Below are 57,671 nucleotides of genomic sequence, written 5' to 3'. Positions count from 1 at the left end.
TGGCCGACAATACCGCCAGCTAAACCACCAGAGAAAAAACCCAATGCTGCAATCAGCGCTGTTGCCGTGCCCGCCCGCTCAGGGAATAGCTCCGTGGTGCAGGAGATACTGTTGGCCACCACAAAACTGTGACTTCCCATAAATAACATGGTTAAAGGAATTAACACAAATAACGTATGCTGATCAAACAGCAGAATATAGGCCACCATCAGGCTACTAGAAAGTAGCTGTAAGCCCTGCCCTAGGGCGATTAACTGGCGGGAATGAAAGTGGCTTAACAGGCGCAGATTAACCCGACTCATCAACACCATAGCCAATACGTTAAAGCCAAATACAAAGGGATAGACGGTTTCAGACAGCTGGAAATATCCCATCAAAACCCCAGGAGAGGCCGTAATAAAACTCAATAACCCAGCATAGGCGGCACAGGTTGAGGTGATAAAACCCCAAACTTTGCGCTCCGCAATAACGTTGAAATAGCTTTTCAGTAAATTGCCATTAACACTCATAGGGCTGGTCTCTGGCAGGTAACGATAAAAAAGCGCCATCAACAGCAGCGCATAAACCGCTAGAAAGGCAAAAATGCTGTTCCAGTTACTCACCTGTAAGATCAACATGCCAATAATTGGCGCAACTAAGGGCGCAACCATCATCACCTGCATAACACGAATCAGATTTGCTGCGCCCTCTTTACCTGAACTTAGATCTCGAATAATCGCCGAACTGTTCACCATCGCCAAGCCACCACCAAGGGCTTGAAAGAAGCGCATCACCCAGAGCATCATCAGGCTATCGCTAAAGACGATAACCACACTTGATAGCGCAAATAACCCCAATCCTGTTATCACTAATTTTCGCCGACCATAACGATCCGAAAGCGGCCCGCCTAAAAGCTGCCCAAGGCTTAAACCGACCAAAAAGTAGCTGATTGATATTTCAACATCGTGCACCGCCACCGAAAAATCCTGCGCCATCACAGGAATAGCAGATAAGTAAACGTCGGTTCCAAAAGGGGCGAGGGCTGTTAATGCCGAAAGCATCAGTAACAGTCCTAGGTTTAACGGAATAGAGGACGTTGTTGAAGACTTAGGATCAAAGGTATCAGTCATGAAGAGCCATTAAAAAAACAAAGATAAGAATAAAAAGGGGAAAAAGAATAACAAATAAAAGAATAAGAAGAAGGAAAAAAGTAGCAGGGAAGCCTATATAACAGACTTCGCTGCTCGATTTTAGGGCTACAACGGAACCGTTAATACTGGCCGACGGCTATGGTGTATCACTTTAGATGGCGTATCACCTAGCAGGCTATTTTGGTGGCGCACGCCCATCACAATAACCGTGGCATCTATCTCATCCGCGACTTCAAGAATTTTCTTCCAAGGCGAACCTTCTTCTACCCGCGCAATAAGCTGACGCTCCTCTAGCATTTCTGCCACATCCAGCTCTTCACGGCAGAAACGCTCAACCCGCTCAACCACTTGCTGCTGCACATGTTCCAAACTCTCATCGTGGAGCGCTTTTAGGCTAGGGTCATCACTCATCATCGAACGCACAAGACGTTCGGCATAACCGCTGACCGGCTCAACAACGTGTAAAAAGGTGATCTGGGATTGGTATTGTCCGCATAGGCTCATAGCCGCACGAAATGCAGGACGGGAGCCCGGACGAATATCCGAGGCATACAAAATACGATTAACGCGGGGCAGCATGGCCAACCCTCCTTGAACGCTAAGGCTTAGCGGTGAATGTCCCACCGCCAAGCCCTGTCATTGGTTATTTTTGTTTTGTTGCTCATCTTTAGCGATAAAGCAATTCTGGTAAAAACAATGCGATCTGAGCAATAAAGGTAATCAGCGCAAGGCGCACAATATCCGCCATCCAAAACGGAGTAACCCCCTTAAAGATCGTGCCCGGCTTCACATCCTTGAGCACCGCACTGAGCACGAAGACGTTCATCCCCACCGGCGGCGTGATCAAACTAATCTCGGTTACAACCACGACCACAATACCAAACCAAACCAGATCAAAGCCTAGGCTCTGCACCAACGGGTAGAAGATAGGCACGGTCAACAGCATCATCGACAGGCTTTCAAATACCATACCCAAAATGATGTAAATACCGAGAATCACCAAAATGACACCCATAGGACTAACATCCAGTGAGGTGACAAAATCCAATAACGCATCAGGTAAACCGGCTCGGTTGATAAAGTCGGAGAACACCAAAGCGCCAATCAAAACACCAAACAACATAGCTGTGGTTCGGCCTGTATCACTGATCGCTAAAAACAGCGAGCCAAAAGAGAGTGAACGTCGAGCCAGAGCGATTAAGAAAGCACCACCAGCACCAATCCCTGCGGCTTCTGTTGGGGTAAACACGCCAAGATAAATCCCCCCCATCACCAAGGTGAATAGAATCAAAACGCCCCAAACACCTCGCAATGCTGCGAAACGTTCTGTCCAACTCATCTTCTCACCTGGCGGCCCCGCTTTAGGATCACGCCAAACAACATAACGCACGGCAGCCAAGTAAAGCAGAATGCCTAATAGACCAGGAATAAAACCAGCGGCGAACAGTTCGCGGATACTGGATTCGGTCAGCAAGCCATAAATAACCAAGATCACACTGGGTGGAATCAAAATGCCCAGAGTACCACCAGCGGCAATAGACGCCGTTGCCAGTGAATCTGAGTAGCCAAATTTACGCATCGGTGGCATAGCCACTTTAGCCATAGTCGCCGAGGTTGCTAACGAAGAACCGCAGATCGCTGAGAAACCACCACAGGCAACAACAGTCGCCATAGACAGGCCGCCTTTACGATGCCCTAAGAACGCATAAGAAGCCTGATATAACTCTTGGGATAAGCCGGATTTTGTCACCAGATTACCCATTAAGATAAACAGAGGAATTACCGACAGCCCATACTCTTGAGCCGTATCGATAACACGGTTGGATGCCATAGACAGAGGGCCTGTCCAGCGGAAATCCATAATATTGTCAAAGCTTAGCCCCTGCAGGAAGGCAAAGCCGAAGAACCCTACAAGCCCCATAGCAAAAGCAATAGGCACTCGTACAATTACAATCAGCGCCAGCAGGATGGCAAAGCCGATAAGAGCTACAGTCATAAACTTGATCCGGAGATAACAGGGGTGTCAAAACGGTTTTTAATATCCGTTCCAATTAAGTAAGACTCAATCACGTGTTTCTTTAATGATGCGATAGATGCCATAGGTCAACATCAACACGGCGGTGGCATAACTCATCAAAGCAATATATTGCACAATATAGCCGACAGGTATTTCTAGGTACTCCGTCACTACTTCACGGCGTAATGAACGATTACCAAGGTAGAACATACGTTCTGCCAGAAAATAAAGCCCGCCAGACATCAAAATTGCCGAGAATAATCCCAGAATTCTTATCAGCTTATTGCTGATAAAACTATCCAGAAGATCAACAACCACATGACCACCACGCCAAGTCACAATAGGCATTTCGGCAAAAACAAGAATGGCTAAACCGATTTCCGTCAGTTCTACCGCACCATTCACGGCATTGCCAAAGAAATAACGTCCTATAACATCCATGCAAGTCAGGGTCATCAAAGCAAATAACACTAGCGCCGCGCAGGACTCCAGAAAAAAGGCCAGCCATTTGACCGGCCCTTTCTCCTCGTAGTGCTCTGCCACCCACGCTGGGAGCGTTGCGAGAGACATACACTACACCTCTTAGTTACTGGCTGATTTCATATTAGCTTCATAAGCACGCGCAATCTCACGTAGCTCTTTCAGCGCGGCCTTAGCATCAATATCCCGGTCTTCTACAGAATCAAGCCAAACCTGATCCATACCCTTCGTCAGCTTAGCGAACTCTTTAGCCATCGCATCATCTTTAGACAGGCGCTTGATATTCACACCACCCTCTTTAGCGGCTTTATAACCCTCAAGATCGGCACCATCCCACGCACTACCCGCTAATGCAGACAAACGTAAGCCGGATACACGACGAATCGCTTCACGATCTTTCTTCGATAAACCTTCCATAAACTCAGGGTTGATAAAGATAGAGAAGCTACCCAAATACATACCACCTGGTAGCACAGTGACGTAGTTGGTTACTTCGTTCAGACGTAGGGATTTTTGCTCACCCATCGGAATAAATACGCCGTCGATAACACCCTGCTGCAGCATCTCATAAACTTTTGTCGCCGGTGCGCCAACCGGTGTTACGTGCATACGTTCAGCCAGCTCACCCTGTACACCACCACCAACACGGATTTTCTTGCCATCTAAATCAGCAAAAGAGTTAATCGGATCTTTTGAGTGAATATGACCTGGGCCGTGAGTGAACATGCCCAGTACTTCTAGGCCATCAAACTCATTCGCAGGTCTAAAATATTTGTCGTAAACTTTCCAGAGCGCAACGGAAGCAGCTTCAGCGCCAACACCCATTCCAGGCTGTTCTGCCGCTTGAGGCAGTTTAAAGCGACCCGGTACATAACCGTGATAGCTGAAAGAAGCATCAATAACGCCATCTTCAACTAGCTGAAACATCGTTTTAGGATGACCTAAACCCTGTTCGATTTTGATTTTTACACGACCTTCCGTCGCATCTTCAACCCATTTAGCCCATGTCGGCCAAACAACAGAGTTCTGTGCTGCTGTTGGTGGTAACCAAGTACCCACACGCAAAATAGTCTCAGAGAAAGCCGTATTTGAAGCCAAAATGCTGGCGCTCAACGTAAGGCCTATCAATGCTTTTTTGAAGGTTTTTTGCATTATTGTCATTGTTATCTCCTGCTTAGGTTTTGTCCCTATGGACTACCGCTTGCAGTCGGGCGCGGTAGGCCATAGTTTGCTTTTCTTATGATTGTTTTTGCTTTTTTTCTGATCGTTAGTGTGTACTTCTTTTTCTGGGACGTCGCTCTGCTTTTTATCGCATGTTTCCATTGAGCAGTTTTAATCAATCCACAAAATACGTTTAATTGAGCCATAAAATACTTTCAACCGAAATTTAAAGTAATTTAAAAACACCCCATACCCATATTCTGTATCAGATACACCCAGGGCGGCTTTTAGGGTTTTCTAATAGAAATAAACCTAAAACCTGCTGTTTAGTTCATCAATTTGCTTATAGAGCCAAAAATTAAGCAAAAAAGATTAAAACCTGACCTAAGTCAGCTTTTAAGATACCTTATAAATTGCGATACAAAAAGACCTGTACGCTATTTAATTTATGTATCCATTTAAATCGATGATTCTCAATCACCGCACTCCATCACTCTTTTTTCGCAAACAAAGGGTGGATATTGTTCTTATTGAACTTCAGCACGGGGTCAAGCTCCGTCATCTCAAAGGAAATTTGGCAATAACGACTATCGGTAATAGGGGTCATCCAATCACACAATATCTCAAACACCTTATTCGCGACCTCTTGTTTTAATGCCATATCCCGACCATGACCAATTTTCAGGTTCAGGTTCAAGAAAGAAAAATCATCACGGCCATCAGCCACACGATAGTCATAGCAGCGGATCGCTCGGCTACGCACGCCCCCTAACGGGAATGCGCCAGTAGACACCACATACTCATGCAGCGATTTAAAAAGCGACTGAAAATCCAGCTGTTCGTGCAAGTTATCAGAATATTCAACAATAAAGTGCGGCATAACGACCCTTCCAATAAAATCAGCAAGTACTCTGTTCGCAAGACGCGATAAAGCAGTTTCCGTTTCTATCTCACCGAGAAATCAAACATCTCATTGAGAAATCAAACACCCCAGCGAGGAATATGGTGCGACCCCATGCTGATGCAGACATTTTTTGGTTCACAGAAAACCTCAAAGCTGTAATCACCACCTTCACGACCAGTACCGGAACCTTTAACGCCACCAAACGGTGTCCGCAGGTCTCGCACGTTTTGACTGTTAACAAACATCATGCCTGCTTCGATACGGTTAGCAATGCGATGCACCTTGCCCACATCCTGAGTCCATAGGTAAGAAGCTAGACCGTAGTCGTTGTCATTAGCCATACGGATCACATCAGCTTCGTCTTTAAACGGAATAATTACCGCCACAGGGCCAAAGATCTCTTCACGGGCGATGCGCATCTCATTGGTTACATCACGGAATACCGTTGGGCGAACAAAATGGCCACCTTTTAGGTGATCCGGTAGCTCGTTTACGGGTTTCTCAGGACCACCGGCGATAAGGGTTGCGCCCTCTTCGATACCAATTTTGATATAGCCGGTGACCTTATCCCAGTGACCTTGACTGATCAGAGAACCCACTTTGGTATCCATCTGAGTGGGGTCACCCACCTTGATCTTATTGGCCCGGGCGGCGAATTCTTCACAGAATTTGTCATAGATACCTTCCTGTACAAACAGACGAGAACCAGCGGTGCAACGTTCGCCATTGATAGAGAAGATACCAAATACCGCAGCGTCCATCGCACGGTCGTAATCACAATCATCAAAAATGATCACCGGCGACTTACCGCCCAGCTCCATAGAGAACTTCTTCAGACCTGCATTAGCGATAATATGTTTACCGGTTGCGGTACCGCCGGTAAAGGAGATCGCATTGATATTAGGGTTGGTCGTTAACGCGTTACCGGTTGTGGCCCCAAAGCCATGAACAATATTAAAGACACCCGCTGGAATACCAGCTTCTAACGCAAGCTTACCCAAGAAATCCGTTGATAGCGGTGACAACTCCGACTGTTTCATCACTGCTGTGTTACCCAACGCCAGCGCCGGTGCGGTTTTCCATGTACCTGTCATAAACGGCACATTCCAAGGCGAAATCAGCGCACACACGCCGGTCGGCTGATACAGGGTGTAATTCAGCATCTGGTCATCCATCGGATAGGTATGACCGTTCATTTGGCGGGATTTCTCTGCAAAAAAGTAGAAATTATTAGATGACCGAGGAATCAGGGCGTTCTGAGTTTGATAAATCGGCAGACCTGTATCCGCTGTTTCCAGCTGAGCAATCTCTTCCACATGCTGTCCGATCAAATCACCTAGATTCTCAATAATCTTAGAGCGCTTAGCAACCGGCATATTAGCCCATGCAGGGAAAGCATCTTTGGCCGCCTGACACGCCTGGGCAACTTGCTCGGGTGTTGCATGGGCAACCTCTGCTAACACCTCGCCCGTTGCAGGGTTTACCGTTGTAAAGGTTTCTTTGCTCTCAACCCATTTGCCGTTAATCAGGTTCTTAATCATCTGTATTCCGCCCAATTTTTTATTTAATATGTTAAGCAATCTATTTAACATGTTAACAATTGTCAACCGTGATTTAATTAACATATTAAGTTATTGACAAGTGAGCGATGAATAGCAAAACTAATTAACATATAAACAATTAAAAACTTACTCTGGAGATTCAACCATGAGGCACAGCCGCATCCTGATCGATGGCGTAGCGTCTAATCTTGCTATCGACCCGAATCAAAAGCAGGAGATGTCATCTCAATACTGGCTACCGGCCACCACCGGCACCGTCTTTGGTATTGCGCTGAACGACAAAGCGCTTTACGCCAGCATGGAGCAAGCTTTTAACGAAAAACCCCATGTTAATCCGCCAAAAACGCCGGTTCTGCATATCAAAACCGATAACACTCATATCGGTTACGGCGCAGCAATTCCTGCCCCTAACGATGGCACACCCATTTATGCAGGGCCATCAATTGGTATCGTGATCGGCAAGCAGGCCACCCGTGTGACTGAAGCCAGTGCCATGGATTACATCTCCGGTTTTACCATTGTCAATGAAGTCTCTCTGGCAGAAGATTCTTTTTACCGACCAGCGGTAAAAGCTAAATGCCGTGATGGTTTCTGCCCAATCGGCCCCTGGGTTGTCAATAAAGAGGCTATCGCTAGCCCAGAATCTTTAGATATTCATACCTTTATTAATAATGAGCGGGTTCACAGCACCAGCACCGATCAGCTAGTACACGGTTTATCCAAGATTGTCAGTTACCTCAGTAGCTTTATCACCTTGCAGGCCGGTGATCTGATTATCGCAGGCACACCGCTACGCACCGAAAAGCTCGCATTGAAAGCCGGTGATACCGTCGCGATAGAAATTGACTCTATTGGCCGCCTTGAAAATCCGGTCGTTCTTGAATCAAACATCAAAACTGAACAGGGTTAAGAGGAGTTCACCATGAAACGCGCACGTATTCTTTTAAACGGCGAGATCACCTCCGTCACCGTTAACGATAACCTTGATGCTGTTCTTCAAGACGGAACCGTTATTGCTCAGACAGAGGCAGACTGGCTACCCCCCTGTGATGGCAAAATCTTTGTTTTAGGTTTGAACTACGCCGATCACGCAGCAGAGTTGGCCTTTAAAGCACCCGAAGAGCCACTGGTTTTTCTGAAAGCGCCCAACACGCTGCAAGGCCATAACAAAACCACCTATCGCCCTGATGGTGTGGATTACATGCATTACGAGTGCGAGCTGGTCGCTGTTATTGGCAAAATCGCTAAGAATGTTTCCCGTGAAGATGCAATGGATTATATCGGTGGCTATACCGTGGGTAACGACTACGCCATCCGCGACTATCTGGAAAACTACTACCGCCCGAACCTGCGCGTTAAAAGCCGAGATACCTGCACACCCGTTGGCCCTTATATTGTCGATGCCGCTGATGTGGCTGATCCACACAACCTCACACTGCGAACCTTTATTAACGGTGAGCTAAAGCAGGAAGGTAGCACTTCAGATCTGGTGTTTGATCTGCCGTTCTTAGTGGAGTACCTAAGTGCCATTATGACGTTAGAGCCTGGGGATATGATCTTTACCGGCACACCTGAAGGTTTGGCCGATGTAAAACCCGGTGATGAGATTGTCACGGAAGTGGAAGGCGTTGGGCGCTTAGTAAACACCATTATCAGTGAACGTGATTATTTGAAAACGCTCTAAGCTGTTATCAGCGAGCGTTCAAATATCATTGAAACTATCAAACAATAAAAGCTATCAATAAAAAACCAATAAAAACAAAAAGATAAGGCCGCTGACGAGACCTTTCGTCAGCTGTGGCCTGATCTTAGTAATTAGCACAGGATGATCATGATGCTTTCCGAAGATATTATTAAAGAGTGCGCCGCTCAGCTACATCAGGCTGAAAAAGAGCGCAAACAGATCCGTCAGCTTTCACTACAACACCCTGATATTACTATTCCAGATGCCTATAAGATCCAGAGTGAATGGTTAAAACTCAAGATGGCGGAGGGCCGTAAAATCATCGGCCATAAGATTGGGCTAACGTCCCGCGCCATGCAAATGTCCTCCCAGATTGATGAGCCAGACTATGGCACACTGCTGGATGATATGCTGTTTGAAGACGCCGCTGAAATTCCAACCGATCGCTTTATCGTGCCACGCTTAGAAGTAGAACTGGCTTTTATTCTGAAAGAACCACTGTCCGGCCCGAACTGTACGATCTTTGATGTTTATAACGCCACCGATTATGTGGTACCGGCACTGGAGCTGATTGATGCCCGCTCGCAGTCGATTGACCCAGATTCCGGTCGCCCCCGTAAGGTGTTTGACACCATCGCTGATAATGCCGCCAACGCCGGTATTATTATGGGTGGTCGTCCAATTAAACCTTCTGAAGTTGATCTACGCTGGGTATCGGCCATGATGTACCGTAATGGCGTGATCGAAGAGACCGGTGTTGCAGCAGGTGTACTCAACCATCCGGCCAATGGCGTGGCGTGGCTAGCAAATCGCCTTCATCCCTACGGCATCACACTAGAACCGGGGCAGATTATTCTGGGCGGCTCTTTTACCCGCCCTGTTCCTGCCCGTAAAGGCGACACCTTCCACGTCGATTATGGTCAGCTTGGAAGTATTAGCTGCTACTTTAAATAAATACTAAGCCATTTATAAGATCTGGTTCCCATTTATAAGTATAAGACTTGATTCCCATGCTCTGCGTGGGAACAGAACGGCCTCGACAGCTATGCCTGTCGTAATAGCCGGTCGATCCGGTTCAGGAGAACACAATGCCCGCCCCAATCAATACCTTTAAACAGGCACTAAAACAGAGCGATACCGCCCAGATCGGCCTTTGGCTTGGTCTTGCCAATAGCTATACCGCAGAGCTGCTAGCAGGCGCTGGTTTTGACTGGTTACTGATCGACGCAGAACATGCCCCCAATGATCTACAAACCATTTTGGGGCAACTACAGGCGATTGCACCCTACCCCTCTCATCCTATTGTGCGTCCACCTTGGCCGGATGCCGTGCGTATCAAACAGATTCTTGACTTGGGCGCACAAACAATTCTCGCGCCGATGGTAGAAACAGGCGAACAAGCCGCCGATGTGGTTGCCGCTACCCGCTATCCACCCCAAGGAATCCGCGGTGTCGGTAGCGCGCTGGCCCGTGCCTCTGGCTTTAATCGTATGCCGGAATACCTGCAAACTGCTAATGATGAGATCTGTGTGCTGATCCAGATTGAAACCCCAAAAGGCGTTGAAAATTTGGATGATATTCTGGCAGTTGAAGGCGTTGACGGTGTCTTTATCGGCCCATCAGACCTGAGCGCCTCTATGGGTTATATTGGCAATCCTGGGCACCCTGACGTGCAGCAAGTGATCGAAGAGAGCATCATTAAGATTGTCGCTGCGGGTAAAGCCCCCGGCATCTTGATTGCGGATCAAACACTGGCCCAACGCTATATAGAACTGGGCGCGCTGTTTGTTGGGGTTGGCACGGATACAGGCCTACTGATGAAATCATCTAACGATCTAGCGGCTAAGTTCAAAGCCAATATCACCGCACCAAAAGCAGAAAAGGGCTCTGTTTACTGATTAATCTCAGTATTTTTGATCATAACAACACAGATGTCTTATATGATTAATTACTATGCTCAAGACTAACTATAACGGTTAATCATCATGCCCGTTAATAACAACGATGAATGGATACCCAATATTGTTATTGGGCAAGATTACGACCAGCACTTTGCTGATGCATCCATCCACTTTGATGTATTAGGGCGTATGGCTGATTTTTTTGGACGGGATATGCCCGTGCATCTGCATGCCCAATTTTTGCAGATCCATTTTATTCACGGTGGAAAAAGTCACTTTTATATTGATGAGGCGGTCTATCATTGTGACGGGGCTTGTGTTTTCCTTACACCACCTGCGATCCCTCATTCTTTTATGACTGAGCAGGGCGTTACCGGTTATGTGCTAACGGTACATCAATCCCTGATCTGGCACCTATTGAGCGATAGCCAAAACAATCCATTGGACAGCGAACATATCCGTCCTACCTGTATCGAAAAACGACGTTTAAACTCTGAAAAAACCAAACTTTGGCATCGACTGGAACACAGCTTTGAAGCTCTACAGGATGAATGGCAGGGGGAGCACAGCAACAAAAACTTCGCCCTTGAGAGTATTGTACGCCTGCTACTGCTACAGATGATGCGTTTGGCCCCTGAGAATACCGAAACGCAAATGGTTGCCAGTGAAGAGCTACGACAGTTTCGCCGCTTTTCAGAGCTACTGGAAAAAGAGTTCCGCAACCGCTGGCCCTTAGCCAAATACTGCACCGCTATTGGCGTATCCGAAAGCCGCCTGAATAACATCTGTCAGCGCGTCGCCAACTGCCCACCCAAAAAACTGATCCATGAGCGTATTCTGCAGGAAAGCAAACGCTTATTGCGCTACTCCAACCTCAGCATTAACGATATCGGCTTTGAGCTAGGCTTCACCGATCCCTCTTATTTTTCACGCTTCTTTCGTAAACAGACAAGGATAACCCCAAAGGATTTTAGGGTTAAAACAGAATAGACGAGTACTTAAAAAGTCATACTAGCTTTAATATCCACCCCCCTTGATCGACAATATATATGATACTTTTAGTCATATAAAATATTTACAACAAGAAATAAAAATTAATGGTATTGAGGCTGGCTTACTTATGTTCGCCAACCTATAGTCAGTGTCACATTGAGGCAGGAGCCCCCTGTTTTAACCAGGGTAGAAAGCCTTTCAAGAAGCCCGTTGTTGCTGGCATAAAATAACTGCCATGATGATAACAGGGGTCTAATGTACTCACGATACGACGCCCTGAACTGCTGCTATCATCATAAAGAACGGAGCCACCTTCTATAGCATTGATCAGTGATTTAGCTCCAGGAGGGACGCTCAATGTTCCGTGCCGATGCCAGGTAGCATCATCCAATGTGATATAGCTAAAAAGCCCATGATCCGGCTCGTTCAAACGTAATCCCGAGTCTTCGCCAGGAGTTAGCCACCACCAAAAATTAGTAACCCCAGGCATCCAGTCGACATTGGAAAGCCACTGCTCACAATGGCTTTCCCCCAAAGCAACAACCATCTTTCCAGATGCTAAAAAAGCGTCAATAACATCTCTAGCCACTACAAGATCCGCAGGATTTTGCCGACTTGCAATATAAAGGCAATCAACATCTGACAAATCCGCTTCCGGTAAATCTAGAACATATATATTACGATCAAAAAACACTTTCAGCTCTGGATCATTGTAGGTCGCATGGTGGTAGTAAGTGCCGCCATCAACAAAAGCAATACGCATATTAACAATTCTCCAAGTCAGTAACTGGAGCGCCGGCACAGACCCAGTCCAATAACTGAGGCGCAATACGTGCTGCACTCGTTTTATCATCTAAATACATCCACATCGTATTACCGCTGTGCATTAGTAGTTGCCCACCTTGTCGTCGCTGCCATATCCAATCAATAGGTGAACCATCTTTCACCAATCGATGTAAAATCTCCGCTTCAGGCGGAGGTGGATTCGCTCCTCTAGCGTAAAATCCGGCAACTCCACGTCGTAAACTCATGTCATAACAATCGACGCCATCAAAGACTGGATGCTCGTTAACACGCTCAATTATCAAATCGTCACGGCCTCGGCCTGATGCAACTTGAAACAGCCCGACACTATCAAACAATGGGTAAACCAATTGACCATTAAAAACGATAGTCCCACCCGCATCCAAGCAGGCTGTTAATCCATCTTTCATACCTAATAGTGCTTTTTGGTCGACATGTGCTTCTATCAGTAATATCTCGCACTGAGCTAATTCTTTAGAACTAATATCACGTACTGATTCTGATCTAATCCCTCTGGCGTGCAAACTCTTGACAAAGCCTGGCAACTCATGAGAGACAGCCCGTAAATGTAAAATATTTATCATGTTATTTCAGACTCCATAAATCTAGTCATTACAAACCATTGAGAAAATTGGTACCGCAGTGCCATGCAGGGGCAACTCATCAATTTCAACTCGACGTACAGGTAATCGGTAGAGTCGAGAAAGAGCTATTTCAGTCATAACCTGATTCGGTAACCCAAATTCATACTGTCCTCGGCCAAACAGCAATAAAGCATGGCTAGCAAATTCCAAGGCATGTTGTGGTGAGTGAGTACTCATAACAATGGTCATCCCTTTCTCTGCAAGGTCGGCTAACAAACGTAATACTAATGCTTGGTTATGCCAGTCCATAGCTGCACTAGGTTCATCTAGAATTAAAATGTCAGCCTCAGTCGCCAGGGCCCTTGCCATCAAAACCAGTTGACGCTCTCCTCCTGACAACGAACTAAAAGATCTTTGGGCCAAATGCTCAGCTTCCACTCTACATAATGCGGCATGAGCCGCACCATAATCGGCCTTACTTGGAGCCTGTAATAGGCCAACCTTTCCTGAGCGACCAAGTAAAACCATTTCCAAAGCAGTAAGTGGTAATGCAGGATGTACATCTTGCGGGACAAACCCTAGCTCTCCCCAGCACATAACCGTTCCTTTCAGAGGGGTTAATGACCCTGATAAGATTCTTAACAGCGTTGATTTGCCCACACCATTTGCACCAAGAAGAGCACAAAAGCTACCCTTACTTAAGATCAGGTTCATATTGCTAAGCACGGGGTACTCGCCGTAGGAGTGACTAACATTTTCTAGCTGCAAACAAGTCTCTAGCTCAATCATATAAATTCCTCCCTAACCGCCGAACCAAAAAGGCAAATAGAGGCGCTCCGAGTAGAGCAGTTAAAACACCTAATGGAATTTCTACTTCACTTATACTACGTGCCAAGGTATCAACTAAGACGAGGTACATTGCACCGCCTAAGACTGTGTTCATCAAGAAATTACGATGATCTGTACCAAATGCCATTCGAATAATATGGGGCACAACCAGCCCTACCCAACCAACAACCCCACAAACGGCTACACTGGAGGCTGTAATAACACCAACAGCTAGCAAGGCGAGTGTTCGAGTGCGAACAACGGGAACGCCTAATGCTTCGGCATCTTGATCCCCAACAGATAGCGCCATCAGATGAAATCTCAGCCCATAAAGCAGTAATAAACTGAAACCAATACAAGGTAATGCCAACACCAGCTTAGAACTGTCTGCAGCGGATAGGCTTCCCATCAACCAGAAAACAATCGCAGGAAGCTGATTTTGTGGATCAGCAACCAACTTGACTAGAGAAACCCCAGAGGCAAAAATAGCACTGACAACAATCCCTGCTAGAACCAGCAAGACCGTACCACCACGGGTATCTTTACCTCCCGCTAGCCAGAAAACAGCGACTAGAGCTAGCATCCCAAATAAAAAAGAACCAATAACAACAGGCCAACCATCACCAGCAAATAGAAAGGCCAGCACACCTCCAAAAGCAGCACCAGAGGAAACCCCCAGTAATTGAGGCTCTGCAAGAGGGTTGCGAAATACACTTTGCAACGCAGCTCCAGCGCCCGCTAAACCAGCGCCTATAATCGCAGCCAGTAGTATCCGTGGAAGGCGAACATTTTCGATGACCCGCTGTTCTATCAAGCTCCATTCACCACCCTCGAAAATAGAGGCCAGTAGAATTCGGCTAACCGTTTCGGGAGGTATCATATAGCGACCAATACCAAGCGCCAGAACCATAGACCCAAGAGTGAAGATCAAAAGCGCTATGCTAATCAAGGGCAAGGGCACCGTTCGTATCCTCATGATTTATTCCCAGCAAAAAGCGTTAGATAATCACGACTATGTCCATTTAACTTTAGCTTTAATAGATCATCCAAGTCCGTTTCACTAGCCTTATACCCGTAAAGTTTCTGGTAGGCTTGTTTAATACGTTGGCGCAATCCAGCTTCCGCTAAATCAGGATGGGCAAGAGAAAATAGCCAATCTAATGACAGAGGAGTTTCTTGGCTAGGAGGATCCCAACGAAAACCTCCATGAGGATAAACATAGACTCGGCGCTCACGTATCGCGCTAATTCCTTCTAACCGGGAGTCAGAATAAATATCCTCTGGCGATAGTTCAGACTCAAAGTTATTCAGTAAAATCAGTTCAGGGTCCCAGGCCATAAGTTGTTCAATATCAACACTAGCAAAACCAGGAACATCAGCGGCCACATTATGAGCGCCAACTTTCCCGAGATCACTCCCCATACTCGTATTCATACCGGCAACTTGAAACCCTGATCGAGTCCGAAAGAGATACACTGCCCGTGGTTTTTTTTGAACGGTTTGAGCCTGTAAGTTGATTTCATCAACTCGCTGCTCAAACCAATCAGCCAACTCATTTCCTCTAGCTCTTCGGCCTAATGCAGTGCCTACCATGCGTAACCAGTCTGCAGCCCAAGCACTATCACCATATTTAAGGGTTAATACAGGCAAACCTAGTTGACGAATAGGTCGCACAATATCATCTCCCCGATCACCCCACTGAAAGACTACATCCGGCGCTTTACTAGCCAAGGCCTCTACATTAGGAGCAAAACCTTCTCCGCTCATGTTATACGGAATTGTTTCTGCTTCTGGAAAAATACGCCCAAGCAAGCCATAATCAATATCCACTCGACTGGCTTTATGCATACCAACTAAGCGCTCAGTGCCTTGATCTATCGCCATAATCATAGAGGCTAAAGGAATGGTGATAGAGATTACTCGCTCTACTTTATCCGGCACGTCTACCACGTGACCATTCTGATCTAAGACCGGCAAGGCAAATGCCTGCACAGCCATCACAGCACTAAACAAAAAGATTAATAATTGTTTTTTCATCAGTAATCTGCCGTCAATTTCATCATGAAGGACCTACCTGGCTCAGCCAAAGGATTACCCACTAGGTCATTGCTGTAATTAAGATCTTCATATACAGCGGGGTTTCGCCCTTCTACATCCAATAGATTTTCGATACCAGCTTGCAGCCTCCAACCTTGAAGGCTTGCTCCCATCACTCGATCTAAATCCAAACCGGCATACAGATTAGTAATCACATAGCTGTCAGTTTCACGCTCTTGGCTATCATCAATTCGACTTTTACCTTTATAAGCTCGAACCATTGCCTCGCTATACCAGCCTTGACCGCTGTAACGAAGGCTAGTGCGTCCTGAAAGAGGTGCAACATGAGGTAAAGGTTTATCAGCGCTATCATCGTTACCGTAGGTACTGGTTAAGGCATACTTAATATTCCATTTAGGAGTCAGGTTTGTACTTCCATCCAGCTCAATGCCTCGAATCGTAGCATCACTGATGTTCTGTCGCTGATAGAGCCCTTCCGATATTTTCGCTAAGCTAATGAGGTCTTTGTAGCGACTCTCATAGGCAGTAACATTAAGCTCCGTATGTTCGCCATACCACCGTAAACCGACTTCACCAGTGACATTCGTTTCCTCTTCCAGTTGCGGTGAAGGTAAGGTTGTTACCGTTCCTGCAACACTGGTTACGGTCAAATTCATACCAGAAGGTGCACGGAAACCACGACTAAGGTTTGCGACCAGATGCCATTCAGGATTGAATCGGTAAATTCCGCCGAGATTACCCGTTACAGAGAAGTAGTCTTTGCTCATATTTCCAGCAAAGGCCTCACGTTGTACCTCGTTTTCACTCGCCAGCGCATCTCCAATATCAACTCGGCTAAAATCACTCCGTAATGCGCCACTTAATGACCACTGCTTGTTGATATGCCAGTCATCACTGATGTAAGCCCCTACATTCAGCTGCTCTGACTCACGCTCCATCGGATGCCAATCCACCGTTGCTAAAAGATCGCCATCCCCACTGTAACGAGTGATCATTCGAGTACGGCCATCAAATGCTTCATGAAAAAAATCGCCGCCATAGCTGAGATTGTGTTCCCCTAACTGTTTCTGTGCCGTTAAATGACCACCAAAAACAGTTGGACTATAGACTTTAAGGTGAGCCAATACAGTTGCATTTGGGCTCTTAGTATTACGGTTGTAAATATCAGTTTCAAAATCGCGAATATATAAGCTTGTATCCAAGCTATCAGCTATCGAGCCAAAGTGTTCTCCCTGATAGTTTAGTCGTAGATAACGCTCAACAATAGGATCCTCTGTTACCTCTACATAAGGGGCACCGGGAGCACCACCTAATCCACCTGCACGTCCTGTAGTCACATTTTCATAGCGTCCAGATAGCTCCCACCGAGAATCGTCATTAGGACTATAACCAATGTTAAAGTCCAAACCTTCCATACTGTATTCGCTATTCTCTGCCGTGCCCAATGGGCTTTCATAGTCATCTGCCTCTCGATGGTGCGCGCCAATCAAGACATCAAATCCATTACCTCCCCCAATTAATTCCGCACGACCACCTAGCATATTGCTACCACTTTCAAACTGTAACGCCCGTAGTTTCGGACTCAACTTAAACTCCTGTTCAGAATCAGACTTAGATCGGCGAGTAACGATATTAATAACCCCATTCATAGCATCTGAGCCATAAAGCGCTGAAGCAGGCCCACGAATAACCTCAATACGCTCAATAGACTCTGGGTCAATCATGTTAAACTGTAAGGTGCTACGTCCTCGATAACGCTCACCGTCAATAGCGAGAATCGTTCGTCCGGTATTACTATTAAAGCCCCGAGTAACGAGCTGTCCCCCTAGCCCACCTGATCGCGAAAACTCTACCCCAGGTAACGCCTCTAGCAACGACTGCAAACCTCCTGATCCCACATGATCAGCAATATCCTCTGAAGTAATCACGCTAATCGAGCGTGGTGAATCACTAACAGCCAATGAAGATCGAGTTGCAGATATCGTCATAGTGCCTTGCGTCAAAGCAGTATCTGTTACTGCGCTATCTGCATGAACGGCTGAAAATGCCGCCAAGCTGGCGACAGATAACATGCGGCTCAAGTGTCTATTTTTTAAAAACATTAGGACTCCTAAATAAATTTCTCACAATCTAACTGAGATGCATTATCATTAAGGTCATTATCAACAAAGGTTATTGAATACCAAATGACAATTATCAAGTTGCATCCTTCAGAATATTCACAAATTGATAATAGGCTTCGCTCTATTGGGCTGATGCAAGGTATATCATCCCTACATCTTGATGAGCTGATTGAGAAGGCCCATCTTTGCTATTTAGAAAGTGGTGAAAAATTATTCACTCAAGGAGATCAAGCTCGCTACTGGTACTTGATTATAGAAGGACGTATTGACACGCTAAGAGAGGGTTACGATGGGGAGTCACGGGTCATGCACCAAATTGGCCAAGGCCAGCTACTAGCTCCTATCGTAATGTTCATGCCTGAACAAGAATACCCTGTTGCAGCAAGGGCATCGTCTCCAGCGACTCTATGTCGTTTCCAAAGACAGCAGTTACATACACTATGCCGCCACACACCTGAACTTGCATTGCGCATACTCGAACTTGCAGGCCAAGCGTTATGCCAAAGAATTGATGATGTAGAAAGCCTTTCTAGCCGGAATGGCCCACAGAGGTTAGCCGCTTACCTATATGATTTATATCTAGACCAAGGCGTAACAATTGAACTTCCATTAAATCACCGTGAATTAGCCGCAAAATTAGGATTAAGGCCAGAGACTCTCAGCAGACTACTACATCGCTTACAACATAACGGAATCCTAAAAGGCAAGCGATTAACGTGGGAGGTAACTAACAAAGAGCAGTTAAAGAGTTTAATTCTGTCTAAGACGTCTTAGCGTCATCTGATATATCTTTATATCAAGATAGGGCTTATAAACGCCCAAAAGGCAAAGAGCTATCTAAGTGGTTAATCGCCTTACATTCAAGGAAAAATAAGTTAAACTAACCAGATACTTAATATATTAATGACATAATAATACGGTATCTCCAGTTCTTCGGATACGCTAGATAGCAAGCCGGTAAACGAGATGATAACCGACAACGGAAGTTTGACCAGATGCGCAAGTTTAACGATTCTATTCCACTTAAATTATTGAAAGCCCGTGAGTCTACCATGACATTTTTTCGGCCAATCCTGCAGGAAGCAGGGTTAACCGAGCAGCAATGGCGGGTGATTCGTGCGTTAAACGAATATGAAGAGCTAGAATCGAAGCAACTGGCAGAGTTGTGCTGTATTTTAAGTCCAAGTCTTACGGGTATTATTAATAGACTTGAAGGCCAAGGGCATTTGAAACGCCGTAAATCTACGGAAGATCAACGTCGAGTACTGATCAGCCTTACTGATCAAGCCAAACTATTGTTTAAAGAGCTTAGCCCTAGATTAGAAGGTCGCTATGATCTTCTGACAAACCAGATTTCTAAAGAAAAACTAGAACTGTTAAACACGTTATTAAGCGAAATTATTAACCTTGAGCCTTAATCAAGAGCCACTAATCAAACGCTATTATCCAAACGTATCTCAGAAACCCTGATACATCTCAATAGAAAATAGCTTTAGCGCAATAATCTGCGTTGACAATAGTTAACATGTTATCTATATTTTTAATTAACATGTTAATTTTATCCGTTAAGCGAAGATAAAAATGATGCTATCAGTTCAAACATTGCACGAGCTAAGTGCGGATTCTGCCCTCTTGATGCTGCAAGCCGCCAAACAAAAAGCAGAACAATTGGGTGTGGCCGTATGTATATCTATTGTTGGGACGCAGGGCATTCCTTTAGCATCTATTCGTATGAATGGTGCACCGCTATTATCTATCTCACTAGCAGAAGATAAAGCCTACACTGCTGTTAGCTTTAACCGTGCGACCCATGAGTGGGATGAGCATCTTACGAATCAACCCAAGATTCAACAAGCCCTTGGCCAGCGTGATCGTTTTACAATGCTCGGCGGTGGTTTACCTGTCACCACGCACCTAGAAAAAGGCGCGCTTGTGGCGGCTATTGGGGTTTCTGGAGGAGCTGTACATCAGGATATCGAATGCGCCCAAGCAGCCATTAATGCCCTACACAAGCCTGGCTGCTGATTATTATGAGACAGAATCATAGGCATTCGGCTTCTGTTTCCATAACACTACTATCGGCTATGGCGTTGACCAGCCCATTGGCATTGAACTTGTTTGTACCGGCAATGCCAGATGCCGCTCGCTCACTGAATGTTGATATTAATACTATTCAGCTAACGTTTACTTGCTACCTATTAACGCTGGCCATAGGTCAGTTAATATCTGGCCCACTGGCCGACTTTTTTGGACGTAAACCCGTTTTACTCTGGGGTTTAGCTCTGCACGTCATCGGCAGTCTATTAGCCGCCAGCGCACAAGATATTAGCATTCTAGTAGCAGGGAGAGTACTGCAAGCGTTAGGGGGCAGTACGGCGATGGCACTAGCCCGAACCATTATTGTTGATATCCATGGCCGAGCAGGTGCCGCCGGTAAGATGGGTTATATGGTGATGGCCATAGCCATTGCCCAGTCTATTGCTCCAACACTTGGGGGCTTTTTAAATCTTTGGTATGGCTGGAACGCAACTTTTGTATTGCCGGTTCTGGTTGGTTGCAGCGTCTGGTTCACAGCGCTTAAGTGGCTGCCAGAAACCTGTCCGCAGAAAAGTGACAGCTTAAAACTAGGGCGGGTGCTAAGCCAATACCGAACGGTACTCACCTCATCGGAATATCTAGGTTATGCACTGTCTACAACCTTTATCGCCACCGCTTTTTATATGTTTGTCGGCAGCTCACCTTATATCGTAATCGATCAATTAGATGGCAACTCCGCGCAATTTGGCGGCTGGTTTCTGTCGGTCTCTTTGGCCTTTATGATGGGAAGTTTTCTTTCTACCCGTATGACGCAATGGTTCAACATTGATCATATGGTCATGCTTGGCAACTGCCTCTCGTTGATCGGAACGGGCTTACTACTGCTTTTCGCACTAAAAGAGATGCTATCCATAAATGCTCTGTTTTTACCGATGGCACTGACGACCTTTGGTCGAGGCTTTAGTCAGCCTAATGCTCAATCTGGCGCTATCGCTTGCACAACAGGCTCCGCAGGGACGGCATCAGGCTTAATGGGATTTATTCAGCTATTAACGGGGGGAGTGATGGCTCAAGTAACACCTTGGCTAATGCAGCAAGGTTTAGTCGTACTGATGAGCTGTATATTCGCCGCCCCATTATTAGCCATTGCCAGCCACTGCTACTCATGGCAGAGAAGACGAGGTCATTTCTAAGGCAAGACAGATCAATCATATTAACTAACAAAAATCTAACTAAAAAGATCTAACTAAAAGGTATTAGAAGGTATCTGTTTTTCGTTAGATACCCAGTAACCCCAAGAGGATAATAATAATGGGAACACTTGCACTAGCGGCCAAAATCACCCACGTACCATCCATGTATCTATCTGAACTGGACGGCCCACGTAAAGGTTGTCGTCAAGCAGCTATCGATGGTCATATCGAGATCGGAAAACGCTGTCGCGAACTGGGCGTTGACACCATCATCGTATTTGATACGCATTGGTTGGTTAATGCTGGCTACCACATTAATTGTGCGGAGCATTGGCAGGGTAACTACACCAGTGGAGAGCTGCCTCATTTTATCAGCAATATGGAATATGACCTGAACGGCAACCCTGAACTGGGTAATTTACTGGCAAAGGTTTGCAATGAACAGGGCGTTGAAGCACTAGCTCACGACAGCACTACCTTAGCACCTGAGTATGGCACGCTGGTTCCCATGCGCTATATGAACCAGGACAATCACTTTAAAGTGATCTCTGTATCGGCGCTATGTACGGTTCACTACCTAAATGACAGCGCTCGCCTGGGTTGGGCAATGCGTGAAGCGATTGAAAAATACTACGATGGCACGGTCGCCATTCTGGCTTCTGGTTCCCTATCGCACCGTTTTGCTCAAAATGGTCAAGCACCGGATTTCTCTGACAAAGTGTGGAGCCCTTTCCTAGAAACGCTGGATCATGAAGTGGTGAAAATGTGGGAAAATGCAGAATGGGAAAAATTCTGTGGCATGTTGCCTGAATACGCCGTTAAAGGTCATGGGGAAGGTATGATGCACGACACGGCTATGTTGCTGGGTGCATTGGGTTGGTCAAACTATGATGGTAAAGCTGAGGTACTGACCCCTTACTTTGGCAGTTCCGGTACGGGGCAGATTAACTGCGTTTTCCCGATAACCTCTCAGGATGGCAAGGCGGTTCCTGCACCGCAGGCATCTAAGCAAGCAGGGCTGGCTTACGGAGAGAGCCGAGTTTAGATTAGATACGGTAATTAACTATCCGAATAAAAATCGCCAAACATAAAAACCCCCAATATTGGACTGAATCTGCATGCCCACTATTGAGGGTTTTTATTGAGAACTTTTTTATTAGCAATATCAATGACTTACATTACTAATAAACCTAACTTATAGGAAGGAGTTTAGTAGCTCACCAACTTCCATTTTATGACCTTCACCTGTGGCGTTAAATTTCCACTCGCCATTGTGACGGTAAAGCTCACCAAAAGTAACGGCAGTGTTCACGCTATAATCTTCGGATAGGTCATAACGAATCACTTCTTCGTTATTGCCAAGGTTAACCGCACGAATAAAGGCGTTCTGTACTTGGCCAAAGTTCTGGCTACGCTCACCTGCTTTATAAATTGCAGCAGCGAAAACAATTTTTTGTACAGACTCTGGCACTTTAGATAGATCAACATTGATTACTTCATCATCACCATCGCCATCACCGGTCAGGTTATCACCTTGGTGAATAAGGCCACCACAGGCCGATGAAAGGTTGTTGAAATAAATAATATCGCTGCTTGAAGCCGCTTTACCATTTTCTTGTAACATGGCAGCACAGGCATCTAAATCAAAATCTGTGCCGTCTGTTGCACGAGCATCCCAACCAAGGCCAATTCGAAACTGTTTTGCACCACCAGATTCTTTCTCTAGATTGATGCGCTGACCTTTTTCTAAATTAATCGCCATTGTGTTACTTCCTTAATATTAACGTGCTAGAGAATTGACAGTCTCAAGAATCAATCGGCTAATCCGAGATGCGCTCATGGAGCGCATCCTGTACCCACTAATTGATCTTCTTTATCTATTAATTAGTTGAGGCCATACACGGATCAGTTAAGACCATATTGCGGTAATGCTGCAGCCAAACCGCCCGTGAAACCTTGACCCACTGCGCCAAATTTCCAAACACCGTTATGACGGTATAGCTCACCAAAAATTAGAGCTGTCTCGGTAGAGAAGTCTTCGCCAAGCTCATATTTAGCAACTTCTTGGCCGCTATCTTTGTCGAGCAAACGAATGAACGAGTTAGCAACTTGTCCAAAGTTAAGCTTTAACGCTTCAGCGTTATGAATAGTTACCAAAAACACAATTTTCTGAACATCTTGCGGCACTTTATCTAGAGCAATTTCAATCGACTCATCATCGCCATCACCTTCACCGGTCAGGTTATCACCGGTATGAACAACAGAACCACAGGCTGATTTTAGATTGTTGTAGTAGATAAATTCCTTATCGGATTGACATTTACCTTCAGCATTTAACATAAAAATAGAAGCATCAAGGTCAAAGTCAGCACCATCTGTTACACGAGGATCCCAACCGAGACCTACCGTAACATTCTTCATTGATGGGGCTTCTTTACTTAAATCAACTTTACCGCCTTTTGATAGATTTACAGCCATCTTAAAACTCCTTTGATGATTTATTCGATTCAGACATCCGTCTGTTTATTTGATTCATCTTCTTCTTTCTCAGGAAAGAGGAAGCTTGCAATAACACCTAACGATAGAATCACGAGCACAACAATCAAACTGTGCGTTGGATCAATATTGTAGCCTACGCCAAAAATATGCAGACTGGCGTTAAGCGCTAGTTTTGCTGCGATAAAAAACAGCAGAAAAATAACGGCTTTTTCAAGATGTACTAAAGCATCTTTCATCGCTTCGAGTACAAAATAAAGGGTACGCAGACCCAGAATGGCAAAGATCATGGCAGAGTAGATAATAAGCGGCTCACGACTCACAGCAATGACCGCAGGTACAGAGTCAAATGCGAACATCACATCGCTAAGCTCAACGACGCCAACACACAAAAATAGCGGTGTTGCCATCCAATAAGCTTTGCTTCGATCATGATCCCCTTCCACCTTAGTCGACTTAACGAAGAAGTCATGACCATTCAGTTTTGGATATACCTTGAACCATTTTCGAGTCATTCGGCACGCAAGATGATCCGAGTAATCTTGGATCTCATCATCGTCACCACCAGCCCGAATCATCATAACGGCTGACGCAGCAACACCCAGAGCAAACAGCATTTCTACCCAAGGGCCAAATGCCAGTAGAGAAGTTCCGATAAGAACAAAGATCAAACGGAAAATAACCGCTCCGATCACCCCCCAGTATAGAATCCGGTGGCGGTACTGATCTGGCACGGCAAACCAAGACATAATGGCTGCAATAACAAAAAGGTTATCAATGGAGAGTGTTTTCTCTAGAACGTAACCCGAGATAAACAAGCTGCTCGTCTCTGAGCCGTGGGCGGCGTATAAATAACCAGCAAAGCCCATCGCCACCGCGATCCAGAAAAGCGACCAAAGTACGGCACTTTTCAACGGAATAACGGCATCCGTTTTATGGGCATAAAGGTCAATGGCAAGCGCCACAACAACAAAGGCAACGAATACCAAAATATCAATAGACATTAAATATCAAATTCCGAAGGATTAAGGTTGAGTGCAGAACAGAGTTCGACGAGCACTTTCTTTTCATCGGCATCAAAATCACCATCTGACTTACCGATAGAAATACCAACAAGCACCAATAGGCGCGCACTGCTTGGATCTTTAGCCACAGCTTGCTCGATCGCTTTAAGAGCCTCACCTTTACCGATAGACGCATCAAACTGAAATTTATCGGCAAAGTAGGTAAAGCGTTCGATCACTAGGTTTTGATCAAACACCTTTAGCGCTTCAGATTGACTCGCAAAACCGATCGTTTTTTGCTTTTCTTCCGAGGAAATATCACCATCTGCGGCGGCAATCCAGGCACAAACCCCCATCGCTCCATCTAGAAAAGTTTTGTTTTTATGTTTTGCAATCTCAGTGCTTACGTTCTGTGCAGCACCGGATATAGCGGACTTAACTTTATTAAAAAAAGACATTACTTACTTCCTTTTGTCCATTCAAGATTCCAACCGAATGCGCTATCGCAATCCTTATGGCCCTGAAAATATTCATTGATTCGTTCAGCTTCTACACGACCCGCTTTAACATTCAGTGCAGCCACGCAACAGAAGCTTTTATTTGCGACGCCATCCGTCAAGTGGGTTTCAATCGGGGGCATACCTGGAACGTGCAGGGTAAAAATACCTTGCGCCTTATCCCAGCTAGAAACGCCTTCATAGATGAACGCATAAAACATAATCCGCTTAACATCGTTAAGCTTACGCCCATTCACCAAAATCGACTCACCATCAGTCGATGTACCCGTCCGATCATCACCAAGTAGTTGTATATAGTCGCCCTCTCTAAACCTGTTACCGAGAGCTTGTATGATGGTTTTATCCCCATTAACAAATTCAACATAGGCACCCAAGTCAAGATCAATACCCTTACTAAAGAAACCCGTCTTGCCTTTTATCCAGTTCAGATTTGCTTTGATATCACCTAATGCCCCTGCAACCTTATCAAGATTAATTTTTGGTGATTGTTTAGTAAGGTTTATCTTACTCAAGTTCAATCGTTTATCAGTGGCTGGAGCGTCCTCAGGCTTGCTAGGGGTCTGGATATTGGTAGAGGTCTGGGTATTATTAGAAGCTGGCTCAGAAGCAGGCGGGGACTCAACTTGCACGCCAAAACTTTCTGCCAAAGGTTTTAGCCCACCATTAAAGCCCTGAGAAACACAGCGCATTTTCCACTGATTATTACGGCGATAGATCTCCGCAAAAATCAATGCAGCCTCTGTGCGACCTTCAGGGGAGAAGCTTAAGGTGTACTGATCATTGAAAAGTTTGAACAGAGGTTTCTGAGAAAAGTTTCCAGAATCTAATGTGCCGGTAATAGCCACTTTTTCAATAGAGGCCGGCATACAGCTTAAATCAAAATCAATTTTCTGACCGTTGATTGAAACCGAACCTTCAGGTGTTTTTGGTTGGCCATAAAAAACCATCCCCTCATCACCAAGAACCTTCCCATTACTGTCCAGCATAAAGATAGAAACATCCATTAACCCCAGCTCGCTAAACGTTAGCGAGAAACGATCTGTATCTATAGGGGCATTAGCGCCTGCCGTTAACTCCATTTAGACTCCCTGAGTTGCCGTCACATTTCGATGTGACATCAATGTATTACTCTTTAATTAGGCCGACTAAGATTAAATTCAAGCCAGCTTAGACTATGATTTTTGATTAAATTGACGGTTTTTTCTTCAAATTAACCACCGTCAAATACCGCTTCGGATTGATCCTATACAGTCAGAGTACAACCTTCGAAAAACGTTCAGTCACACCTTCAATTACCTATTAATAATCAGCTATAGCATCAATAGTGCCCGTGTTCCTATGACATTGCAATATGTAATATATTGACGTTATCATGCATGAAATTACATGATTTTTCCGCATTGGAGCCTACTATTTGGAGCCTAAAACCTTATGTCTAAGGTTACGTTATTTTTACAATATCAGGTTGTTTTGCCTTTCAGTAACACGTTCAGTCACTCCATATTAATGTCGGATCTTATGACGAAAGAGTTCATCTACGATGCACTGCAAAAAACCTTGTCCCGTACCGGTCAAAAAATCAATTTAGAGATCAAAAGCCCTTATGTAGACAGTCGAGGTGCAGAATTGATCATTAAGAGTCAGGGTGAATTTGTTCTTTCTAAAGCCATTAATGTATTGAAAGCAACTTCAAGCAGAAAATTAAAATCGATAACCATGCACAACGATTCAGTCTGGGGCAGAGGCTACAAAGCCGTGTCGGTAGGCGAAAGACTACCATTTGAGGACTTTATATCGTGAAAAGGAATACGCTTTCCTACCCCTTACAAACAGGGCTACTGGATGTAACCATTGAAAAAAAGCACCCTGCTGTAGAAAACCAAGAACTCTTTCGTATTGCGGAACGGTACAACCCTAAAAGAAGTTTTCTTTTTATCAGCACCGTACTTGGCAAGCATTACCCTGCAAAAGTGTCGGAAATGAATCAAGCATTCGAGCAACTCGCAGGACTATTACCTCCCGATATTGAAAATTATGCCGTTATTGGTATGGCCGAAACAGCGGTGGCCCTTGGCACCGGTATTTATCAATCCTGTGAAAACCGGTTTGGCATGGGCTTCTTTGCTACCTCAACTCGGCACCCTTTAAATTCAAAGCTCATTAGTAACTTTTCCGAACCTCACAGCCATGCGACAGAACATTGTCTATGCGAACCCAGTAATGCACGAATAGGCAATCATCTTGCATTAGTTAAAGATCTGATTCTCGTTGATGATGAGCTGACCACAGGTCGTACTATGAGCAATTTGGCTCAAGTTCTGCTAAAAACACGCTTTCAAGGCGTGCGCCGCATCTTTGTTCTCTCACTAACCGATTGGAGCCGTGGCGATCTAAATATCAATCTATCAAGTGGCACGGGATCGAATAATATAGAACCAAGCGACATCGAGGTTAACTTTCTTTCACTCATCAAAGGTCACTATCAATGGTCGCCTAATGGCAACTCATTCGACCTACCTAGCTTTATCGAAAACAGCGATCACTGCGCCTCTCGAATGGCCTCGATACAGTCACCTAGAAATTGGATCGACTCTTCTGACGCCTTAGAGCAACACCCTATAGCCGTCACCTCTTTTCTCAACGCCTTAAAACCCAAGCAAAAAGTTTTAATTGTCGGCACAGGGGAGTTTATGTCCAAACCATTGCGCGTTGCCCAAGAGGCAGAAAATCGAGGCGCAGAGGCTTATTTCTGCAGTACCACCCGCTCTCCCGCCATGTGTGGTAACGATAAAGGTTACTTCAAAAACTACGGCGTCACCTCTAGACTCGTCTTTTCAGACATCTACCTCAACCACGGCGCTAATTACCTCTACAACTATGACATTGAGGACTGGGATCATGTGCTCTTTTATACCGATGCCCTAGTCGACAACCTCTCTTGCGTCATGCTTAACGATATTAAAGCCAATTTTATTGCTAGTGAGTTTGACTTACAGGCGACTGCTTAAGGAACCGTTATGACCGATTCAGCTAAACGGATATCGACTGATATTTTGACGTTATCCGATCTAGATGACACCTTAGTAACAACGCGACGAAAAGCCTCTTTGGCCGGTAAAACCAACCCCGTTTTAATCGCCCAAAACAGCCTCCCTGAACGGGATACTGTGAGTACTCCGGCAATGGAAAAGCTATTCAAGCTGCTTTCCCGTAACAGTGTTTTTATACCTATTACAGGGCGCACGTTCGACAGCGCACTAAAAGTATTAAATGAAAAAGAGTTCACTCTGTTGATCTCTCATTTTGGTGGACATGCCTCTCTAGGAGGCGACGTTGACCCCGCCGCCCATGACATTTATCAAACATTCGTACAACGATGGAATACCCATGCCCATGATACCCGTACAACTCACCAACCTGATATCAACACACTATTTGACCAATTAACCGCCATTGATTCAGCCAATCAATACGGCGATCGAGTTAAATATAATCTTGCCCCTGACGGCCTAATGAACGAGCTTGTTGTTAAGAAGGATTTGTCCAAACTGTCGGGGCATATTGATGATGCTTTTGACGATTACCGAGCAAAAAGTGTTGAATTGATTGAATCACTGCACGGCAGTCTTGATCACAGTCCGTTTCTCATCCATCAAAACGGGAATAACCTCGCCTTTTATCTAAAAGAGATCTCAAAGCAAGAGTGTGTACATTCACTACTCAAGATTTTTGATTTGCAAAATACCTTAACAATCTCTGCTGGAGACTCCCACTCAGACCTTGGCTTTATGATGAAGGCTGATTTTTTGGTCGCGCCAACATCATCACAGCTTGCAGGAAACTTATAGATGACAACTGTATCCCAACGCCCATTCACCTCTCCCAGCTTTAAACATTCCGATATTGTCTTGCTGCTTTCGACCTGTACGGATGAGCCTGTCACTGTCGAGGAAAAAGAAGCGCTCGTCGCAAGCGGCGGTCATTACAGTGAGGTTTTTGTCAAAGAATCACCGCCTAGTGAGGCATTATTAAAAGCATTTAACTATGCGCTTTATGAGAACAAAGGAGCCGAGCGGCTGGCTCAGCATATTCAATATTTAGTATCCATTCTTGTTAAGGATTATCAGGTTAATAAACAAGACATTATTCTTATCTCTCTTGTTAGAGCTGGCGTGCCACTCGCCATACTCTTAAAGCGCTATCTCGACCGCTACCATCCGACTATTCCCACTCATCATTATGGTATTTCTATTATCCGTGGAAAGGGAATCGACAGCGCCGCACTAGAGTATATTGATAACAATCATCAAGTCGAAAATGCCTATTTTGTCGACGGTTGGACAGGGAAGGGCAGCATTTCTCAGGAGCTAAAAGAGGCATTATTATCGTCACCTTTGCCTTTTCAGTACCGGCTAATCGTCGATTCTGATCCCGCAGGAACCGCAACATTATCAGCGACAGAGGAAGACTGGTTAATACCATTCGGCCTTATTGGAGCACCTGTTTCAGGATTGTTTAGCAGAACACTTTGGGCTGACACGGGCTATCATAAAGCGGCTATTTTTAATAACTTGTTGGAGTGTGATTTAAGCGGTGAGTTCTTCGACGCGGTTGAAGGTGCCTTTACGCCTCCTGCAACAATTGCCAACAATGTTATTCGCGATGGAAAAACCACTCGACCTGTTGCAGATATCATTAACCAGTGCCTGTCTGATTTTGATTTAGAATCACCCCATAAGATAAAACCGGGTATCGCAGAGGCCACCCGAGCAACTCACCGAAGAACACCACGGTTAATTATCCTTAAAGCGCGTAATCAAACAGACACGACCTATATTGAGCAGACCGCCAAGGAAAAGGGCATTCCCATACAGATCGGCCTAACCGGCGGCATGGGGCCTTTCAAAGCGATAACAATTTTAAAATAGAAAAGGCTTTATATTTTAGTGAACGATTCAATCCAGTCGTGTTCCACTTAGAGCTGGTGTCCGAAAAATATGTCACTATTCATAATGAAATGTTTGGCATATATCTGAGCATAGACTCATAGCAACGGCTCCGCAGCACCCCAAAAAAACACCTAACAAAAACCCAACAGGTAAACTTATGATTAGAATTATTTCTTTTGTATTCCTCACCCTGATAGCGTCTTCCTATGCGAATGCTGAAAGCAGCTTAATCACACTTGAAAGTAAATATTCTGCTAAAGAAACAGCCGACAGGTTTGAGAATATCATCAAGAGCAAGGGCTTAACCCTATTTGCTAGAATTGATCATCAGAAAAATGCCGCCACGGTAAACCTAAAGCTCAGGGCAACAGAGGTCATTATTTTTGGCAATCCTTTGGTCGGAACACCTTTAATGCAATGCGCACAATCTGCGGCGATTGATTTGCCACAGAAAGTTCTTATTCACGAGGATTCTGAGCAAAGAGTTTGGTTGTCTTACAACAATCCTGAATATATTCAAAAACGACATGATATTCAGGGCTGCGCCAAAGTTATCAATAAGATTTCAAACGTCCTAAGCAACCTAAGCGCAGCGGCTGTTTCTAAATAATAAGTCGATATTGGCAACAAATATCGAGACTAATTTAGCGCATTTTAATCTGGATAAGAATCTGATTATAGCTATCATACGCGACGAAAATAGAAGCAAAAAAAAGCCCAGCCTAAGGCTGGGCAAATCAGGTGTTAGAGAATTAAACGGCGTCCAGCACCTTACGAAAAATAGTCAGTTCCTCTTCAGAAAATGACCCAAAGACCTCTTGTTGCCGCTCGTGAGCGACATTCCATAGTGTTTCTGCCTGCTCAATTCCAGCTGAAGTCAGCGTAAGTTGCTCTTCATTTTCCGTCAGCCATTCCTTGCGACAAAGGATCTCTACCGCAGCATGCAAATCATTATCTGGCATACCTATACGCTGCTCCAGTTCACTGGAAGAAAGCGTTCCAAAATCATTCAAGGTTAGCAACATCCGAGCTTCAATCGTGCGCAAACCAGTGGACATCTGCATCGGTTGATAGCTGGCTTGGTAACGTTTTACGGCCTGAATCATCTGATAGTAGAGATTATCAGCTAAGCGTTTTTCATTCTTAGCCTTGCCTGCATCAGTCGCTTCAGATTCTTTTGGTTTAGCCCCTGCGTGGGGAATCACCGCAGAATAAGCACCGCCATGATAAAGCAAAGGTGCGCGACCAATATCATCATAAGCAACTACTTTTCCGATCAAAATCCAGTGATCACCACCATCTACTTTCTGGTAGTTCTCACACTGAAAACGAGCAGAGCAATCTTGTAGTAAAGGCGCACCACCAATGCCTTTTTCGTAATTTATCCCAGAAAATTTATCATCAGACGGGCGGGCAAAATGATTCGATAGCGGGATTTGGTCAGCGGCTAACACGTTAATGGCAAAATGGCTGGCATTATCAAACACCTCAACACTGCCGGAGGTTTTCATGATGCTCCACAGTACCAGAGCAGGTTCAATAGAGACCGAGTTAAAGCTGTTAGCCGTAACACCAGTTTGTACGCCATCAGGGGTACAGGCGGTTATAACCGTCACACCCGTGGCAAAATTACCAAGTGCGCGACGAAAGTCACGAGGATCAAAGGATGAAGTCATGGTCGGTATCCTAAATTGAAATAATGGCGTCTGACGCGTTACAGCAAACTTGGGTCAGGTTCTAAACCCAGTAGCTCACGACCAATAATTTGTGCGCAAACATCATAGTCGGTGTAAGCATGGGCTGCGGTCATATTAGACTCACGCCATAGCCGCTGACCTTCACGGTCTACATACCAGTTAGAAGCCCCCATGACGGCCCAAAGACGATTTACTGCTTCAACACACATTTTGATCGCGTAGGCTTGATTCGTACGCCAATGGGCAAGAGTATACCGGTCAGGGTATTCGTGGCGTTCGCCGTACTCTTTATGTTCATCCCATGTTTTTTCAAGGAAGGCTCGGGCGGCACACACTTGCTGATAAGACTCAGCAATACGCAGTATCGGCGGCACAGAACCATCGACCTTAGCACCGGTGTAAGCACGTACACGGTTCTTTGTAAGGTCTTTGTAAACCTCTATCATGCGCTCAGCCACACCTAAACTCATAGCGGCAAAGCCTGATGCAAAGTATGGGCGATAAGGCGAGTGATAAATCTTACTATCAGGGTAAAGGTCACGTCCCTTATGACGGCCTTCCATCATATCTTTGGCCACTTGAATACGGTGTTCAGGCACAAATACACCGTCAATGTGTGCTGTTTTAGTACCAGAGCCTTGCATTGCAACGGAATACCAATCATCAATAATAGTGAACTCGCTGCGAGGAATCACCGCAAAGCTATAACATTTCTCATCATTAACCATGCGGTTTAGGCCAACAATAATCCAATCTGCATGATCGACACCGGAGCTCCACTTCATATCACCGGTAAAGATGATGCCGCCATCGGTTTCTTCGTATTGACCAAAAGGTGCGATGGAAGAGGAGGCAACCGCATCTGGATTTTCGCCCCAAAACTCTTCTTGTGCTTCTTTGCTGAACATCGCCATTTGATGATTATGGGTACATAGCAAACTGTAGGACCAAGCTGTTGAACAGCAGGCTCCAGCCAGTGCCGCAATGCAATGGGTGAATTCTGGCAGGGATATTTCTAGGCCGCCGTAAGCTTTCGGTAGAAATGCTCGGTTCAAACCGATGGCATGCAGCATGTCGATATTTTCTTGAGGAATTCTGCGTAGCTCTTCGGTTTTGGTAGCATTGGCACGGATCGCTGGAAGGATTTCCTGGAGCTTATCAAGCATAGGATTATTCTGTGTCATAGGACTGTACCCATTGTTAATTGTTGTTATATCAATCAGCATTTCAGCCTAGGGCTAAGCCCCTTTTGCTTTATTAGGCTTATTATGGACACAACATCTTCGGGCAAACATGACATTTTCTCGCTAAAAATGGCACTTTTCTTTTTCTCTGATCTTAAGCAAAACGATAACCAAGAGCGATAAATCAAAAATGCTATACGAGGCCCTTTGCTAAAACGGTAAAGATGTTTTGCTATCCACCGACAATCACCGCAACAATCGTATAAAATAGTCGACATCTGTACTGGAGATTCCCATGACTATCGCTGCATCAACATATACATCAATAACAACAAAACACTTAATCCCCTTAATAAAAGCGCTGCCAAAGGCTGAGTTACATCTACACATTGAAGGCTCTTTTGAGCCGGAGTTGATGTTTAAACTAGCCCAGCGCAACAACATCACCCTAAGTTATGATTCGGTTGAAGCCTTAAAAGAAGCCTATCAATTTAATAATCTACAGGAATTTCTGGATCTCTATTATCAGGGCATGAATGTACTGCAAACACAGCAGGATTATTACGATCTAACCCGTGCATACCTTGATAAGGTTCACCGTCAAAACGTACGTCATGTTGAGATTTTTTGGGACCCACAGGGGCATCTTGAGCGCGGCATCGACTTTGCGACTCAGATCACGGGTATTTTACAGGCACTAAAAGAAGCTCGTAGCCAGCAAGGTATGAGTTACCGCCTGATTATGTCGTTTTTGCGTCACCTGTCTGAAGAGAGCGCGTTTGAGACACTGGAACAGGCAAAGCCTTATCTGGATGAGATCTATGCGGTAGGCTTAGACTCTTCAGAGCAAGGCCATCCGCCGGAGAAATTTGAACGCGTCTTTGCCGCCTGTCGAGAACTGGATCTAAAAATCACCGCCCACGCCGGTGAAGAAGGGCCACCAGACTATGTTTGGCAGGCTCTGGATCTGTTACAGGTTGACCGGATTGACCACGGTAATCGCTCTCTTGAAGATCCTGCACTTGTCAAACGTCTGGCAGATAGTCAAATGGTACTCACCGTTTGCCCGCTATCAAACTTGAAACTACAGGTGGTAAAAGACCTCGGCCAGCACCCTATTCCAGCTATGTTAACGGCAGGTCTGAAGGCTACGATCAATTCTGATGATCCGGCCTATTTTGGTGGCTATATGGACGAGAACCTGATTCAACTGCAGCAGGCTGTCGGTTTAAATGCCGAGCAGATCATCACGCTGGTACGTAATAGCATTACCGGCAGCTGGGCAGAGGAAGAGCGGAAAGTAGAGTTATTAGCAGAGCTGGACAAGGTCGTCAGTCAATTTTCTTAATCCATAAAAAAAGGCTACCGGATTAACTGTCCCTGCAGTGAATTCGGTAGCCTTTTTAATGCTTTTTGATCTGCGGTCTTAATCCGTTGCGACATATGAAGGTTAATCATGATTCCACCCTACCTCGTAGGGATTTAATCTGCCCACGCTGATTCTTTTTATCCATTCGTTTTCGTTGTGAGTTACGGCTCGGTTTAGTCGGCCTACGACTCTTTTCGATACGAGTGGCCTGCAAAATCAGCTCTTTTAGCCGCTCTAGAGCATTTTCTCGATTCTTTTCTTGAGTCCGAAACTGCTGCGCTTTAATCACCAAAACGCCCTCTTTACTGATTCGACTGTCTTTTATACCCAGTAAGCGTTCTTTGTAAAACGCTGGCAAACTAGACGCCGGAATATCAAAACGAAGGTGAATAGCAGAAGAGACTTTATTAACATTTTGACCACCAGCACCTTGGGCACGAATGGCGTGCAGCTCTATCTCATCATCAGGGATAGAAACAGCATTTAAGATTGGTAACACCTTGGTACTCCTACAGTATCGGGATGCGTACGTTACGCCCAATTGCCCATAAGTCAATGGGTATAATAAAAAGCGCACCTATAATTTATATGACAATTTTTATAAGTGCGCTAAAAAGATGACGATCAAAAGCGGCTAGTGCTGATGTTTATAACGATCAATCACCGCATCCATGCCCGCAACAATCATTTCTGATAACTCGCAAACCTTACGATAAAGCGCCTCTGCCTTTACCTGATCCCCTGCATCTTTCGCTTTTACGATCTGTTTGATTAACTCATGCATCTCTTCATGGGGACGCTCAATCGCTTTTAAATCAAGCTCTTGACTACAGAAGTCATGTCCTTCTCCATAATACCAGTGGCCAAAATCACAATCATGGGCTGATACTGCTTGCTGCATAGAAATACTGCCACTGCCATCAAGGAAGGTGCGCAGACGCATCTTCCACGCTTGGTGTGCGCTTCTGGCCACAGCCAATTCTGTGGCAGGGTCTTTACTCACTCTAAATCGCCGCACGATGGTCATCAAGCTGGTCAACTCAGTTCCCATTGAGGAAGAACCCACCATAATACGCCCCGCACCACGAGCCGTTTCATCTGCGCCATCAGCAATGCTTACTACGCTGCGATTAATATCATCAGAAACTTGGCTTTGCTCTTCAGCGGCGCTAGCAATCTGATACACCGTATCGTTAATCTGCTGCATACCCTCCGCAATAGCCTGTAGCGCCTCACCAGAGGCGTTAGCAACGTCGACGAGCTCATGAACATGCTCTTGACTGTGATTAATCACATCGGTTGTTTCTTGAGTCACAGCCAGTAGATCACCGATCATATTATTGATCTGCCCAGTAGCCTCTTGAGTACGCCCAGCTAAAGAGCGCACCTCATCAGCAACCACCGCAAAACCACGCCCTTGCTCTCCGGCTCTGGCCGCTTCAATAGCGGCATTAAGCGCCAATAAATTCGTTTGCTCTGCAATACCGTGAATAACATCCAAAATCGTATGAATCTCAGAGGTCTGCTGATTAACACGAGTAATCATGTCAACCGTAGAGCCCACATTTTCTGCCATCTCATGAATCGTGCGAATGCTTTCTTGTACCGTTGAGTAACTTTCCTGGGAGCGAGAACTGGCCTCTTGAGTAAAGGTTGAAGTGTTAGCCGCATGGTGGGCGACTTCTTGTGCCGTTGCCGTCATCTCATTAACAGCCGCCGCCACTTCTCCAGTGTTTTCCTGCTGCTTACGCGTCAATTCAATAGAGCGCTCCGTGATATCGAACAACTCAGAACCTGAACTAGAAACGCTAGCCACAGACTTCATTAGGGATTTTACCAAGGACTCAATATTATCGATAAAGTGGTTAATCGACTCAGCAATTTCAGACAGTTCATGCTTGCCTTCGATAGCGAGTTTGTGGGTTAAATCACCATCGCCCTCTGAAATATTATCAACGGTAACCCTCATCGCCTTAAGCGGCTTAGTAATACTACGAGTAATGGAAACCGCTAGCACTAAACCAATAACAATAAACAGTGATGCCACTAAAATTGAGTCCCGCACCGAACGGTCAAGCATCACTAAATAGCTATCACGATTCATAACAACTTGAACAACCGCTGTAGGCTCACCAGAGAAATCCTTTAAAACCGTACCATAAACCGCTAAATCACGTTTGCCATCAACGAGTTGATCAAAAACGGCCTCTCCCGATAACACGCGCCGTAAGTCGCTTTCAGAAAGCAGTACGGTATTACCCAGGGTCGAAGCATAGGTTTTCAACTGGTTTCCCTGTAATCGCGATACCACGTAATCCGCACCACTATTCACCTTCGCTTGATCAAAGAAAAACTGACCAAGGGAAAAACCGAACTCAACAGTTCCCCAGTGTTGGCCGTTCACCTGTACTGGAGATACACCTCTAATACCTAAACCTGCAACACCATTTTCAATCCCGCTAATCACTTTTTGCTCACGGTTAGCCATCACCACAGTATCGCGAAAGCGAGATAGGTCATCGCCAAACTTCTCTAGCTTATGCACACGAAAATAAGAGGTTGCAGGGGGTTGATGAAACTGAAACTGGCGCAGGCCAAAATGCTGCTTCAAATATTGAAAAGCAGGCAAAGTGCTCAACTCAAGACGATTACGGTCATCGCCAGCCAAGGCGGCCTGTACGTCTGGCTGCTGAGCAGCATAAGAAGCCAGAGCAGAGGCTAACCGTTCTTCCTCGTGTACTTTATCCTGTAGCTGATTAAAAAGGCTCACCAGCTCCCGCTGTTCTGCCTCCTGAATAATCGCCTTCATATCAACCAATAACAGCGGAATAACAATACCGCACACCAGAAGAATGAAAAGGACAAAGCCTAAGATCAAACGTGTTCTGATCCGTAAACGATTCAGCATAGAGCCTCACTTGCATACCAGCTAAATAAATAAAGCTTAATATTATAGAGGCATGCCACGTTACGCAATTTTACTTTATAAATAAATCACGATCTTTTCAGAGGGTCTAGTAGGGTTTCTAAGCCATGAATTTGTAGCTCAAGCATTAGCGCTAATAGTTTGCCTAACTCGCCTTTGGGGAAACCCTGCTTGCTAAACCACAGTAGATAAGGTTCTGGCAGATCAGCTAATAATCGCCCCTTATATTTACCAAATGGCATCGGCATACGGGCCAATGTAACAAGGTCATTTTGATCAAAATTAAGTTCAGGAAGCATTAAAATTCTCTAATCACCGTAAAATAAGGATAGAACGTCAACATAGGCGGTCTATTGTCACATGCAGATCATGCTAGGCTGTTGTTAACCAATATTTGTTAACCAATATTCGCTTAAGGAACACATATGAAAAAAAACACCGTACTGGCTTTTGATGTCTACGGCACTCTAATCGACACTCAAGGGGTATTGGCAGCACTGGCTCAAGTAATGGGTGATGCTGCACCAGCATTCTCTAAACAATGGCGTGAAAAACAACTGGAATATTCTTTTCGTCGAGGCTTAATGCGCGATTATGTCGACTTCTCCGTTTGCACACGTAACGCCCTTGATTACGCATGTTTGGCCTTAAAACAACCGCTAGAAGAATCAACCCGCCAAGAATTAATGGCCGTTTATAAAACCTTACCCGCTTTTCCCGATGCATTAGCCGGTCTTAAGGCAGCTAAAGAGGCAGGCATTACTTGCTATGCTTTTTCAAACGGTAGCGCCAGCGCAGTAGAAGGTTTATTACAACATGCCGGCATTCTCGATTATTTTACAGGGGTTATTAGCGTTGAAAGCCTACAAACCTTTAAACCCAATCCAGATGTTTATCAGTATCTACTGAATACCGCAGAAACTAAGGCTGATAATGCTTGGCTAATCTCCAGTAATCCCTTTGATGTACTAGGCGCGCTCAACCACGGTATGAAAACAGCTTGGGTCAAACGCTCAGATGAGGCAATTTTTGACCCTTGGGGCGAAGAGCCTACCGTGGTTATCAGTAATCTAACCGAGCTGGTTAGCAGCGTTGACAGCCATCTTATATAACAACCTTAACCGTTAAAACGTTTGAGCTATAAAAACATGAGCTAATAAAAAACGGCAGCCTAGGTTAGGTAGACTGCCGTTCTTCGTTACATATGGCTATAAACTGTATGCCTTTCGAAGCAATCAATCTATGCTTGTTGATCCAGCTTCAGAGTACTCAATGTACGCTGGCGAATCTCTTTTAGCATATCGGCTTCTTCCGTTAGGTTGTGACCGTAGGATGGAACCATCTCTTTGATTTTTTCCTGCCAACCATCAGACGCCAGGCGGTCTTTAAAGCATTTCTCAATAATACCAATCATGGTATTTACTGAGGTTGATGCCCCCGGAGAAGCGCCTAGGAGAGCGGCCAGTGAACCATCTTCCGTAGTAATCGCTTCAGTACCAAACTCCAACTTGCCTTTGCCCTTTTCATCTTTCTTGATGATCTGAACACGCTGGCCTGCCATCGCTAATTCCCACTCATTATCTTGAGCTTCTGGGAAGAAGTTACGCAAAGAGTCGCAGCGAGCACTGTGGGACTGACGTACTTCACTGATCAGATACTTAGTCAGATCCATGTTTTTCATACCAACCGACATCATGGGCAGTAGGTTGTTTGGACGGATACTGCTAGGTAGATCGAACAGAGAGCCTTCTTTCAGAAACTTCGTAGTAAAGCCAGCAAAAGGGCCAAACAACAGCGCTTTCTCGCCATTAATAATACGGGTATCAAGGTGTGGCACAGACATCGGTGGCGCACCAATTGGGGCCATACCGTAAACTTTAGCCAAATGCTGATCTACGATTTCTGGCTTTTTACAAACCAACCACATGCCGCTAACAGGGAAGCCGCCGTAACCCTTACCTTCTTTAACGCCTGATTTTTGCAACAATGGTAACGCGCCGCCGCCAGCGCCTAAAAAGACAAAGCCAGCATCAATTGTCACATGGCTGCCATTTTTATCTTTTAAACTCACTTTCCAGCGGCCATCATCGGTTTTATCTAAGTCTTGAACATTGTGACTTAGCAACAACTCAAAGCCGTCTTGGGCTTCAAGGTGTTTCACCATATTACGAGCAACCGAGCCAAAATCAACATCAGAACCATAGCGAACACGGGTCGCGGCAACAGGCTCAGAGGCATCACGGTTTTGCATAACAAGGGGCATCCACTGACGAATCACATCGTGATCTTCAGAGTATTCCATATCGGTAAAGGCTTGTGACTGCTGGAGTGTTTTGTGACGAGTGCGTAAGAATTGTACATTTTTCTCTCCCCAAACAAAGCTGCAATGGGGAGCGGGATTGATAAACTTATCAGGGGAAGGCATGGCCTTCTGTTCAACCAGATAGGACCAAAATTGCAAGCTGACCTCAAAGGCCGAATTGATTGCAAAAGCCTTGTTGGTGTTCACGCTACCATCGGCTTGCTGAGGCGTGTAGTTCAGCTCACAGTAAGCAGCATGTCCCGTACCGGCGTTATTCCAACCATCGGTACTTTCGCGAGCTACGTGGTCAAGTCGTTCGACCATAATCAAGTTAATGGAGGGATCTAGCTGCTTCAACAGCATCCCCAGGGTCGTGCTCATCGCACCAGCCCCTACTAGCAACACATCTGCAGTTTTTGCGGTCATAGAGCTTTGCCATTCGTCAGATTGTTGGGATTGAACCGACACCAGAAAATTAGCTTTTGGCTCCCCTGTCTGGCTAATTGTTCAGTCAGGCAGAGTCTCTGGATATCCCTTTTTAGTTATAATCTAGGGTAAACAAGGTCATCTCTAGGATCAGATGAACAATGAGACATTTTGTCTAAATTACCCTGCGGATGGCGCAGAATTATACGGATTCTATACAAAATGTCTTGGGGTAAAATTGGTTAATTTGTTATCAATTAGCCGAATATTACCTCTAAAGTCGTAGCTTTAAGTACTTGTATTTAATAGATGACTCTCTTTTACCCAACTGGTTTCTGAGCGAACTATTTTTTGTCTCATTTCGTCAATAACATCGGAGGAATCCTAGAACAAAATCGATTAATATTTACGGGCTGATTTAGCCCTGATTTTATCAATTATAGGCCTTTGTATTAGACCTTTGTTAAGGAACTTGTTATGTCGATTGAAAGCGCAGTGACATTTTTCCTCGCCATATTTATTTTTGGTATTACACCTGGCCCAGGTGTTTTTGCAATTTTAGCGAAAGGAATGATGTTTGGTGCTCGCCGCTGCTTACCTCTTGCTGTCGGCATGATTGCCAGTGACATTGTCTATCTGGTGCTGGCTTGTTTAGGTCTTGCGGCTGTAGCTGAACACTGGGGCGGATTATTTACGGCTATTCGCTATCTGGGAGCCGCCTACTTGCTTTATCTAGGTTATAAGATGTTTACCAGTAAACCTAACGTAAGCGAACAGGGTAACGCAGGGGTTGATCAGGGCGTTATTGCAGGTCTTATTCAAGGCTTTTTAATCTCAGCCTCAAACCCTAAAGTTATTTTATTCTATATCGCTTTTTTACCAACCTTTATGGATCTGACCGTATTAACGTCTCAAGATATTTTGCTCGCCTCGGCACTGACCTTTATCGCCCTACTGGCAGGCCTTATGCTTATCGCCAGCTTCGCCGCTTGGGCCAGCAATGCACTACGCTCAGAGCAATCCGTAACACGCCTCAATAAAGGCGCAGGCGGTATCATGATGAGCGCAGGAGCTTATTTAGCATTGAAGGGGTGATCTTTAGTGCTGACGAGACCATCTTTAGTCTCGAAGAGATCGTCGTCAGCATCTTATATTTTAAATTGGGCTCTTGGGTTAGGAGTCACTACGAATAGAATTAACCACAAATCCGATCCCGGCCAAGTTCTTTTGCCTGATACAATTTATCATCAGCGTGTTTTACCAACTGCATAAAGCAGTCTTTCAAGTCAAAGAAGTCTTCCTCTGGAAAATAACTTTCTCCAAGTGTTGCAACACCGGCAGAAATAGTTACTTTCAAATCCTCTCCACCGAGCCTTATTTCATGTTTCCGTATGCTCTCGATAATTCTTTCTGCAAGAACACGGGCACTATTTAAGTCTGTATTGGATGCCAGAACAATAAACTCTTCACCGCCAAAGCGCCCAACCATATCGCAGGACCTGACTTGAGCTTCGATCAACTGAGCCACGTTCTTTAAGACGATATCACCAACATCATCGCAGGACCTGACTTGAGCTTCGATCAACTGAGCCACGTTCTTTAAGACGATATCACCAACATCATGACCATAAGTATCATTAAAATGCTTAAAGTGGTCGATATCTAACATGATAACCGACAGTTTTTGACTGTACCTTTGATAGTGGCCAATTTCCATTTCGGAGCGATAGTCGATACTGCGCCGATTAAATAGGCCTGTAAGACTATCGTGCATGGCTGCTTTTCGCAGTTGGGTTAATAATTGATTACGCTCGGTGACATCAAAGATAATCGAGTGGTAATAGTGCTGATCGCCCAACTCCACAGTACCGGTGTACACTTCTACATCTCGAATATCACCATTGGCAAGACGGTGCTGATAGCAGCCATAATCTCTACCCTCTGCCTGCGTTTTTGCGAACTCTTCACGTAGCTCAGTCAAAGACAGCATATTCACCTGATCAATAGTCATCTGACATAATGATTTTCTATCGTAGCCGTAGAAATTTTGCGCAGCGGAGTTTGCATCAATAATTCGACCACTGTCAGGGTCAACCAAAAACTGTACTGCCCGGTTTGATTCAAAAATTTGCTGGTACAGTTTTTCTTTATTTTCAATAGCCAGTTGCAGCTCTATTTGCTGGGAAACATCCTGTACAGTGCCCAGTACTTTATCCAGCTTTCCTGTCTCACTCAGTAATGCCTGCATACGGTTGCGTATATAAATAACCACGCCGCTATGAGAAATAATCCGATGGGTTAGGTTACAAGATACTCCCATCAATGCTTTTTTGAAGCATTCTCGAACCTCATCCTGATCATCTTTATGCACCTGCGACATAAAGGCGTTGTAACTCATACTGCTCCCAATCGGTAGGCCAAAAACCCTGAATACTTCTTCGGAGCAATCCAGCGTCTCCGATTGACGGCCCCATTGCCAATGGCCTATATGTGCAACTTTTTGAGCCGTTTTAAGCTGTTCCGTGCTATCAAGCAACGCTTGGGTTTTTTCTTCAACTTGGTGTCTTAAATGACGAGTATATAGCCGAGTCAGTACCGCCATTACAAGCATGATAAAAACAAAGCCGATCACGCCGTAGAATAGGTAATGTCGCTTAGTTTGCTGGTAGGTCAGGTAGGCATCTGTTCGATCAAACCAAAAAGCGATATAACCTACACGGCTACCCAATTGACTGCCACCCGCCTGACTACCTTTATAATCAATCAGGGGCATCAAGGTAAAACCATAATATCGATCATCTAAGTGATAAATCATCGCTTTATGGTTATGCTCTTCATTGATCTTATGATCAAACATCGACATTTTAATAAGAGAGCTAAGTTGTCCCAGTCTCGACTCCGCCTCTAAATAACAGTCACACTCAGGGATGACGCCGCCAAACCGTTTCTTAATAAAATCGGGCCACATCGCCGCATCAACATGGTCTCGATTAAGCAGAACCCCAGCACCAACATCTTGGACACGATCAAAAATATCCAGCACGGTATGAAAAGAAGTTCCTACTTCAAGGGCCCCCACATGAACGTCTTTCCCTGTATTCTTGTCCTGAGCAAATACAGGTACAACACCCCGTAGCCCGGAATACACACGCCCAGTTTCAAAGCCATGAACAGGCTGCTTTGTCTTGTTAGTATCGACAATGGTGAAACGTAAGTCATCCATATGGTCGCCGTATTTTTCCGGGCTGTGTACCCGTAGAAAACTCAAGGAACCAGGGCCAAGATGGAAGTGCAACTGCCGTACATCAAAACGCTGCTGTACTTTGCTCCAGCTAGGAGCAACCGAGGCATAAAGCGCTTGCCGAAACCACTGTGCAGCCTCACCACCGGCATCACCACCTTCGGCTTCTACGGCTAACTTACCGCTATAGAAAAGCTGCTGCACCTCATTACTACTACCAATAAAGGTCGCAATCATCTCCATATTTTTATAAGACCGCTCCAGCAGGCTATTAAAACTTTTTTCCAACACCTCTGCGTCCTGCTCTAGAGTGTGATAGAAAGTGTCTTGATTGATGCGATAAGCAGAATAAACCAATCCTGCGCTCATCAATGCCACTAAAATACCGGCAAGAAGAAACAAGCGATATTGAGTGTATCCTGTAAGAAAACAAAACGATAACGATCTAAATTTCAATAATGGAGCATGCATTCAGAGATGTTTCCTGCAGAAATAAATAAAAAAAAAGTCGCTAAATCCTACATATCTGCATACGATAATAACATTCCCGAACCAGAACAAGCTATCGGACAGACAGGCTAAACAGTCAGTTTAATAATCAACACCAACCCACCATCTAGATGATTTTCTGCACTAAGCGTACCGCCAAGTCGTTCAACCGCGCGCTTAGCGATACTCATCCCCAAGCCATAACCTTCACCATGGCCGCCGCTACCTCGCACAAAAGGAATAAAAAGCTCTTCTAGTAATCGATCACTAACACCTTCACCATGATCGCGTAGGGTAATCACAACCTGCTGCATCTCCTTATGAGCACTAAGCTCTAACAGGCTTTCAGATGGCGTGTACTTTAAAGCGTTTTCTATGCCATTGCGTAACGCTCGACAAAGTAGGTCTCGGTTGAGGCTAAGACTTAACCCCTCAGGCTTAATCTTTAGCGTGACCGGTCTTTCAGGCTGACTAAAATGAAGATCACCGGCAAGCTCTTCAAATAATACCGAAACTGAAAAAGCATGCCCTACCTTCTGTGCTTTTTCTAACCGACTGTATGAGAGTATCTCCGCGATTAGGCCATCAAGTCGCTCACATTCTCGGTTAATACGCGCGGCAAGCGGACTATCTTGACCTAACTGCTGCTCTGCGAGACCCGCACCAACCTGTAGTCGCGCCATCGGCGCCCGTAGTTCGTGGGAAACATCCTGTAATAGGCGCTGCTGATTTTGTAGTGTTTTTTCAACATAGTCCGCCATCTGGTCAAACTCTCGGGTTAAATCCCCGAGTTCGTCCTGTCGCTGGCTAAGTTTTTCAGAAGCTCTCGCGGTTAAGTCACCCTCATGATAGATACGATGCACATGCTTACTCAATTGTTCAATCGGGCGAACCAGCACAATACTCAAAATAAAGGCAGACAGCGCAGCGGCAGCTAATACCAGTACCATTTGCACAGAAAGTAAGTAATGGGTAAAGCGTTCCATACTGGCAAATGAAGGCGGCAGCTCAATAATCAATCGGTACACTCGCCCTGAATCCGCTTGAATATCAAGGGTAAACGCATTTCTTAGTGCTTCGTGGGGTGGGCCAACCAGTTTGTCGCCCAAGGCACCATCGTCCGTTAGCTGATAAAGCCAAACAGGTGGTTGAGGCCGTCCTGAGACGGCCCCTAGAATGTTACGAGGCTCCTCCCGAGGAAAAGCATGACGACCCGACTCTTGCCTTGGCTCAGGCGGTAACATCCAAAGAAATCTGTCGATATCTTCATCCATCAAGGTGTCCGTATTACCATACGTTGATTGAACCTCCTCATATTGCTCAATCAATATTGCTGCTTGAGATTTAAACTGAGTGCCTATGATATGTTTCCAACGAGCTTGATCATCACTACTAGCAACCAAAATGAAAACGCTCACCATTCCTAGGGCACTGACCAGCCAAACCGTCAGAAATATCTTCCAAAATAGCTTTTTTAAACGCCACATGCTCAACGCATTCCTAGTCTATTAGATCTGAAAGCACAAAAATATAACCCTGACCGCGTACCGTTTTAATCAACTCTTTCGGTACACGAGGTGTATGAGCAAAACTCTTAGCCAGTTTTTGCCGAACACGACTAACATGCACATCAATGGCACGATCATAAGCACTAATTTCACGGTGCAATACCCAGCGAGTCAACTGATCTTTGCCTAAAACCTGCCCTGCGTGCTGCATTAAATAAGCTAAGACATTGAACTCCGCGCTGGTCAGATCTAACGGTTCGCCGTTAACCGTAACATCACGGGTTGTCGGGTTAAGTGAAAGTCCGGCAACCGTCATCGCCGTATCGGGCAACCGCCCTTCTAATGGCGCTTGATGGGACAATCGGCGTAATACAGCACGAATACGAGCCAACAACTCCCTAGGGTTACAGGGCTTGCCCAAATAGTCATCGGCTCCCATTTCTAAACCAAGGATACGATCAATTTCATCGCCACGACCGGTAAGCATAATCACCGGCAAGGTATAGCGAGGGCGTATCTGTTGTAGTAACTCTAAACCAGACATACCTGGCATCATAATATCCAGCACAACTAGACCGTAGCTTTGACTTTGCAGTTTTTCTAGAGCCTGCTGACCATTGTAGGCACACTCAACCTGATAATCTTCAGCCGATAAATATTCACTCAGTAAGCTACAGAGCTCACGGTCATCATCAACTAATAAAAGACGCTCACTTGGCATAGGAATTCCTCAATAAGGGGTTTAAGTATGATACAAGGATTCATCGACTAGATAAGAAGGATAAGCCTTAGTTTTACCTAACTTTACATCGGTGTATCACAACTTTGCGTCCCTTTTGCTCATACTCTTTTTAACTATTGTGAGAACAGTCTTCACCGATTGATGAAAAGAAGGATATAACCATGGTTATCAGCAAAAAGAACCTATTGGCAATGGCAAGTGCTACTCTTGTAGCACTTACTCTAAGTACAACCGCTACTGCTCACCCAGAAGCCAATCCACCGATGCCGTTTGACCCCATTCAACCAGAGCATTGCCCGCAAGGTCATCCGATGGACGGCCATCCACAAAAAGCCCTGCCTAAAAGTGGCCACGGGCCGGAAAATCACGGTGATAAAAAAGATTCGGATGGTAAGCCGCCAGCACATAGAGAGATGAATGCAGAAAACCGCGACGACGTGATGCAGAAGCGTCTTTCAAAGACTCAACGATTTCTGGATTTAAGTGATGCGCAAGTCGTTAAGCTAAAAGCGTTGTTTATAAAGCATCAACCGACGCCACCCGAACCACCGCTATCGGTTCTATTGCGTCAAAGACTTGGACAGCTAGACCCTCTGGCAGATAACTATCAAGCACAAGTGGATACCTTTATTAGCCAACAGCAGCAGGAAATTGCCCGTCATATTCAAGATCAGGCCACATTTAGAAAAGACCTGTTTCAGCTTTTAAATCCAGCACAACGTAAAAAGCTAGAGGCGATTCAACAGAATCATCCAGCGCCACACGAAAAGCACGATTAACTGCAAAACAGGCATCGACCAGCGGCAATACCATTTAAGCGGCATTTTATTGCCGCTTTTTTAATTCCTCTTTTTGCCGGTATAAAAATAGGGCCATAACAGCAGCTTAAGCAAACCCCAACCGATAATGTAAAGAGTGTAAAGAAAGTGCAATTCTTCTTTTGAATGCAAAGAAAGGTTAAGAAACACCAAGTAATGAAAAGAGATTCAAACCTTTGTTTCTATTTCACTTTTAGGCATTGGCCTTGCTCCTATACAAGGGCACAGAAACACTCAATCAAAGGAGTTACACATGAGTATTAATGGCATTCAAAGTACCAGCATGGACTCGATGCAACAGATGCGTAAGCCACCATCTGCCGAAGAGATGGCGGGTCGCATGGCGCAGTCTGTTGAAGATGGCGATGTCGATTTAGACACGCTGATCGAGAACCTGGAAAGTCGTTTCGGTGAAGACGCAACAACCGGTCTAATCGCAGAAGACGGCACTTTAGATGTTACCGCCCTGACAGATCTGCTGGCAGCTAATGCTCCAGAAGAAGGTCAAGGTAAACCTGCTGGAGGTCCACCACCACCGCCGCCACCATCAAGCGATAGCATGTCTTCTACCGAAGAGCTTGAAGCAAAATTGGTTGAAGAATACGGCTCTGAAGCTGCCTCAGCCATCTTTACTGAAGATGGCATCGACTTTGAAGCCTTAACAGACCTACTAACCAGCGGTGAGTCTGAAGAAACAGGTTTCTTGTTGAACGTAACAGGTTAATCAAACGAGACAGGCTAGTCGAACAAAACAGGTTAATGTTGGCCTGTAGCAATAAGCCTCAACAGACAGCACCTGTTGGGGCTTATTGCATTGTTTATGATCAAGACGCTGCAAAATCCTTTAACGCATCACCGGTGAGGCGATAACCCACCCACTCATCCTGAGGCTTAGCACCAAAAGACTCATAAAAGTCGATAGAAGGCTTATTCCAGTCCAAAACGCTCCATTCAAAACGACCACAGTTTTCAGCAACCGCTTTTTCTGCCAGATGCTTTAAGAGTGCTTTACCTGCGCCACAACCTCGGAAGTCTGGCGAAATATAAAGATCTTCCAGATAGATACCGTACTGCCCAAGCCATGTTGAGAAATTATAAAAATAGATGGCATAACCGGCTATTTTTTCATCAACTTCACAAATCAAACCATAGGCTTTTGCTTGCTCACCAAAAAGCGCATCGCTCAGTGCTTGTGGAGTCGTTTTAACCGCATCAGGTTCTTTCTCATACACCGCCAATTCAACAATGTAATCATAAATCTGGTCAATATCAGCCTTATTGGCCGTACGGATCTGAACTGTCGCCATAAAATCCTCTCCAAAAAGATCACGCTCTCAACACAACCCAAACGAACGTGAAACATTAAAATAAACTAATAAAAAAGCCGCTTCATCAGCGGCTAAAAATCCAGAGAGACAGGAAGAGCGTCCTCTCTGAGAAAGTACGATCTAAATAAAAACTATCGACTAGTTATCTGCCCCAGACGTATCACGGGGTAGGAAGGCGTATTTTTCCCATAGATCATAACCTTTACGGAATCCGTTAAGATCTGTCCACACTTTTTTAAAGAAAGCGTTCTTTTCGCTCTGTTCAGAAACTACTTCGCCCCACGCTTTATTGTACGCCGCTAGAATATCATCACTCCAATAGCGGATTTCAACACCATTTTGCTTGGCATTGGCCAGTACTTCAAACTGCTTTGCTTCACCTTCTGCTAAAGAATCTGCGACCACAGCTTTACAGGCGGTTTCCAACAAAGATTGCTGCTGGGTGTTCATTTTTTCCCAAACATCTTTATTGATTAATAGCTCCTGCATGGATGTTTGCTGATGCCAACCAGGGAAGTAGTTGTATTTGACAATTTTCTGAAAGCCCAACATCTGATCAACTTGAGGCAGAGAGAACTCTGCTGCATCAATGGCGCCTTTTTCTAAAGCGCTAAAAATTTCTGCCGGTGGGATTTGCACCGTACCCACGCCCATTTTATCCATAACATTGGCACCTAGACCGTAGAAGCGCATATTCAAGCCTTTAAGGTCTTCAACCGTATCAATGGGTTTGGCAAACCAGCCGGAGGTTTCCGGTGGGATCATGCCGCAGGGGATAGCATGTACATGATAGCCGGAGGTGTCGTACATCTCTTGATGCAATTTACGGCCATTACCGTAATACATCCAAGCCATAAATTCGCTGGCTTCGGGGCCAAAGGGTACCGAAGTAAAAAACGCCGCCGCCGGCATTTTACCCTGCCAGTTTGCAGACGCAGCAAAGCCTGAATTAACTTTACCGGCAGAGACCGCACCAAGAATTTCAGATGGCGCGATCAGCTTACCTGGCTCATAAATTTTCATACGGATAGCACCACCGCTGGCGGTGTTAAGAATATCAGCCAATTTAACAATCGGCGAACCAACGGCAGGTAGCTTCGTAGGAAATGCAGTGGGCGTCTTCAGCATCAGTCGGTCGGCCGCAACGGCCTGTGTTGCGGCTAATCCTGCCGGTACTAAAGCAGCGGTCAGGGTTACTGCTTTGGTTAGCGTCTTAAGGGGTGATTGAGTATCCAAAATCATGTGTGCTGCTCCAGCATCCGTTTTTACTTAGGGTTTTTGATGTTTTCTTATTATGTCGTTTTTATTGTCTTGCTTTGATCGTTCAACTTTCGCGCTTGTGGGTATACGTTCGAATTTTAAGGTACAGGATCAAAAATCTTACCGGGATTCATAATATAGTGAGGGTCCAAGGCAAGTTTTAGGCTGCGCATTAGATCAACCCCTTCGCCATGTTCTTGTTGTAAATACCCTTTTTTACCAAAGCCGATACCATGCTCACCGGTACAAGTACCTTCAAGTTTTAGTGCTTTTGCCACAATGCCCTTAGACAACCCTTTAGCTTTAGCTTGCTGATCTGCACTAGCCTCATCAAAGAGTATCAGGACATGGAAATTGCCATCTCCCACATGGCCCACAATAGGGCAGGTTAAGCCCGTATTGATCGCTTCTTGCTCAGAGTAAAGCACCGCTTCGGCAAGGCGAGAGACGGGTACACAGACATCGGTCGTTAGCACTGAAGCATTCGGTTGCATGGCCAGCCCTGCAAAATAGGCTTGATGGCGGGCTTTCCAAAGCGCATTGCGCTCTTCGGTGGTTTCTGCCCAATTAAAAGCACTTCCCCCCATGGAGGCCGCCAGCTCTTCTACCAATGTTACTTGCTCTGCAACAGAAGCGGCGGTGCCATTGAATTCAAAAAAGAGCGTTGGCTTTGGCTCAAAACCTTCTAGCTTGGAATAGTTAACACAAGCTTGCATCTGCAGGCCGTTCAGCAGCTCTATACGGGCAACAGGAATGGCGCACTGCATCACAGAAATAACGGTATCAACCGCACTTTTTAGATCATTAAACTGACAGGTTGCGGCTTTAATTGTTTCAGGAATAGGGTGCAGGCGCAGTTGAACCTCGGTTACGATACCAAGGGTTCCTTCAGAACCGGTATAAAGATGGGTTAAGTCATAACCGGCGGAGCTTTTACGGGCACGGCCACCTGTCTTAATAATACGACCATCGGGGGTTACAACCGTAAGGCCGATCACGTTCTCCCGCATGGTGCCATAGCGCACGGCATTAGTACCTGAGGCTCGGGTAGAAACCATGCCACCAATACTGGCATTTGCCCCAGGGTCAATTGGAAAGAAAATACCTTCATAGCGCAGGGCCTGATTCAGCGCCTCGCGGGTGACACCGGCTTGAACACGACAATCTAGATCTTCTGGGTTAACCTCAAGCACCTGATCCATCTCCGATAGATCAATCGAGATGCCGCCCTCCAAGGCCATTAAGTGACCTTCTACCGAGCTACCGGTTCCATAGGGTACAACAGGCATCTTGTGTTGATGGCACAGCGCTAAAATCTGAGCCACCTCTTCATTGGAGTGCACCATAGCAACGGCATCAGGAGGCATACAGCCATAGCTGTCCTCACCCTTCCCATGCTGATCTCGCACCGCTTGGGTGGTGATTAGGCGATCACCTAACCATTCTTGGAGCTGTTCAACAACCTGTGCTCGCAGGCTTTGATCTGCATATTGATGGGGAACATCATGACTCATAGGGGTAGCTCCTGATTACCTTAAAGGTAAAACTCTTCTTATCGTTAGTATCATCATTAAGCTCTCTGATCATAGAACCTGCCGTGGCAGTAAAAAAATTATTTATTAGAATCTATCCATTCAAAAAAGTAATGACACATCAGTGACAATTAGCGAAAATATAGATATTTTATAAATTAGATGCGCTTTTTTTAATCAAAAATCACTACAATGCTTTGTTTGACGCATTCTAAAAGGGCAAAAAGGACATTGAGTCGCGGCAGTATGCTATGGCAACTTAAATGATTATTCGCTAAATCGATGCACTATTGATTTAGTTTATTCAGTGCCATTATGGCTGCACAGGCTATTACTTCTATCCATGGCAACACCGCTCATAAACACAGGTTGATCATCACTCTCTATGTCAGATACTCAGAATCTTAGTCAGCGTTTAAGCCGTGTAAACCTAAACCTATTGGTCGCCTTTCATGCCCTTTACCAAGAGCGTCATTTAACCCGAGCCGCCGCTCGTATTAGCTTAAGCCAACCAGCTATGAGCCATGCTCTTAAGAAACTTAGAGGGCAATTCGATGATGAATTATTTATCAAAACATCGGAAGGTATGCAGCCTAGCCCGCTGGCAAGCCGTCTCTATCTGCGTATTGAAACTGGCCTACTTCAATTAGATGAGGCTATCGCTAGCAGCCATAGTTTTCACCCTGAAAAAGAGGTAAGAGAGTTTCGTATCGGCGTTATGGATTTTATGATCAACGAACTAGCGCCTTACCTTGTTAACGCGGTTAAAGAGCAGGCACCTGGGATCAGTTTCAATATTCTGTATGCCAAAATATCCAATCCTGAGATGGCTTACCGGCTATTACAAGAACAGGAGCTGGATCTTGCTATTACTCAGTTTGAATATCTACCGCAGGGCAGTTGTTTTGAGCGCCTTTACGAAGACAAGCTGGTTTGCGTTGGTGATGAAAGCGTCTATGGCGATAAGCCTGCGCTCTCTAAGGCTGAGTTTTTGTCACCACCCCACGTGGCACTATCTCATCGTGAGGATGAACCAATTTTGGTTAACAAGAAGCTAGCCACCCTTGGTTTAACCCGTAAAGTGGTGGTAAAAACCCCTTATATTGCAACGCTGCCTTTTATCCTTGCCGGTACGAATATGATCACGGTGATCAACCAATATGCGGCGGATCTTATCTGTCCAAGCTCTACGTTAAGAACCTATCAAGCCCCTATTGATTTTGAGCCGTTGCATGTTTGCCAAATATGGGAGGCCCGTAAAAATGATGATCCCGGTATTCACTGGCTTCGTACGGTGATACGCAACTGTATGCAGGAAAAAGGACTGGGGGTGTAAGATGACATCGGACGTTACACCGAATCTTGAAGAGCTTTATTACATTCAGCAACCAGACTGGTCAACATTGACGAGCCTTCCCGCGATTCAACAAGCACTTGAAGAACTGATTAAGGGCATCGGCTTTGATAGCGCCAGCTTAATCTACGCCCCTGTTGGTGAATTGCCTAACCGTACACCAGGGCCGGTTCACCCGTTATTAAATGCGGGTGAGTACAATATGCACTGGCTTAAACGCTGGCGAGAGCGTTCAAAAAATAGCGACAAGAACCCCTTAAGCCACGAGCTATCACCGACATGGAAGCAGGCGCTGCAACAGACGTTACCTCAGCGTTTTGAGCTTGACCAGCCCAGTAAATGGAGCACCAATTTAACCCTAGCGGATCAGCGTTGGTTAAATGCCTTACATGAAGAGGGTTTTCAGGAACTCTGGGTCACGCCGGTACATTTTCCCGGTCGAGAGTATATGGCGCTATCTTGCTTGTCCCATAGAAACAACCCGAAACCGCCTCCCTTTTCGGACCAAACCCAAGCAAATTTACTGTACTGCGTACATCGCTTCGCTCAGATCTGTTTACGGCCAGAATTTAAAGCACTTAGGCAATTGAGCGCCCCTCCTTCCGCATTACTTTCTAAGCGAGAGCAGGAGTGTTTATTTTGGGCGGCACAGGGGAAATCAGCAGTGGAAACTGCGGCTATTCTGGCCCTAAGGCCGGAGACTGTTCGTACTTATTTAAAGGCGTTATTAAGGAAGCTTCAGGCGGAAAATAAACCGCAAGCTATCGCCATTGCCTATGAAACAGGCTTGCTTGGCAACCGTTCACGTTAATCACCTAGGCACTTTTTACGTGATTTCTTTAGATCTTTAAATATGCTCTTAAGTTTTCAACCGTCAATGGTCGAGAATAGAGGTAGCCTTGGAAACGATCGCAACCAAATTGCGTCAAAAGATCAGCTTGCGCCTGTGTTTCAACGCCTTCAGCCAGAATAGCCATTTCATAGTTTTTGCCGATGGCAATAATGTTCTGAATCATCTTACGGGCCGCGTCATCGTTTAAGATATTATCAACAAAGCTCTTATCAATTTTCAGCTCATCCACGGGCAAGGCTCTTAGCATACTCAGCGACGAGTACCCCGTACCAAAGTCGTCCATCGAAATCTGGATGCCTAAATCATGGATTTGATTAAGCAGTGGCAGAATATAATCTAAGTCTTCAATAAATAGACTTTCAGTAATCTCCAGAGAGATAAATACACGACTCAAGCCTGATTCATCCACGGCATCAAGCAAAAGTGCCATAAAATTGGCCTGCATAAACTGGCGTACCGAGATATTAACCGAAACATGAAATTCCAGTCCCATATCCTCCTGCACCTGCTTCATCTCGTTTAACGATCGACGCAAAATAAACTCACCAAGGCGAGGCATAAGACCGGAGGCTTCTGCGATAGAGATAAACTTATCTGGCGGAACAAACCCCAGCTCTTCATTTTGCCAGCGAATCAAAGCCTCAACACCATAGAGATGGCCCTGATGGTTAATCTGGGGTTGATACATCATAAAGAGTTCGTCGTTATCAAGGCCCTTACGCAGCTCTTGTTCAACCACCAGCTTTTTCAGGTAATCGGTTTGCATCTCATCGGCAAAGATTCGTGCACTGTTTTTATGTTTTTTGGCTTCGTACATGGCGATATCAGAAGCCCGTAGTAAGCTGTCCAAGTCTGCGCCATGCAATGGGTATTTAGCAATGCCGATGCTAGCCCCTAGAGTGAAATTTATACCTTCAATTTGATAGGGTTTAGACAGGCGATCAATAATATTTCGAGCCAATAACAAAACGCAGCGATCGTTAGTCTCATGGGAGAGAATCAAAAACTCATCGCCGCCTTGACGAATAATGGTGGCATTTTCCGGAGCTGATGCCTGTAAACGCTTGGCCAACTCACGGAGTACTTCATCGCCAAATTCATGACCAAAACTGTCATTCACACTTTTAAAATGATCCATATCGACAAAGAGCACACTAAAAGGCTCCCCATCACCACTATTAAGCCATTTATCTTTATTCATTGATAAATAGGTGCGATTGGGCAACAGCGTTACGGCATCATGACAGGCTTGAAAGATAAGGCCTTCACGCCGTAGGTGTTCTGCCGTTGCAATCCATTTGAACAGTTTATAAATAATAATTTGGCCAAGAACAAAGACCAGAAAATAGATACCGAAGGCATCAAAAAATTCATTAATGATTTTTTTGAGTTTAATCTCAGAAACGACCCAAAGATTATATTTACGATCAAATCGAGCAACACCAACACTAGTCCAATCGGCTAGCCGCACCCTAAAAGGAGCAATAATTTCTTGAGCTTTAATTTGCTCGATCGACTGGCCCGTTTCCAGTTCCATACTATAAAATGCGCGCTTTAAAACCCCTTGCCCAACCGCTTTCTCGTAGTCGAGCTGCATATCCGCAGCTTCTGAAGAGTGCAACTGTGGGTAAGCATCTTGACCGCGAATTAAAGTGACACGATTAAATTCACCCATATGAAGCGCAGAATTAAATAAACGTGACGCACCATTAATTCTTAAACCTGCGGTCATAACACCAAGGGTATGCCCTTGCTTATCTCGAATAGCCTTTCTGATCGGAATCAGCCATTCACCTGCAGCTTCCATATAATAAGTGCGACCTAAAACCATACGGCTTGACTTAAGCGCTAATAGAAATGACTCTCGGCTTTCTGGCTGCTGGAGCAAATTAGGTAGTGAACCAAGATCCAAATTAGAACTAATAAAGGTTAACTTGCCGTCAGGCCGAGCGAGGCCAAAGCCGACAATGGCAGGATTTAACGTCAGTAGATGATCAAGCAAAGGCTGCTTTTTCACCTCAAGAGGAAAATCAGGATCTTTGGTTAATTCTGTGCCAAGTATATCGAGAATAATTTCCTGATTTGTAAACAGAGAATGGCTGGCATGGCTAACCAAGCGAATAAGATTTTCCTGCTTGGTGCGGTGCTCTTCATTGACCGCCTGCCAGCGAAGATAAGAAAGCGTGACAAAGAAAAGCAAGCTGCCCGCAAATAGGAGAATAAAGAGCATCCAAATATTTTTGCGTAACAGCGCCATAATCAGTCCATAAAGGAGAATATTGGGGAAATTCAAGCGTCATTGCCTGTCTCTTGTTCAAAATACTCTTAATATGACCCAAAAGATAGCGCTGTAAAGTTACCGAACTTACGCGGCAACGTCTAGCGATCAAATCAAGAAACACCTCAAAAAAAATAAAAATAACCAATAATATTAAATAGTTACAAAATATAGACTCTAAAAATATAGAGGCTATAGGACTAGCACACTTTTCGAATATGCTCAGGGCCGATTTGATCGACAGAAGAGCAGCCTGCTAAAATCATACAGCGCTCAAACTCCGTTTTAAGTAGATTCAAAGCATGAATAACCCCCGCTTCACCCCCAGCAGATAAGCCGCGAACATAAGCACGCCCCAAGCTGCAGGCATTGGCTCCTAAAGCTAACGCTTTAAAAACATCCGTGCCACGACGAATCCCCCCATCAACAATAATCTCCATCTCCGGCCCTACGGCAGCACGAACCTCTTCAACTAACTCAATCGGTGCCGGCGTACCATCTAATTGACGACCACCGTGGTTAGAAAGAATAACGGCACTGGCTCCAGCTTCTTTTGCCTTGAGCGCATCCGATGCGGACATAATGCCCTTGATCGCAAACGGCCCCTGCCATTCATTGATCATCCGGCGGGCATCGTTCCATGTCAGATCTTTTTTAAACAGCTTGCTCATCGCTTCGACAAAGGCTTGAGAGTCCCCTAAAGAGACCTTGGGCAAGTGCGGGAAGTTTCCCATACTGGCACCATCACTCAGCAAATACTGCATAAGCCATTTAGGCCGCAGCATATATTGCAGGGTGGACTTAAGTGTAAGGCTTGGCGGGATGGTTAATCCGCTGCGAGCATCACGCTCTCGGTTCCCCCCCACAATCGTATCAATGGTGAGTACCATCGCTTTATAACCTGCCTGCTTAGCTCGCAGGTTTAGATCCAAAGCTAGATTTTCGTCATCTAAAACATACACCTGAAAGAATTTATCGCTGGCCGCACAGTTTGAAATTTGCTCTAGCGAGCGATTAGAAAAGGTTGATGCGGTATAGGGGATGCCAAAACGACTCGCCGCACGGGCACCCGCTAGCTCCGCATCTTTAGGGCACATCATGCCGGAGAACCCTGTCGCGGAGATATAAAAGGGGAGCGCCGTCTGACAGCCCAAAATACGGGTACGGGTCTGAATTGTACTCACATCCTGCAGCGCCTTAGGTACAATCTGATAGCTCTGAAACCCCTGGCTATTACGAATCAATGTGACCTCATCATCAGCGCCACCTTCAACATAATCATAAACGGGGGCCGGAACTTTTTTCGCAGCCAAACGAGCAAGATCATCAATATTGATACAGGATTTCAAATTACGCATGCCGGTTATGCCTCTTCAATCATCACATTCGATTCGTCAGGCTAAAATCATACGGCTAAGGCACCTGTGAAGAGATACCCCATTTTGGGGGGCGTTAGTTTCACCCTAGTAATATTTAGCGCCGAGCTTAATGCCAAATAGTCTTAATCTGGGCCTGAGGTTCAAATCGGTCCGCAATTTGTGCCTGTAACAATTCCGCAGAAGCCAGTGCATCGGTTAAGGCATGATGAGGCGCATAATAAGGCAGGTTATAGCGTGTTCGGCTATCCGCTAAGCGAATTGAAACGGGCTTTTTGCCCAATAAACGTTGCCACCAACCGACCGCACGGCCTCGATGAAGCCGCGCCTCAAGCTCTAAAGTGTCAACGACGGGGAACATAACACCTTCACCAATTCTGGCCTTAAGAGCAGCACTCAAAAAAGGCTGCTCGATACCTCGATGATGAACCACCACAACCCGCCCAGCTAAAGCCTCCAGCAATTTAGGCAGTATTTTCTCTAGATCTGGGGCCTCATCAATATCAGAATGCGTGATTCCGTGAATCACAACAGATTCCGCATTAAGCGGCTTACCAGGGTC

At 45.4% G+C, this 57,671-nt stretch carries 55 protein-coding genes (2 of these 55 cut by a window edge); 22 read left to right on the top strand and 33 right to left on the bottom strand.

Annotated features, from left to right (window positions below):
* The 7 genes from G517_RS17690 to hpaE all read right to left on the bottom strand — a co-directional run.
* Window positions 1–1,109, bottom strand: the 5' portion of a protein-coding gene (locus G517_RS17690) for a multidrug effflux MFS transporter (protein ID WP_051206027.1). The gene continues 118 nt to the left of window position 1, outside the view; 1,109 of the gene's 1,227 nt are visible here — the first part of the coding sequence; it begins with the start codon at window positions 1,107–1,109; its stop codon lies beyond the left edge, outside the window.
* A 126-nt stretch (window positions 1,110–1,235) separates the two neighbouring features.
* Window positions 1,236–1,709, bottom strand: a complete 474-nt coding sequence (locus tag G517_RS0104385; protein WP_028303408.1) for a universal stress protein — start codon at window positions 1,707–1,709, stop codon at window positions 1,236–1,238.
* Between the two features lie 88 nt (window positions 1,710–1,797).
* Window positions 1,798–3,126, bottom strand: a complete 1,329-nt coding sequence (locus tag G517_RS0104380) for a TRAP transporter large permease (protein WP_028303407.1) — start codon at window positions 3,124–3,126, stop codon at window positions 1,798–1,800.
* 66 nt (window positions 3,127–3,192) lie between these two features.
* Window positions 3,193–3,717 carry a TRAP transporter small permease gene (locus tag G517_RS0104375; protein ID WP_028303406.1) on the bottom strand — a complete coding sequence of 175 codons (525 nt, stop codon included), beginning with the start codon at window positions 3,715–3,717 and terminating at the stop codon, window positions 3,193–3,195.
* Window positions 3,718–3,729: 12 nt separating this feature from the next.
* Complete coding sequence (locus G517_RS0104370; RefSeq protein ID WP_028303405.1) at window positions 3,730–4,788, bottom strand: TRAP transporter substrate-binding protein; 1,059 nt, start codon at window positions 4,786–4,788, stop codon at window positions 3,730–3,732.
* 490 nt (window positions 4,789–5,278) lie between these two features.
* On the bottom strand, window positions 5,279–5,668 hold the full coding sequence (locus G517_RS0104365) for a 5-carboxymethyl-2-hydroxymuconate Delta-isomerase (RefSeq protein ID WP_028303404.1): 390 nt from the start codon (window positions 5,666–5,668) through the stop codon (window positions 5,279–5,281).
* A 101-nt stretch (window positions 5,669–5,769) separates the two neighbouring features.
* On the bottom strand, window positions 5,770–7,233 hold the full coding sequence (hpaE, locus tag G517_RS0104360; RefSeq protein ID WP_028303403.1) for a 5-carboxymethyl-2-hydroxymuconate semialdehyde dehydrogenase: 1,464 nt from the start codon (window positions 7,231–7,233) through the stop codon (window positions 5,770–5,772).
* A gap of 166 nt (window positions 7,234–7,399) precedes the next feature.
* Between hpaE and G517_RS17685 the strand changes: the two genes are divergently transcribed.
* The 5 genes from G517_RS17685 to hpaA all read left to right on the top strand — a co-directional run bounded on the left by G517_RS17685 (window position 7,400) and on the right by hpaA (window position 11,829).
* A complete protein-coding gene (locus tag G517_RS17685; protein ID WP_036590345.1) occupies window positions 7,400–8,164 on the top strand; it encodes a fumarylacetoacetate hydrolase family protein in 765 nt (254 codons plus the stop codon).
* A 12-nt stretch (window positions 8,165–8,176) separates the two neighbouring features.
* A complete protein-coding gene (locus G517_RS0104350) occupies window positions 8,177–8,938 on the top strand; it encodes a fumarylacetoacetate hydrolase family protein (RefSeq protein ID WP_028303402.1) in 762 nt (253 codons plus the stop codon).
* Window positions 8,939–9,088: 150 nt separating this feature from the next.
* The gene (gene hpaH / locus G517_RS0104345; RefSeq protein WP_028303401.1) at window positions 9,089–9,892 is read left to right on the top strand and encodes a 2-oxo-hept-4-ene-1,7-dioate hydratase; all 804 of its coding nucleotides are present in this window, start codon (window positions 9,089–9,091) and stop codon (window positions 9,890–9,892) included.
* Window positions 9,893–10,026: 134 nt separating this feature from the next.
* Window positions 10,027–10,836, top strand: coding sequence for a 4-hydroxy-2-oxoheptanedioate aldolase (gene hpaI / locus G517_RS0104340; protein WP_028303400.1), 810 nt, complete (start codon window positions 10,027–10,029; stop codon window positions 10,834–10,836).
* An 87-nt stretch (window positions 10,837–10,923) separates the two neighbouring features.
* Window positions 10,924–11,829, top strand: a complete 906-nt coding sequence (gene hpaA, locus G517_RS0104335) for a 4-hydroxyphenylacetate catabolism regulatory protein HpaA (protein ID WP_028303399.1) — start codon at window positions 10,924–10,926, stop codon at window positions 11,827–11,829.
* Window positions 11,830–11,983: 154 nt separating this feature from the next.
* On the opposite strand, the gene G517_RS0104330 is transcribed toward hpaA, so the two are convergent.
* The 6 genes from G517_RS0104330 to G517_RS0104305 form a co-directional block, all read right to left on the bottom strand.
* The gene (locus tag G517_RS0104330) at window positions 11,984–12,595 is read right to left on the bottom strand and encodes a hypothetical protein (RefSeq protein WP_028303398.1); all 612 of its coding nucleotides are present in this window, start codon (window positions 12,593–12,595) and stop codon (window positions 11,984–11,986) included.
* 1 nt (window position 12,596) lies between these two features.
* Window positions 12,597–13,046: a hypothetical protein gene (locus G517_RS0104325; RefSeq protein ID WP_157833143.1), complete on the bottom strand. Its 450-nt coding sequence runs from the start codon at window positions 13,044–13,046 to the stop codon at window positions 12,597–12,599.
* 195 nt (window positions 13,047–13,241) lie between these two features.
* Window positions 13,242–14,009, bottom strand: coding sequence for an ABC transporter ATP-binding protein (locus G517_RS0104320; RefSeq protein WP_028303396.1), 768 nt, complete (start codon window positions 14,007–14,009; stop codon window positions 13,242–13,244).
* Window positions 14,002–15,024 (bottom strand): FecCD family ABC transporter permease, encoded by a 1,023-nt coding sequence (locus G517_RS0104315; RefSeq protein WP_028303395.1) that lies wholly within the window; start codon window positions 15,022–15,024, stop codon window positions 14,002–14,004. The genes G517_RS0104320 and G517_RS0104315 overlap by 8 nt, the downstream gene beginning before the upstream one ends.
* Window positions 15,021–16,085 (bottom strand): ABC transporter substrate-binding protein, encoded by a 1,065-nt coding sequence (locus G517_RS17680; RefSeq protein ID WP_051206025.1) that lies wholly within the window; start codon window positions 16,083–16,085, stop codon window positions 15,021–15,023. The genes G517_RS0104315 and G517_RS17680 overlap by 4 nt, the downstream gene beginning before the upstream one ends.
* Window positions 16,085–18,208 (bottom strand): TonB-dependent receptor, encoded by a 2,124-nt coding sequence (locus G517_RS0104305; RefSeq protein ID WP_036590342.1) that lies wholly within the window; start codon window positions 18,206–18,208, stop codon window positions 16,085–16,087. Before G517_RS0104305 ends, G517_RS17680 begins: the two co-directional genes overlap by 1 nt.
* Before the next feature lie 84 nt (window positions 18,209–18,292).
* Here G517_RS0104305 and G517_RS17675 point away from each other — a divergent pair, with 84 nt between their 5' ends.
* The 5 genes from G517_RS17675 to hpaD all read left to right on the top strand — a co-directional run bounded on the left by G517_RS17675 (window position 18,293) and on the right by hpaD (window position 22,504).
* Window positions 18,293–19,003, top strand: a complete 711-nt coding sequence (locus tag G517_RS17675) for a Crp/Fnr family transcriptional regulator (RefSeq protein ID WP_051206023.1) — start codon at window positions 18,293–18,295, stop codon at window positions 19,001–19,003.
* A 221-nt stretch (window positions 19,004–19,224) separates the two neighbouring features.
* A complete protein-coding gene (gene hpaR, locus G517_RS0104295; protein ID WP_028303393.1) occupies window positions 19,225–19,647 on the top strand; it encodes a homoprotocatechuate degradation operon regulator HpaR in 423 nt (140 codons plus the stop codon).
* 163 nt (window positions 19,648–19,810) lie between these two features.
* Entirely contained in the window at window positions 19,811–20,254 is a 444-nt protein-coding gene (locus G517_RS0104290) for a GlcG/HbpS family heme-binding protein (RefSeq protein WP_084632058.1), read from the top strand.
* A 5-nt stretch (window positions 20,255–20,259) separates the two neighbouring features.
* Window positions 20,260–21,459, top strand: coding sequence for a multidrug effflux MFS transporter (locus tag G517_RS0104285; protein ID WP_028303391.1), 1,200 nt, complete (start codon window positions 20,260–20,262; stop codon window positions 21,457–21,459).
* 118 nt (window positions 21,460–21,577) lie between these two features.
* The gene (gene hpaD / locus G517_RS0104280) at window positions 21,578–22,504 is read left to right on the top strand and encodes a 3,4-dihydroxyphenylacetate 2,3-dioxygenase (protein ID WP_028303390.1); all 927 of its coding nucleotides are present in this window, start codon (window positions 21,578–21,580) and stop codon (window positions 22,502–22,504) included.
* A 150-nt stretch (window positions 22,505–22,654) separates the two neighbouring features.
* Here hpaD and G517_RS0104275 read toward each other — a convergent pair whose 3' ends face one another.
* From G517_RS0104275 to G517_RS0104255, 5 genes are all read right to left on the bottom strand, one after another.
* Complete coding sequence (locus tag G517_RS0104275; protein ID WP_028303389.1) at window positions 22,655–23,221, bottom strand: TerD family protein; 567 nt, start codon at window positions 23,219–23,221, stop codon at window positions 22,655–22,657.
* 143 nt (window positions 23,222–23,364) lie between these two features.
* Window positions 23,365–23,937 carry a TerD family protein gene (locus G517_RS0104270; protein WP_028303388.1) on the bottom strand — a complete coding sequence of 191 codons (573 nt, stop codon included), beginning with the start codon at window positions 23,935–23,937 and terminating at the stop codon, window positions 23,365–23,367.
* A 29-nt stretch (window positions 23,938–23,966) separates the two neighbouring features.
* On the bottom strand, window positions 23,967–24,959 hold the full coding sequence (locus tag G517_RS0104265; RefSeq protein WP_028303387.1) for a TerC/Alx family metal homeostasis membrane protein: 993 nt from the start codon (window positions 24,957–24,959) through the stop codon (window positions 23,967–23,969).
* Entirely contained in the window at window positions 24,959–25,417 is a 459-nt protein-coding gene (locus G517_RS0104260) for a tellurite resistance TerB family protein (protein WP_028303386.1), read from the bottom strand. Before G517_RS0104260 ends, G517_RS0104265 begins: the two co-directional genes overlap by 1 nt.
* A complete protein-coding gene (locus G517_RS0104255; protein ID WP_028303385.1) occupies window positions 25,417–26,556 on the bottom strand; it encodes a TerD family protein in 1,140 nt (379 codons plus the stop codon). The genes G517_RS0104260 and G517_RS0104255 overlap by 1 nt, the downstream gene beginning before the upstream one ends.
* A 352-nt stretch (window positions 26,557–26,908) precedes the next feature.
* Between G517_RS0104255 and G517_RS0104250 the strand changes: the two genes are divergently transcribed.
* The 5 genes from G517_RS0104250 (at window position 26,909) to G517_RS0104230 (ending at window position 31,036) form a co-directional block, all read left to right on the top strand.
* Window positions 26,909–27,277 (top strand): transposase, encoded by a 369-nt coding sequence (locus tag G517_RS0104250; RefSeq protein ID WP_028303384.1) that lies wholly within the window; start codon window positions 26,909–26,911, stop codon window positions 27,275–27,277.
* Complete coding sequence (locus tag G517_RS0104245) at window positions 27,274–28,485, top strand: phosphoribosyltransferase domain-containing protein (RefSeq protein ID WP_028303383.1); 1,212 nt, start codon at window positions 27,274–27,276, stop codon at window positions 28,483–28,485. The genes G517_RS0104250 and G517_RS0104245 overlap by 4 nt, the downstream gene beginning before the upstream one ends.
* Before the next feature lie 9 nt (window positions 28,486–28,494).
* Window positions 28,495–29,325 (top strand): HAD hydrolase family protein, encoded by an 831-nt coding sequence (locus G517_RS0104240; protein WP_028303382.1) that lies wholly within the window; start codon window positions 28,495–28,497, stop codon window positions 29,323–29,325.
* Window positions 29,326–30,405, top strand: a complete 1,080-nt coding sequence (locus tag G517_RS0104235) for a cysteine protease StiP domain-containing protein (RefSeq protein ID WP_028303381.1) — start codon at window positions 29,326–29,328, stop codon at window positions 30,403–30,405.
* 178 nt (window positions 30,406–30,583) lie between these two features.
* Window positions 30,584–31,036, top strand: coding sequence for a DUF302 domain-containing protein (locus G517_RS0104230; protein ID WP_028303380.1), 453 nt, complete (start codon window positions 30,584–30,586; stop codon window positions 31,034–31,036).
* Window positions 31,037–31,178: 142 nt separating this feature from the next.
* Here the strand turns inward: G517_RS0104230 and G517_RS0104225 are convergent, their stop codons facing one another.
* A complete protein-coding gene (locus G517_RS0104225) occupies window positions 31,179–32,102 on the bottom strand; it encodes a p-hydroxyphenylacetate 3-hydroxylase reductase component (RefSeq protein ID WP_211224234.1) in 924 nt (307 codons plus the stop codon).
* 38 nt (window positions 32,103–32,140) lie between these two features.
* Window positions 32,141–33,307 carry a p-hydroxyphenylacetate 3-hydroxylase oxygenase component gene (locus G517_RS0104220; RefSeq protein WP_028303378.1) on the bottom strand — a complete coding sequence of 389 codons (1,167 nt, stop codon included), beginning with the start codon at window positions 33,305–33,307 and terminating at the stop codon, window positions 32,141–32,143.
* A 295-nt stretch (window positions 33,308–33,602) separates the two neighbouring features.
* Here G517_RS0104220 and G517_RS0104215 point away from each other — a divergent pair, with 295 nt between their 5' ends.
* Window positions 33,603–34,655 carry an adenosine deaminase gene (locus tag G517_RS0104215; protein WP_051206019.1) on the top strand — a complete coding sequence of 351 codons (1,053 nt, stop codon included), beginning with the start codon at window positions 33,603–33,605 and terminating at the stop codon, window positions 34,653–34,655.
* Window positions 34,656–34,761: 106 nt separating this feature from the next.
* Here G517_RS0104215 and arfB read toward each other — a convergent pair whose 3' ends face one another.
* The 3 genes from arfB to G517_RS0104200 all read right to left on the bottom strand — a co-directional run bounded on the left by arfB (window position 34,762) and on the right by G517_RS0104200 (window position 37,901).
* Window positions 34,762–35,175 (bottom strand): alternative ribosome rescue aminoacyl-tRNA hydrolase ArfB, encoded by a 414-nt coding sequence (gene arfB / locus G517_RS0104210; RefSeq protein ID WP_028303376.1) that lies wholly within the window; start codon window positions 35,173–35,175, stop codon window positions 34,762–34,764.
* A 135-nt stretch (window positions 35,176–35,310) separates the two neighbouring features.
* Window positions 35,311–37,584 carry a methyl-accepting chemotaxis protein gene (locus tag G517_RS17670; protein ID WP_051206016.1) on the bottom strand — a complete coding sequence of 758 codons (2,274 nt, stop codon included), beginning with the start codon at window positions 37,582–37,584 and terminating at the stop codon, window positions 35,311–35,313.
* A gap of 86 nt (window positions 37,585–37,670) precedes the next feature.
* Complete coding sequence (locus G517_RS0104200) at window positions 37,671–37,901, bottom strand: DUF3820 family protein (protein WP_036590337.1); 231 nt, start codon at window positions 37,899–37,901, stop codon at window positions 37,671–37,673.
* A gap of 126 nt (window positions 37,902–38,027) precedes the next feature.
* Between G517_RS0104200 and G517_RS0104195 the strand changes: the two genes are divergently transcribed.
* Window positions 38,028–38,714 (top strand): haloacid dehalogenase type II, encoded by a 687-nt coding sequence (locus tag G517_RS0104195; protein WP_028303374.1) that lies wholly within the window; start codon window positions 38,028–38,030, stop codon window positions 38,712–38,714.
* 128 nt (window positions 38,715–38,842) lie between these two features.
* Here G517_RS0104195 and mqo read toward each other — a convergent pair whose 3' ends face one another.
* A complete protein-coding gene (gene mqo / locus G517_RS0104190; RefSeq protein ID WP_281167497.1) occupies window positions 38,843–40,372 on the bottom strand; it encodes a malate dehydrogenase (quinone) in 1,530 nt (509 codons plus the stop codon).
* Between the two features lie 435 nt (window positions 40,373–40,807).
* Here mqo and G517_RS0104185 point away from each other — a divergent pair, with 435 nt between their 5' ends.
* Entirely contained in the window at window positions 40,808–41,425 is a 618-nt protein-coding gene (locus G517_RS0104185; protein ID WP_028303372.1) for a LysE family translocator, read from the top strand.
* A 100-nt stretch (window positions 41,426–41,525) separates the two neighbouring features.
* Here G517_RS0104185 and G517_RS0104180 read toward each other — a convergent pair whose 3' ends face one another.
* From G517_RS0104180 to G517_RS0104165, 3 genes are all read right to left on the bottom strand, one after another.
* The gene (locus G517_RS0104180) at window positions 41,526–43,973 is read right to left on the bottom strand and encodes a sensor domain-containing diguanylate cyclase (RefSeq protein WP_028303371.1); all 2,448 of its coding nucleotides are present in this window, start codon (window positions 43,971–43,973) and stop codon (window positions 41,526–41,528) included.
* Window positions 43,974–44,149: 176 nt separating this feature from the next.
* Window positions 44,150–45,547, bottom strand: a complete 1,398-nt coding sequence (locus tag G517_RS0104170) for an ATP-binding protein (RefSeq protein ID WP_028303370.1) — start codon at window positions 45,545–45,547, stop codon at window positions 44,150–44,152.
* A 13-nt stretch (window positions 45,548–45,560) separates the two neighbouring features.
* On the bottom strand, window positions 45,561–46,289 hold the full coding sequence (locus G517_RS0104165; RefSeq protein ID WP_028303369.1) for a response regulator transcription factor: 729 nt from the start codon (window positions 46,287–46,289) through the stop codon (window positions 45,561–45,563).
* A gap of 182 nt (window positions 46,290–46,471) precedes the next feature.
* Between G517_RS0104165 and G517_RS0104160 the strand changes: the two genes are divergently transcribed.
* The gene (locus G517_RS0104160) at window positions 46,472–47,089 is read left to right on the top strand and encodes a hypothetical protein (protein ID WP_028303368.1); all 618 of its coding nucleotides are present in this window, start codon (window positions 46,472–46,474) and stop codon (window positions 47,087–47,089) included.
* A 292-nt stretch (window positions 47,090–47,381) separates the two neighbouring features.
* Entirely contained in the window at window positions 47,382–47,852 is a 471-nt protein-coding gene (locus G517_RS0104155) for a hypothetical protein (protein ID WP_028303367.1), read from the top strand.
* 100 nt (window positions 47,853–47,952) lie between these two features.
* Here G517_RS0104155 and G517_RS0104150 read toward each other — a convergent pair whose 3' ends face one another.
* The 3 genes from G517_RS0104150 to G517_RS0104140 all read right to left on the bottom strand — a co-directional run bounded on the left by G517_RS0104150 (window position 47,953) and on the right by G517_RS0104140 (window position 51,230).
* A complete protein-coding gene (locus G517_RS0104150) occupies window positions 47,953–48,435 on the bottom strand; it encodes a GNAT family N-acetyltransferase (protein ID WP_028303366.1) in 483 nt (160 codons plus the stop codon).
* A 159-nt stretch (window positions 48,436–48,594) separates the two neighbouring features.
* The gene (locus tag G517_RS0104145; RefSeq protein ID WP_036590335.1) at window positions 48,595–49,698 is read right to left on the bottom strand and encodes a TRAP transporter substrate-binding protein; all 1,104 of its coding nucleotides are present in this window, start codon (window positions 49,696–49,698) and stop codon (window positions 48,595–48,597) included.
* A 116-nt stretch (window positions 49,699–49,814) separates the two neighbouring features.
* The gene (locus tag G517_RS0104140; protein WP_051206015.1) at window positions 49,815–51,230 is read right to left on the bottom strand and encodes an FAD-binding oxidoreductase; all 1,416 of its coding nucleotides are present in this window, start codon (window positions 51,228–51,230) and stop codon (window positions 49,815–49,817) included.
* A 403-nt stretch (window positions 51,231–51,633) separates the two neighbouring features.
* Here G517_RS0104140 and G517_RS0104135 point away from each other — a divergent pair, with 403 nt between their 5' ends.
* Both G517_RS0104135 and G517_RS0104130 read left to right on the top strand, forming a co-directional pair.
* Window positions 51,634–52,584 carry a LysR family transcriptional regulator gene (locus G517_RS0104135; protein ID WP_028303363.1) on the top strand — a complete coding sequence of 317 codons (951 nt, stop codon included), beginning with the start codon at window positions 51,634–51,636 and terminating at the stop codon, window positions 52,582–52,584.
* A gap of 1 nt (window position 52,585) precedes the next feature.
* Window positions 52,586–53,413 (top strand): helix-turn-helix transcriptional regulator, encoded by an 828-nt coding sequence (locus tag G517_RS0104130; protein ID WP_028303362.1) that lies wholly within the window; start codon window positions 52,586–52,588, stop codon window positions 53,411–53,413.
* 28 nt (window positions 53,414–53,441) lie between these two features.
* Here G517_RS0104130 and G517_RS0104125 read toward each other — a convergent pair whose 3' ends face one another.
* The 3 genes from G517_RS0104125 to G517_RS0104115 all read right to left on the bottom strand — a co-directional run.
* Window positions 53,442–55,712 carry a putative bifunctional diguanylate cyclase/phosphodiesterase gene (locus G517_RS0104125; RefSeq protein WP_028303361.1) on the bottom strand — a complete coding sequence of 757 codons (2,271 nt, stop codon included), beginning with the start codon at window positions 55,710–55,712 and terminating at the stop codon, window positions 53,442–53,444.
* A 221-nt stretch (window positions 55,713–55,933) separates the two neighbouring features.
* Window positions 55,934–57,091: an alpha-hydroxy acid oxidase gene (locus tag G517_RS0104120; RefSeq protein WP_028303360.1), complete on the bottom strand. Its 1,158-nt coding sequence runs from the start codon at window positions 57,089–57,091 to the stop codon at window positions 55,934–55,936.
* Window positions 57,092–57,218: 127 nt separating this feature from the next.
* On the bottom strand, window positions 57,219–57,671 hold the 3' portion of the coding sequence (locus G517_RS0104115) for a 3'-5' exonuclease (RefSeq protein WP_028303359.1). The gene runs 282 nt beyond the window's last position; only the last 453 of its 735 coding nucleotides appear in the window; its start codon lies beyond the right edge, outside the window — the gene reads right to left on this strand; it ends in the stop codon at window positions 57,219–57,221.

The sequence above is a fragment of the Oceanospirillum maris DSM 6286 genome (assembly GCF_000422865.1).
GTDB classification, from domain to species: domain Bacteria; phylum Pseudomonadota; class Gammaproteobacteria; order Pseudomonadales; family Halomonadaceae; genus Oceanospirillum; species Oceanospirillum maris.
This window is presented reverse-complemented; position numbering and strand designations above follow the sequence as displayed.

Bases quoted from the DNA above. Each gene is read 5' to 3' on its own strand.
- G517_RS17670 (WP_051206016.1), bottom strand. From the start codon at position 37,584: ATGCTGAATCGTTTACGGATCAGAACACGTTTGATCTTAGGCTTTGTC.
- G517_RS0104275 (WP_028303389.1), bottom strand. From the start codon at position 23,221: ATGGCGATTAATTTAGAAAAAGGTCAGCGCATCAATCTAGAGAAAGAA.
- G517_RS0104155 (WP_028303367.1), top strand. From the start codon at position 47,382: ATGAGTATTAATGGCATTCAAAGTACCAGCATGGACTCGATGCAACAG.
- hpaA (WP_028303399.1), top strand. From the start codon at position 10,924: ATGCCCGTTAATAACAACGATGAATGGATACCCAATATTGTTATTGGG.
- G517_RS0104170 (WP_028303370.1), bottom strand. From the start codon at position 45,547: ATGTGGCGTTTAAAAAAGCTATTTTGGAAGATATTTCTGACGGTTTGG.
- hpaE (WP_028303403.1), bottom strand. From the start codon at position 7,233: ATGATTAAGAACCTGATTAACGGCAAATGGGTTGAGAGCAAAGAAACC.
- G517_RS0104195 (WP_028303374.1), top strand. From the start codon at position 38,028: ATGAAAAAAAACACCGTACTGGCTTTTGATGTCTACGGCACTCTAATC.
- G517_RS0104350 (WP_028303402.1), top strand. From the start codon at position 8,177: ATGAAACGCGCACGTATTCTTTTAAACGGCGAGATCACCTCCGTCACC.
- G517_RS0104260 (WP_028303386.1), bottom strand. From the start codon at position 25,417: ATGTCTTTTTTTAATAAAGTTAAGTCCGCTATATCCGGTGCTGCACAG.
- G517_RS0104265 (WP_028303387.1), bottom strand. From the start codon at position 24,959: ATGTCTATTGATATTTTGGTATTCGTTGCCTTTGTTGTTGTGGCGCTT.
- G517_RS0104365 (WP_028303404.1), bottom strand. From the start codon at position 5,668: ATGCCGCACTTTATTGTTGAATATTCTGATAACTTGCACGAACAGCTG.
- G517_RS0104315 (WP_028303395.1), bottom strand. From the start codon at position 15,024: ATGAGGATACGAACGGTGCCCTTGCCCTTGATTAGCATAGCGCTTTTG.
- G517_RS0104130 (WP_028303362.1), top strand. From the start codon at position 52,586: ATGACATCGGACGTTACACCGAATCTTGAAGAGCTTTATTACATTCAG.
- G517_RS17680 (WP_051206025.1), bottom strand. From the start codon at position 16,085: ATGAAAAAACAATTATTAATCTTTTTGTTTAGTGCTGTGATGGCTGTG.
- hpaI (WP_028303400.1), top strand. From the start codon at position 10,027: ATGCCCGCCCCAATCAATACCTTTAAACAGGCACTAAAACAGAGCGAT.
- G517_RS0104305 (WP_036590342.1), bottom strand. From the start codon at position 18,208: ATGTTTTTAAAAAATAGACACTTGAGCCGCATGTTATCTGTCGCCAGC.
- G517_RS0104325 (WP_157833143.1), bottom strand. From the start codon at position 13,046: ATGAAAGATGGATTAACAGCCTGCTTGGATGCGGGTGGGACTATCGTT.
- G517_RS0104165 (WP_028303369.1), bottom strand. From the start codon at position 46,289: ATGCCAAGTGAGCGTCTTTTATTAGTTGATGATGACCGTGAGCTCTGT.
- G517_RS0104320 (WP_028303396.1), bottom strand. From the start codon at position 14,009: ATGATTGAGCTAGAGACTTGTTTGCAGCTAGAAAATGTTAGTCACTCC.
- G517_RS17685 (WP_036590345.1), top strand. From the start codon at position 7,400: ATGAGGCACAGCCGCATCCTGATCGATGGCGTAGCGTCTAATCTTGCT.
- G517_RS0104235 (WP_028303381.1), top strand. From the start codon at position 29,326: ATGACAACTGTATCCCAACGCCCATTCACCTCTCCCAGCTTTAAACAT.
- G517_RS0104215 (WP_051206019.1), top strand. From the start codon at position 33,603: ATGACTATCGCTGCATCAACATATACATCAATAACAACAAAACACTTA.
- G517_RS0104375 (WP_028303406.1), bottom strand. From the start codon at position 3,717: ATGTCTCTCGCAACGCTCCCAGCGTGGGTGGCAGAGCACTACGAGGAG.
- G517_RS0104135 (WP_028303363.1), top strand. From the start codon at position 51,634: ATGTCAGATACTCAGAATCTTAGTCAGCGTTTAAGCCGTGTAAACCTA.
- G517_RS0104270 (WP_028303388.1), bottom strand. From the start codon at position 23,937: ATGGCTGTAAATCTATCAAAAGGCGGTAAAGTTGATTTAAGTAAAGAA.
- G517_RS0104225 (WP_211224234.1), bottom strand. From the start codon at position 32,102: ATGACTTCATCCTTTGATCCTCGTGACTTTCGTCGCGCACTTGGTAAT.
- hpaR (WP_028303393.1), top strand. From the start codon at position 19,225: ATGCGCAAGTTTAACGATTCTATTCCACTTAAATTATTGAAAGCCCGT.
- G517_RS0104230 (WP_028303380.1), top strand. From the start codon at position 30,584: ATGATTAGAATTATTTCTTTTGTATTCCTCACCCTGATAGCGTCTTCC.
- G517_RS0104385 (WP_028303408.1), bottom strand. From the start codon at position 1,709: ATGCTGCCCCGCGTTAATCGTATTTTGTATGCCTCGGATATTCGTCCG.
- G517_RS0104255 (WP_028303385.1), bottom strand. From the start codon at position 26,556: ATGGAGTTAACGGCAGGCGCTAATGCCCCTATAGATACAGATCGTTTC.
- G517_RS0104185 (WP_028303372.1), top strand. From the start codon at position 40,808: ATGTCGATTGAAAGCGCAGTGACATTTTTCCTCGCCATATTTATTTTT.
- G517_RS17675 (WP_051206023.1), top strand. From the start codon at position 18,293: ATGACAATTATCAAGTTGCATCCTTCAGAATATTCACAAATTGATAAT.
- G517_RS0104220 (WP_028303378.1), bottom strand. From the start codon at position 33,307: ATGACACAGAATAATCCTATGCTTGATAAGCTCCAGGAAATCCTTCCA.
- G517_RS0104240 (WP_028303382.1), top strand. From the start codon at position 28,495: ATGACCGATTCAGCTAAACGGATATCGACTGATATTTTGACGTTATCC.
- G517_RS0104125 (WP_028303361.1), bottom strand. From the start codon at position 55,712: ATGGCGCTGTTACGCAAAAATATTTGGATGCTCTTTATTCTCCTATTT.
- G517_RS0104140 (WP_051206015.1), bottom strand. From the start codon at position 51,230: ATGAGTCATGATGTTCCCCATCAATATGCAGATCAAAGCCTGCGAGCA.
- G517_RS0104290 (WP_084632058.1), top strand. From the start codon at position 19,811: ATGATGCTATCAGTTCAAACATTGCACGAGCTAAGTGCGGATTCTGCC.
- G517_RS0104120 (WP_028303360.1), bottom strand. From the start codon at position 57,091: ATGCGTAATTTGAAATCCTGTATCAATATTGATGATCTTGCTCGTTTG.
- G517_RS0104160 (WP_028303368.1), top strand. From the start codon at position 46,472: ATGGTTATCAGCAAAAAGAACCTATTGGCAATGGCAAGTGCTACTCTT.
- G517_RS0104285 (WP_028303391.1), top strand. From the start codon at position 20,260: ATGAGACAGAATCATAGGCATTCGGCTTCTGTTTCCATAACACTACTA.
- G517_RS0104250 (WP_028303384.1), top strand. From the start codon at position 26,909: ATGTCTAAGGTTACGTTATTTTTACAATATCAGGTTGTTTTGCCTTTC.
- hpaH (WP_028303401.1), top strand. From the start codon at position 9,089: ATGCTTTCCGAAGATATTATTAAAGAGTGCGCCGCTCAGCTACATCAG.
- hpaD (WP_028303390.1), top strand. From the start codon at position 21,578: ATGGGAACACTTGCACTAGCGGCCAAAATCACCCACGTACCATCCATG.
- G517_RS0104145 (WP_036590335.1), bottom strand. From the start codon at position 49,698: ATGATTTTGGATACTCAATCACCCCTTAAGACGCTAACCAAAGCAGTA.
- G517_RS0104150 (WP_028303366.1), bottom strand. From the start codon at position 48,435: ATGGCGACAGTTCAGATCCGTACGGCCAATAAGGCTGATATTGACCAG.
- G517_RS0104370 (WP_028303405.1), bottom strand. From the start codon at position 4,788: ATGACAATAATGCAAAAAACCTTCAAAAAAGCATTGATAGGCCTTACG.
- G517_RS0104200 (WP_036590337.1), bottom strand. From the start codon at position 37,901: ATGCTTCCTGAACTTAATTTTGATCAAAATGACCTTGTTACATTGGCC.
- G517_RS0104380 (WP_028303407.1), bottom strand. From the start codon at position 3,126: ATGACTGTAGCTCTTATCGGCTTTGCCATCCTGCTGGCGCTGATTGTA.
- G517_RS0104330 (WP_028303398.1), bottom strand. From the start codon at position 12,595: ATGCGTATTGCTTTTGTTGATGGCGGCACTTACTACCACCATGCGACC.